Annotated in this window: 48 protein-coding genes (1 of these 48 only partly in view); 33 read left to right on the forward strand and 15 right to left on the reverse strand. The window is 74.7% G+C overall.

The genetic code is table 11. From position 1 onward, the window contains the following. Positions 1 to 123: 123 nt before the first annotated feature. From OO48_RS06230 to OO48_RS40945, 7 genes are all read left to right on the forward strand, one after another. Positions 124 to 1,230, forward strand: coding sequence for a protein kinase (locus OO48_RS06230; protein WP_106970262.1), 1,107 nt, complete (start codon positions 124 to 126; stop codon positions 1,228 to 1,230). Positions 1,231 to 1,386: 156 nt separating this feature from the next. Next, positions 1,387 to 3,057 (forward strand): serine/threonine-protein kinase, encoded by a 1,671-nt coding sequence (locus OO48_RS06235; RefSeq protein WP_033213356.1) that lies wholly within the window; start codon positions 1,387 to 1,389, stop codon positions 3,055 to 3,057. 74 nt (positions 3,058 to 3,131) lie between these two features. Next, positions 3,132 to 4,739 (forward strand): succinic semialdehyde dehydrogenase, encoded by a 1,608-nt coding sequence (locus tag OO48_RS06240; protein WP_033213357.1) that lies wholly within the window; start codon positions 3,132 to 3,134, stop codon positions 4,737 to 4,739. A 44-nt stretch (positions 4,740 to 4,783) separates the two neighbouring features. Further along, positions 4,784 to 6,544: a GMC oxidoreductase gene (locus OO48_RS06245; RefSeq protein WP_033213358.1), complete on the forward strand. Its 1,761-nt coding sequence runs from the start codon at positions 4,784 to 4,786 to the stop codon at positions 6,542 to 6,544. A 64-nt stretch (positions 6,545 to 6,608) separates the two neighbouring features. Next, the gene (locus OO48_RS06250) at positions 6,609 to 8,189 is read left to right on the forward strand and encodes a hypothetical protein (protein WP_033213359.1); all 1,581 of its coding nucleotides are present in this window, start codon (positions 6,609 to 6,611) and stop codon (positions 8,187 to 8,189) included. Positions 8,190 to 8,932: 743 nt separating this feature from the next. Continuing rightward, positions 8,933 to 10,519: a glutamine-hydrolyzing GMP synthase gene (gene guaA / locus OO48_RS06255; protein ID WP_033213360.1), complete on the forward strand. Its 1,587-nt coding sequence runs from the start codon at positions 8,933 to 8,935 to the stop codon at positions 10,517 to 10,519. 138 nt (positions 10,520 to 10,657) lie between these two features. Continuing rightward, complete coding sequence (locus OO48_RS40945; protein WP_063830625.1) at positions 10,658 to 11,680, forward strand: Rieske 2Fe-2S domain-containing protein; 1,023 nt, start codon at positions 10,658 to 10,660, stop codon at positions 11,678 to 11,680. 26 nt (positions 11,681 to 11,706) lie between these two features. Here the strand turns inward: OO48_RS40945 and OO48_RS06265 are convergent, their stop codons facing one another. Together OO48_RS06265 and OO48_RS34285 are read right to left on the reverse strand one after the other, a co-directional pair. Beyond that, a complete protein-coding gene (locus OO48_RS06265) occupies positions 11,707 to 11,934 on the reverse strand; it encodes a hypothetical protein (RefSeq protein ID WP_033213361.1) in 228 nt (75 codons plus the stop codon). After that, positions 11,934 to 13,472, reverse strand: coding sequence for a PspC domain-containing protein (locus OO48_RS34285; protein WP_035815965.1), 1,539 nt, complete (start codon positions 13,470 to 13,472; stop codon positions 11,934 to 11,936). Before OO48_RS34285 ends, OO48_RS06265 begins: the two co-directional genes overlap by 1 nt. A gap of 135 nt (positions 13,473 to 13,607) precedes the next feature. Between OO48_RS34285 and OO48_RS06275 the strand changes: the two genes are divergently transcribed. The 8 genes from OO48_RS06275 (at position 13,608) to icmB (ending at position 24,683) form a co-directional block, all read left to right on the forward strand. Continuing rightward, the gene (locus tag OO48_RS06275; protein ID WP_033213362.1) at positions 13,608 to 14,981 is read left to right on the forward strand and encodes an ATP-binding protein; all 1,374 of its coding nucleotides are present in this window, start codon (positions 13,608 to 13,610) and stop codon (positions 14,979 to 14,981) included. Continuing rightward, positions 14,974 to 15,654, forward strand: a complete 681-nt coding sequence (locus OO48_RS06280) for a LuxR C-terminal-related transcriptional regulator (protein WP_033213363.1) — start codon at positions 14,974 to 14,976, stop codon at positions 15,652 to 15,654. The genes OO48_RS06275 and OO48_RS06280 overlap by 8 nt, the downstream gene beginning before the upstream one ends. A 220-nt stretch (positions 15,655 to 15,874) precedes the next feature. Further along, positions 15,875 to 17,035 carry a glycosyltransferase family 87 protein gene (locus OO48_RS06285; protein ID WP_051731796.1) on the forward strand — a complete coding sequence of 387 codons (1,161 nt, stop codon included), beginning with the start codon at positions 15,875 to 15,877 and terminating at the stop codon, positions 17,033 to 17,035. Between the two features lie 166 nt (positions 17,036 to 17,201). Continuing rightward, complete coding sequence (locus OO48_RS34290; RefSeq protein WP_051731797.1) at positions 17,202 to 18,482, forward strand: acyltransferase family protein; 1,281 nt, start codon at positions 17,202 to 17,204, stop codon at positions 18,480 to 18,482. A gap of 194 nt (positions 18,483 to 18,676) precedes the next feature. After that, a complete protein-coding gene (locus OO48_RS06295; protein ID WP_051731798.1) occupies positions 18,677 to 20,113 on the forward strand; it encodes a glycosyltransferase family 39 protein in 1,437 nt (478 codons plus the stop codon). Between the two features lie 110 nt (positions 20,114 to 20,223). Continuing rightward, complete coding sequence (locus OO48_RS06300) at positions 20,224 to 21,423, forward strand: glycosyltransferase family 39 protein (protein ID WP_033213364.1); 1,200 nt, start codon at positions 20,224 to 20,226, stop codon at positions 21,421 to 21,423. Between the two features lie 64 nt (positions 21,424 to 21,487). After that, positions 21,488 to 24,112, forward strand: a complete 2,625-nt coding sequence (gene pcrA / locus OO48_RS06305; RefSeq protein WP_033213365.1) for a DNA helicase PcrA — start codon at positions 21,488 to 21,490, stop codon at positions 24,110 to 24,112. Between the two features lie 166 nt (positions 24,113 to 24,278). After that, positions 24,279 to 24,683, forward strand: coding sequence for a coenzyme B12-dependent isobutyryl CoA mutase small subunit (icmB, locus tag OO48_RS06310; protein WP_033213366.1), 405 nt, complete (start codon positions 24,279 to 24,281; stop codon positions 24,681 to 24,683). 64 nt (positions 24,684 to 24,747) lie between these two features. Here the strand turns inward: icmB and OO48_RS06315 are convergent, their stop codons facing one another. The 4 genes from OO48_RS06315 to OO48_RS06325 form a co-directional block, all read right to left on the reverse strand. Further along, on the reverse strand, positions 24,748 to 26,310 hold the full coding sequence (locus OO48_RS06315; RefSeq protein ID WP_033213425.1) for a DUF5691 domain-containing protein: 1,563 nt from the start codon (positions 26,308 to 26,310) through the stop codon (positions 24,748 to 24,750). Then, positions 26,307 to 26,450: a hypothetical protein gene (locus OO48_RS38080; protein WP_157845389.1), complete on the reverse strand. Its 144-nt coding sequence runs from the start codon at positions 26,448 to 26,450 to the stop codon at positions 26,307 to 26,309. The genes OO48_RS06315 and OO48_RS38080 overlap by 4 nt, the downstream gene beginning before the upstream one ends. A 156-nt stretch (positions 26,451 to 26,606) precedes the next feature. Beyond that, entirely contained in the window at positions 26,607 to 27,917 is a 1,311-nt protein-coding gene (locus OO48_RS06320; RefSeq protein WP_033213367.1) for an SWIM zinc finger family protein, read from the reverse strand. 41 nt (positions 27,918 to 27,958) lie between these two features. Beyond that, positions 27,959 to 28,312 (reverse strand): MerR family transcriptional regulator, encoded by a 354-nt coding sequence (locus OO48_RS06325; protein ID WP_033213368.1) that lies wholly within the window; start codon positions 28,310 to 28,312, stop codon positions 27,959 to 27,961. Between the two features lie 89 nt (positions 28,313 to 28,401). Between OO48_RS06325 and OO48_RS06330 the strand changes: the two genes are divergently transcribed. The 6 genes from OO48_RS06330 (at position 28,402) to sucD (ending at position 36,384) form a co-directional block, all read left to right on the forward strand. Further along, complete coding sequence (locus tag OO48_RS06330; protein ID WP_033213369.1) at positions 28,402 to 28,818, forward strand: hypothetical protein; 417 nt, start codon at positions 28,402 to 28,404, stop codon at positions 28,816 to 28,818. A gap of 332 nt (positions 28,819 to 29,150) precedes the next feature. Then, on the forward strand, positions 29,151 to 30,248 hold the full coding sequence (locus OO48_RS06335) for an ATP-binding protein (protein WP_033213370.1): 1,098 nt from the start codon (positions 29,151 to 29,153) through the stop codon (positions 30,246 to 30,248). Positions 30,249 to 30,274: 26 nt separating this feature from the next. Next, positions 30,275 to 32,656: a DUF5682 family protein gene (locus tag OO48_RS06340; RefSeq protein WP_106970264.1), complete on the forward strand. Its 2,382-nt coding sequence runs from the start codon at positions 30,275 to 30,277 to the stop codon at positions 32,654 to 32,656. A 167-nt stretch (positions 32,657 to 32,823) separates the two neighbouring features. Next, positions 32,824 to 33,957, forward strand: a complete 1,134-nt coding sequence (locus OO48_RS06345; RefSeq protein ID WP_033213371.1) for a VWA domain-containing protein — start codon at positions 32,824 to 32,826, stop codon at positions 33,955 to 33,957. A 345-nt stretch (positions 33,958 to 34,302) separates the two neighbouring features. Further along, positions 34,303 to 35,475 (forward strand): ADP-forming succinate--CoA ligase subunit beta, encoded by a 1,173-nt coding sequence (gene sucC / locus OO48_RS06350; RefSeq protein WP_033213372.1) that lies wholly within the window; start codon positions 34,303 to 34,305, stop codon positions 35,473 to 35,475. 18 nt (positions 35,476 to 35,493) lie between these two features. Then, complete coding sequence (sucD, locus tag OO48_RS06355; protein ID WP_033213373.1) at positions 35,494 to 36,384, forward strand: succinate--CoA ligase subunit alpha; 891 nt, start codon at positions 35,494 to 35,496, stop codon at positions 36,382 to 36,384. Between the two features lie 108 nt (positions 36,385 to 36,492). On the opposite strand, the gene OO48_RS34910 is transcribed toward sucD, so the two are convergent. Continuing rightward, the gene (locus OO48_RS34910; RefSeq protein WP_051731799.1) at positions 36,493 to 37,977 is read right to left on the reverse strand and encodes a LuxR C-terminal-related transcriptional regulator; all 1,485 of its coding nucleotides are present in this window, start codon (positions 37,975 to 37,977) and stop codon (positions 36,493 to 36,495) included. Between the two features lie 117 nt (positions 37,978 to 38,094). Between OO48_RS34910 and OO48_RS06365 the strand changes: the two genes are divergently transcribed. Next, positions 38,095 to 39,366 carry a cell division protein PerM gene (locus tag OO48_RS06365; protein WP_051731800.1) on the forward strand — a complete coding sequence of 424 codons (1,272 nt, stop codon included), beginning with the start codon at positions 38,095 to 38,097 and terminating at the stop codon, positions 39,364 to 39,366. Between the two features lie 71 nt (positions 39,367 to 39,437). Here the strand turns inward: OO48_RS06365 and OO48_RS06370 are convergent, their stop codons facing one another. After that, positions 39,438 to 40,190: an ABC transporter permease gene (locus OO48_RS06370; RefSeq protein ID WP_033213374.1), complete on the reverse strand. Its 753-nt coding sequence runs from the start codon at positions 40,188 to 40,190 to the stop codon at positions 39,438 to 39,440. Beyond that, the gene (locus OO48_RS06375) at positions 40,187 to 41,095 is read right to left on the reverse strand and encodes an ABC transporter ATP-binding protein (protein WP_033213375.1); all 909 of its coding nucleotides are present in this window, start codon (positions 41,093 to 41,095) and stop codon (positions 40,187 to 40,189) included. Before OO48_RS06375 ends, OO48_RS06370 begins: the two co-directional genes overlap by 4 nt. Positions 41,096 to 41,228: 133 nt before the next feature. On the opposite strand from OO48_RS06375, the gene OO48_RS06380 reads away from it, so the two are divergent. Together OO48_RS06380 and OO48_RS06385 are read left to right on the forward strand one after the other, a co-directional pair. Then, positions 41,229 to 42,350 (forward strand): sensor histidine kinase, encoded by a 1,122-nt coding sequence (locus OO48_RS06380; protein ID WP_033213376.1) that lies wholly within the window; start codon positions 41,229 to 41,231, stop codon positions 42,348 to 42,350. Then, positions 42,347 to 43,027 (forward strand): response regulator transcription factor, encoded by a 681-nt coding sequence (locus OO48_RS06385; protein WP_209439443.1) that lies wholly within the window; start codon positions 42,347 to 42,349, stop codon positions 43,025 to 43,027. The genes OO48_RS06380 and OO48_RS06385 overlap by 4 nt, the downstream gene beginning before the upstream one ends. Here OO48_RS06385 and OO48_RS06390 read toward each other — a convergent pair. Together OO48_RS06390 and OO48_RS06395 are read right to left on the reverse strand one after the other, a co-directional pair. Continuing rightward, the gene (locus tag OO48_RS06390) at positions 42,973 to 43,302 is read right to left on the reverse strand and encodes a hypothetical protein (RefSeq protein WP_033213378.1); all 330 of its coding nucleotides are present in this window, start codon (positions 43,300 to 43,302) and stop codon (positions 42,973 to 42,975) included. The genes OO48_RS06385 and OO48_RS06390 overlap by 55 nt on opposite strands. Next, entirely contained in the window at positions 43,299 to 43,532 is a 234-nt protein-coding gene (locus tag OO48_RS06395; RefSeq protein WP_033213379.1) for a hypothetical protein, read from the reverse strand. Before OO48_RS06395 ends, OO48_RS06390 begins: the two co-directional genes overlap by 4 nt. 492 nt (positions 43,533 to 44,024) lie before the next feature. Here OO48_RS06395 and OO48_RS06405 point away from each other — a divergent pair, with 492 nt between their 5' ends. Then, on the forward strand, positions 44,025 to 45,074 hold the full coding sequence (locus OO48_RS06405) for a Scr1 family TA system antitoxin-like transcriptional regulator (RefSeq protein ID WP_051731801.1): 1,050 nt from the start codon (positions 44,025 to 44,027) through the stop codon (positions 45,072 to 45,074). Between the two features lie 74 nt (positions 45,075 to 45,148). On the opposite strand, the gene OO48_RS40565 is transcribed toward OO48_RS06405, so the two are convergent. After that, positions 45,149 to 45,754 (reverse strand): hypothetical protein, encoded by a 606-nt coding sequence (locus OO48_RS40565; protein ID WP_051731802.1) that lies wholly within the window; start codon positions 45,752 to 45,754, stop codon positions 45,149 to 45,151. 365 nt (positions 45,755 to 46,119) lie between these two features. On the opposite strand from OO48_RS40565, the gene purN reads away from it, so the two are divergent. Then, positions 46,120 to 46,779 (forward strand): phosphoribosylglycinamide formyltransferase, encoded by a 660-nt coding sequence (gene purN, locus OO48_RS06415; RefSeq protein ID WP_245194532.1) that lies wholly within the window; start codon positions 46,120 to 46,122, stop codon positions 46,777 to 46,779. Then, on the forward strand, positions 46,776 to 48,383 hold the full coding sequence (gene purH / locus OO48_RS06420) for a bifunctional phosphoribosylaminoimidazolecarboxamide formyltransferase/IMP cyclohydrolase (protein ID WP_051731803.1): 1,608 nt from the start codon (positions 46,776 to 46,778) through the stop codon (positions 48,381 to 48,383). The genes purN and purH overlap by 4 nt, the downstream gene beginning before the upstream one ends. Positions 48,384 to 48,455: 72 nt before the next feature. Here the strand turns inward: purH and OO48_RS06425 are convergent, their stop codons facing one another. Together OO48_RS06425 and OO48_RS35975 are read right to left on the reverse strand one after the other, a co-directional pair. Continuing rightward, positions 48,456 to 49,199 (reverse strand): RDD family protein, encoded by a 744-nt coding sequence (locus OO48_RS06425; protein WP_033213382.1) that lies wholly within the window; start codon positions 49,197 to 49,199, stop codon positions 48,456 to 48,458. A 135-nt stretch (positions 49,200 to 49,334) separates the two neighbouring features. After that, on the reverse strand, positions 49,335 to 49,778 hold the full coding sequence (locus tag OO48_RS35975; protein ID WP_209439444.1) for a DUF2752 domain-containing protein: 444 nt from the start codon (positions 49,776 to 49,778) through the stop codon (positions 49,335 to 49,337). Between the two features lie 346 nt (positions 49,779 to 50,124). On the opposite strand from OO48_RS35975, the gene OO48_RS06435 reads away from it, so the two are divergent. The 6 genes from OO48_RS06435 to OO48_RS06460 all read left to right on the forward strand — a co-directional run bounded on the left by OO48_RS06435 (position 50,125) and on the right by OO48_RS06460 (position 55,562). Further along, positions 50,125 to 50,979 (forward strand): bifunctional methylenetetrahydrofolate dehydrogenase/methenyltetrahydrofolate cyclohydrolase, encoded by an 855-nt coding sequence (locus OO48_RS06435; protein WP_033213383.1) that lies wholly within the window; start codon positions 50,125 to 50,127, stop codon positions 50,977 to 50,979. 5 nt (positions 50,980 to 50,984) lie between these two features. After that, on the forward strand, positions 50,985 to 51,398 hold the full coding sequence (locus tag OO48_RS06440) for a DUF3017 domain-containing protein (protein WP_081951948.1): 414 nt from the start codon (positions 50,985 to 50,987) through the stop codon (positions 51,396 to 51,398). 152 nt (positions 51,399 to 51,550) lie between these two features. Then, entirely contained in the window at positions 51,551 to 52,543 is a 993-nt protein-coding gene (locus OO48_RS06445; RefSeq protein ID WP_033213384.1) for a malate dehydrogenase, read from the forward strand. An 80-nt stretch (positions 52,544 to 52,623) separates the two neighbouring features. Further along, on the forward strand, positions 52,624 to 53,937 hold the full coding sequence (locus OO48_RS06450) for a hemolysin family protein (protein ID WP_033213434.1): 1,314 nt from the start codon (positions 52,624 to 52,626) through the stop codon (positions 53,935 to 53,937). A 30-nt stretch (positions 53,938 to 53,967) separates the two neighbouring features. Next, entirely contained in the window at positions 53,968 to 55,005 is a 1,038-nt protein-coding gene (gene trpS / locus OO48_RS06455; protein ID WP_051731804.1) for a tryptophan--tRNA ligase, read from the forward strand. After that, entirely contained in the window at positions 55,005 to 55,562 is a 558-nt protein-coding gene (locus tag OO48_RS06460; protein WP_033213385.1) for a 2'-5' RNA ligase family protein, read from the forward strand. The genes trpS and OO48_RS06460 overlap by 1 nt, the downstream gene beginning before the upstream one ends. A 77-nt stretch (positions 55,563 to 55,639) precedes the next feature. Here OO48_RS06460 and OO48_RS06465 read toward each other — a convergent pair whose 3' ends face one another. After that, positions 55,640 to 57,420 carry the 3' portion of a CDP-glycerol glycerophosphotransferase family protein gene (locus OO48_RS06465; protein ID WP_051731805.1) on the reverse strand. It continues 571 nt past the right edge of the window, so the window shows 1,781 of its 2,352 coding nt (coding positions 572–2,352); the start codon falls outside the window, past its right edge — the gene reads right to left on this strand; the stop codon is at positions 55,640 to 55,642.

Here is a 57,420-nt window from a genome sequence, read left to right on the forward strand (position 1 = left end):
GGGCGGGCGGGGGTGCGGGCGGGGCGGGGCGGCTTCCGCCGGCGGGGTGGAAAGCGCGTACCGGACGGCGGCGGGGGCAGGCGGGGGCCGTACGCTGGCGGGACTACGGCGTGAGGAACAGGCATGCGAGCGGCCCCGGGTCAGGTGGTGGCCGGGCGGTACCGGGTGACGGACCGTTCGGAGGGTGAGGTCGGTGTTCCGGCGGTGGACCTCCACGGCGGGGCGCGGGTGCGGCTGTTCGGGCTGGAGCTGCCCGAGCTGCTGGTGCCGGGCCACCCGGTGGGGGAGCCCGCGCCGTCGTACGGGCCGCGGCTGACCGCGCGGGTCGCGCAGGTCGCGGCGGCGGCGGACAGGCACCCGAGGCTGCTGCGGGGGCTCGCGGCCGGGCCGGAGGGCGACGTGCTGTGGGTCGCCGAGGAGGCGGTGCCGGGGGTGCCGCTGGAGCGGCTGGCGGGCAACGGCCCGGTCTCGCCGTACCGGGTGGCGGAGATCGGGGCGGACCTGGCGGGCGCGCTGCGCTCGGTGCACGAGGCCGGTCTGACGCACGGGAACCTGACCCTGCGCACGGTGCTGGTCTGCGAGGACGGCGCGGCGATGCTCGGCGGGCTGCTGCTGGGCGCCGCCGAGGAGGAGCTGTGCGCGGCGCTGGGCGGCGAGGTGCCGCGCCGGGTGTACGAGACCCGGGCGCTGATGCTCGGTCCGCTCGCCGAGCGCTGGGCGATCGATCCGGGCGCCCCCGCGGACACCTGGGCGCTGGGGGTGCTGCTGTACCGGCTGCTGACCGGGCACGGCCCGTACCCGGAGAGCGACCTGCCGACGCTGCTGGCGGCCGTCCGGGACGGGCACCACCACCCCGCCGACGGGTGCGGCCCGCTGCGGCCGCTGGTCGAGCGGCTGCTGCGGCCGGACGCCGGGGCCCGGCCCGACGCGGCCGCCGTGCAGCGGGAGTTGCGCGAACTGCTGGCGTTCGCACCCGAACCGGGCCTGGACGGCCCGCCCGACCCGCTGCTGCCGGTGCTCCGCCCGGAGGCCGGGCCGCTGGTGCCGCACCAGGGCGGCCGGCGCCCGTCGCGGGCGGAGCGGGCGGAACGGGCGGAACGGGCGACGGACCGTCAGGCTCCGGCGCGCCCACCGCGGATACCGCCCGGGATGCTCGGACCGCTGGTGCTGGGGGGCGTGCTGGTGCTGCTGGCCGCGGCGCTCGGCACGATCGTGGCGGTCGCAGGCTGAGAACGTCCGGTCACGGTGAGGTCCGTAGGCCGGGTCGCGATTCCCGGGCGGCCCGGCGCGGCCTAGGCTTGCCTCCTGAACCGTCGGTGCGAGCAGGCACACGGTCTGCCAGGACCCCGTCCGACCGGCGGTGGGGGAGCGAAGGGGGGGACGGTCATGGGCGCACAGGACCAGTCGACCGGCCGTCTGCTGGCCGGGCGGTACGCGCTCGGCGAGCGCCTGGGGCGCGGCGGGATGGGGACCGTCTGGCGTGCCAGGGACGAGATGCTGGACCGGGAGGTCGCCGTCAAGGAACTGACGGTCAGCCACCTCTCGGAGGAGGACCTGGAGATGCTCCAGTCCCGGATGAAGCGCGAGGCCAGGGCCGCGGCCCGGATCAAGCACCCGGGCGTGATCACTATTCACGACGTGCTGGAGCAGGACGGCCGGCCGTGGATCGTGATGGAGCTGGTGGACGGCCGCGCGCTGTCCGACGTGATCACCCAGGACGGCACGCTGACGCCCCGGGAGGCCGCGGACGTCGGCCTCCAGGTGCTCGCCGCCCTGCACCGCGGCCACCAGCTGGGGGTGCTGCACCGGGACGTCAAGCCCGCCAACGTGCTGCTGGAGCACGGCACCGGACGGGTGGTGCTGCTCGACTTCGGCATCGCCAAGTTCGAGGGCGCGATGGACATCACCCGCCCGGGCGACCTGGTGGGCTCGCCCGACTACCTGGCCCCGGAGCGGGCCCAGGGCCAGCGGCCCGGCCCGGCGTCCGACCTGTGGGCGCTGGGCGCGACGCTGTACCACGCGGTCGAGGGCGAGTCGCCGTTCCGCCGGGACAACCCGCTCAGCACGCTCACCGCGGTCGTCGACGAGCCGCTGCCGACCCCGCGCCGGGCCGCCGGGCTCGGGCCGGTGCTGGCCGCGCTGATGGCCAAGGACCCGGCCGAGCGGCCGGGCGCCGACGAGGCCGGCCGGATGCTGCGCGAGGTCGCCGACGGACACACCGTCAGCATCCGGGTGCCCGAGCAGGCCGGCGCGTCCCGGCTGCCCACCCAGTTGGTCCCGGTCGTCGACCGGGTCGCGGAGGGCGTCCCCGCCGAGCCGGCCACCGAGACCGCAGCGAGCGCCGCGACCGCCGAGACCGCCGGGACCGCCACGGCGCAGCCCGCCGAGCCCTCGCCCGCGCCCGCTCCCGTACCCGCGCCGGCCGCGCCGCGGCGGCGGCGCCGGGCGGTGCTGTGGGCGGTGGTCGGCGTGCTGCTGCTGACCGGGGCGGGCGGCGGCGCGTACTACCTCCGGCAGCACCGCGAGAGCCCGGTGGTCCCGCCCGTCCCGGTCGCGTCCGGGACGGAGAACCCGCTGCCCTCGGAGAGCCCGCTGCCCAGCGGCGCGGCCGCGCCCCCCGGGTACGCCTGGCAGGACGACCCGGCCGGGTTCCGCTTCCTGCGGCCCACCGACGGCGACTGGGTGCGCACCGAGAAGAGCGGCGGGCAGGTCTACTACTCGCCGGACAACCTGGACCACTTCCTGCTGTTCGCGGTCACGGTCGGCCAGCCGCTCTCGCCGCAGGAGCACTTCCTGCAGATGGAGGCCTCGCTGAGCAAGAGCCTGAAGGACTACCAGCGCACCAGCCTCGCCATCGCCAAGATCAAGGGCGAGGAGGGCGCGGTGTGGGAGTTCAGCTTCGGCTCGAAGGACGCCCGCCGGCACGCCAAGGAGGTCGAGTTCCGGCGCGCCGACGGCACCGCCTACATGGTGTACGTGTCGGGGCCGGAGAAGGACTGGCTGGAGAGCCTGCGGCAGTTCACCACGGTGCTGAACAACTTCACCCCGACCTCCTAGCCGGAGCGCGAGGCTCCGCCTTTTGGTGTTACCGGCGGGTACACAAGTCGCGGCCGAGGGCCTAGGCTGCCCGCATGACGGAGAGCACGAGCCAGGTCCGGCGCAATCCGGCGGCGAAGGGTGCGGCGCGCGGCGTCGCTTCGGCGGTCCCGGCGGCGCTGGTCGCGCGGCTGGCCAAGGGCGTCACCGCGTCCGGCGAGCAGCGCGCCGAGACGATCGCGCCGCTGACCGGAGAGGTGCTGGCCACCCTGCCGGTGTCCTCGGAGCAGGACGTGCAGCTGGCCTTCGAGCGGGCCCGGCAGGCTCAGCCGGCCTGGTCCGCGCTGTCGGTGCGGCACCGGGCCGGCGTCCTGCTGCGCTTCCACGACCTGCTGCTCAGGCGGCAGGACGAGGTCCTCGACCTCATCCAGGCGGAGACCGGCAAGGCCAGGCTGCACGCCTTCGAGGAGGTGATGGCCGTCGCCTCGGCGGCCCGGCACTACGGCCGCACCGCGCACGCCTACCTGAAGGACCGCCGCCGCGGCGGCGCCGTGCCCGGCCTGACCAGCGCCGTGGAGGCCCGCCGCCCCAAGGGCGTGGTCGGGCAGATCTCGCCCTGGAACTATCCGCTGGAGCTGTCCGTCGGCGACGCGCTGCCCGCCCTGGTCGCGGGCAACGCGGTGGTCAACAAGCCGGACACCCAGACCGCGCTGACCGCGCTGTGGGCCCGCGAGCTGTTCGTCGAGGCCGGACTGCCCCCGCAGGCCTGGCAGATCGTGCTCGGCGACGGCCCGGTGATCGGCCCGCAGGTCGTCGAGCGCGCCGACTACGTGGCCTTCACCGGCTCCACCCGCACCGGGCGGGACGTCGCCCGGCGGGCCGCCGAGCGGCTGGTCGGCGCCTCGCTGGAACTCGGCGGCAAGAACGCCATGCTGGTGCTCGCCGACGCCGACCTGGACCGGGCCGCCGCGGGCGCCGTCCGGGCCTGCTTCTCCTCGGCCGGCCAGCTGTGCATCTCCATCGAACGGCTCTACGTGCACCGCTCGGTCGCCGACGCCTTCCTGGCGAAGTTCGCCGAGAAGACCTCGGCGCTGCGCCTGGGCGGCGGCCTCGCCTACGGCGCCGACATGGGCTCGCTGGTCTCCCACCGCCAGCTGGAGACCGTCACCCGGCACGTCGAGGAGGCCGTCAAGGCCGGCGCGAAGGTGCTGGCCGGCGGGCGGCCCCGCCCCGACCTGGGCCCGCTCTTCTACGAGCCGACCATCCTGGACGGCGTCACCCCCGACATGGCGGTCTGCGCCGAGGAGACCTTCGGCCCGGTCGTCTCGGTCTACCGCTTCGACAGCGAGGACGAGGCCGTCGCCGCCGCCAACGGCACCCCGTACGGCCTGAACTCCAGCGTCTGGACGAAGGACACCGCCCGCGGCCGCAGGGTCGCCGCCCGGCTGCGCACCGGCACCGTCAACGTCAACGAGGCGTACGCCGCCGCGTACGGCTCGGTGGCCTCGCCGATGGGCGGCATGGGCGACTCCGGGCTCGGCCGGCGGCACGGCGCCGAGGGCATCCTGCGCTACACCGAGGCGCAGACCATCGCCGTGCAGCGGCTGCTGCCGATCGGCCCGTCGATGGGCATGGACGACCGGAAGTTCGCCGAGCTGTTCACCACCGGCCTGAAGGCCATGAAGGCGTTCCGCCTGAAGTAGCCGGTCCGGGCCGACCCGAGTAGCCAATCCAGGAGGGGACAGCAGTGTCGTACGACTACGACGTCGTGGTGGTCGGTTCGGGCTTCGGCGGCTCGGTCGCGGCCCTGCGGCTCACCGAGAAGGGCTACCGGGTCGCCGTCCTGGAGGCCGGGCGCAGGTTCCGCCGCGAGGAACTGCCCACCACCTCCTGGAACCTGCGCGACTACCTGTGGGCACCCGCCCTCGGCCGCTACGGCATCCAGCGCATCCACCTGCTGCGCAACGTGCTGATCCTGGCCGGGGCGGGCGTCGGCGGCGGCTCGCTGAACTACGCCAACACCCTGTACGTCCCGCCGAAGGCGTTCTTCGAGGACCGGCAGTGGCGGCACATCACCGACTGGCAGGCCGAGCTCGCCCCGTTCTACGACCAGGCGCAGCGGATGCTCGGGGTGCGGCTCAACCCCACCATGACCCCCTCCGACGTGCACCTGAAGGCCGCCGCCGAGGCGATGGGCTGCGGCGACACCTTCCACCTGGCGCCCGTCGGGGTGTTCTTCGGCGACGGGCGGGACGGCACCGGCGAGGCCAAGGCCGCGCCCGGCGACGAGGTCGACGACCCGTACTTCGGCGGCGCCGGGCCCAGGCGCCGGGCGTGCACCGAGTGCGGGGAGTGCATGACCGGCTGCCGGCACGGCGCCAAGAACACCCTCACCGAGAACTACCTGTACCTGGCCGAGCGGGCCGGCGCCGAGATCCTGCCGATGACCACCGTCAGGCGGCTGCGCCCGCACGGCGGGGGCTACGCGGTCGACGTGCTGCCCACCGACGCCCGCACCCGGCGGGCGCGGAAGGCGGGGGCGCGCACGATCACTGCCGAGCGGGTCGTCGTCGCGGCGGGCACCTACGGCACCCAGACGCTGCTGCACCGGATGCGCGAGAGCGGGCTGCTGCCCCGGATCTCCGCCCGCCTCGGCCACCTCACCCGCACCAACTCCGAAGCCCTGGTGGGCGCGCAGACCTCCACCCGGCGCTACGGGGAGCGCCCCGACTTCACCCGCGGCGTGGCCATCACCTCCTCGGTGCACCCCGACGCCGACACCCACATCGAGCCGGTCCGCTACGGGCGGGGCTCCAACGCGATGGGCGCGCTCTCCATCCAGCAGGTCAGCGGCGCCGGGCGCGGGCCGCGCTGGCTGCGCTACCTGGGCACCGCCGCCCGGCACCCGTGGATCTTCGTCCAGTCGATGAACCAGCACCGCTGGTCGGAGAAGACCATCATCGGACTGGTCATGCAGTCCCTGGACAACTCGCTGACCGTCTCGCTGAAGAACGGGAAGCTCACCTCCCGGCAGGGCCACGGCGCGCCCAACCCCAGCTGGATCCCGGCCGCCGAGGAGGGCGCCCGGGCGCTCGCCGCGTCCATCAACGGCTTCCCCGGCTCCACCGCCGGCGAGATCTTCGACATCCCGCTGACCGCGCACTTCCTCGGCGGCTGCCCGATCGGCGACAGCGCCGACACCGGCGTCGTCGACCCCTACCACCGGCTGTACGGGCACCCCGGGATCAGCGTGGTCGACGGCTCGGCGGTCTCCGCCAACCTGGGCGTCAACCCCTCGCTCACCATCACCGCGCAGGCCGAGCGCGCCATGTCGATGTGGCCCAACCGCGGCGAGGCCGACCCGCGCCCCGAACCGGGGGCCGCCTACCGCCCGGTGCCGCCCGTCGTCCCGCGCCAACCCGCCGTCCCGGCAGGGGCGTTCGGCGCGCTCAGGCTCCCGCTGCTGGCCGTCCCCGAAGTGCCCCGCCGGGCCCCGGAAGGCGATTGACATTCCTTTGCCGGCGGTGGGATAAACGGGCCCTCGAAGCACGAACCACCCGGGGGGACGCACCATGCCCATCTGCCCGTCCTGCGGAGCGGCCTCGGCCGGCCCCGCGGCGACCTGCGCCAACTGCGGAAGACCGCTCGCCGCGCCCGCGATCGGCGACGTGGTCGAGGACACCGCCCCGGTCGGCGCCGGCTCCCCGTGGGGCACCGGCAAGGTGCACCACACCCGGGAGGCGCCGCTGCTCTCCCGCGGCTGGCTGACCGCCGGCCGGGTGCTGGTCGCGCCCACCGCGCTGCTGGTGCTGTCCGCCGTGATCGGCACCGCGAGCCAGGACGGCGCGTCGTCCCGGACGGCCATGCCGTTCGGGGCCGGCGACGGGTTCCAGAGCTGGCTGTCCCTCGTCCTCACCGCCTTCGGCGCGCCGCTGCGGATCGTCATGAGCGCCGTCAAGCGCAGGGGCGACGGCTCGGCGACCAGCCTGGAGACCAGCGTCCACCTGGTGCTGTACCTGGTCGCGCTGGGCTGGCTGCTGGCGCTCTGGTCCGGCCTGCACCTCGGCGTCCGGGCCCGCCGCAGGGCCGGGGCCGCCGAGCCGGCCGGTGCCGCGGTCGGGGTCCAGGCGCTGCGCACCGGCGCGGTGTCCGCGGTGGTCGCGCTGCTGCTGGGCTGGCTGGCGGGCCAGGACTCGGACGGCGGCGACGGCTACGCCGCGATGAGCACCGAGGTCGGCCCGAGCCTGCTGCCGCTGGCGCTGTCCGCCGGCCTGGCCGCGGTCGTCCTGGTGCTGGCCGTGGACGGCGCGGCCGCGCTGCGCGCCGAGGCCGCCCGGCGCGGCTGGCTGGGCAGCCTGCTGGTCGCCTGGCAGCACGCCTTCCGCGTGGTCCTCGCCCTGCTGGTGCTGCTGACCGCGGTCGGGCTGGTGATGCAGCTCTCCTACGGCGACTCGCTCTGGAACACCGGCACCCTGGCGATGGTCACCAACTACGGCGTGATGGTGCACGGCCTCGGCAGCGGCGCGACGCTGCTGGTCGGGGGTTTCGAGGACAGCCGCCTGTCGGTGTCGCTGTTCGACCTGGGCGACCACGGCGACGGCTGGTGGTTCGCCCTCCTCCCGGCGCTGGTCGCGGCGCTGGCGCTCGGCTGGTCCGCGCACCGGGGGCGGCTGGTCCAGCGCGACCGGGCGGTGCTGGCGGGCGTGTACGCGCTGCTCAACGCGCTGCTGCTGCTCGGCACCTCGGTGTGGTCCACGATCGGCGGCTCGAACAGCGGGAGCGGCGGGGTCGGCGGGGTCGGCGGTCTCACCTTCCGGACCGAGGACGTGCTCGGCTGGTCGGTGCTCTCGGTGCTGGTCTCCTCCGCGGTCTGGGGCGTGTTCGGCGCGCTCGCGGTGCCCGGCCTGCTCGACGGGCTGCGCGGCACCCCGGTGCCACTGGCCCCGCCGCGTCCGGTCGCCCCGCCGATGCCGGCCGTGCCGCCGGTGCCCGGGGCCCTGCCGTCCCTGCCCGGCCAGGCCGTCGGTGAGCGGCTGGACACGGTCGCGCACGGCTCGGTCGAGCTGGTGGTCGACGAGCCGGCGGCCCCCGCCGTCGCGCGCGACGGGGACGCGGACCCGCACGCCGCGTTCCGGCGCCCCGGCACCGACTGACCGGGCCCGGACAGGGCAAAGGGCCCCGCGGGGGAACGGGGCCCTTTGTCACAGCACCCGGCGTCAGGGCCGCGCCGGTGCTGGTTGACGGCGCCGGGGGAGGAGCGCCGTCGCGGAAAGATGGTCATGGGCACGCCAGGAAGCCGGATGGGCCTCACGGAGCGTGAAAGAGGAGCCGTCCGCGAGAACGGCTCTCCGGGGCGGGAGGTGCGCGGTGAGCCCCCGTCTTCCATGCATCGTCCTGGACGAGGGCCTTGCCGTGCAACCGATTCGGCGTAAATGAGGGGTGCGGCCGGAACCGGACACGGCGCGGGGCGGCACCGGCCGGGCCGCCGCGGGCGGTCACCGTCCGTGATAAGAGCTTGCTGGGCGTACCGGGGCGTACGCCGGGGCGGGCGGCTGACTGAGGTGTGGCGGTCGGCACCGGTACCGGCCGCCACACCCCGGGTCCGCCCGGTCGCGGGCGGGGTAGCTGTCCCCTGCTGACCCGACCGCGGCACCGGGGCGCGGTCCCACGGCGGGCCCGTGCCCGCCACGCGCACCCGGTGGACCGGAGATGATCCACGCGTGGTTCGCCGCGAGGTGCCGCCCGCACCTGGAGGGTGCCGGCGTTCCGCGCGGTCTCCCGGTGCAACGATTCGCCCGCCCGCCCGGTCACGGCCGGCGGCGCGGGCAGTCGGGTGAAAGCGTCCCGGTAGACTCGGGAGTGACACCCCCCTCGTACCGCCGCCGGAAGGCCGTCTGTGTCCGCTGACTCCCCCGTCCAGTCCGCACCCGAGAACGACACCGTCCTGGTCGTCGACTTCGGTGCCCAGTACGCCCAGCTCATCGCCCGTCGGGTGCGTGAGGCGCGGGTCTACAGCGAGATCGTGCCGAGCACCATGCCGGTCGCCGAGATGCTCGCCAAGAACCCGCGGGCGATCATCCTCTCCGGCGGTCCGTCGTCGGTGTACGAGGAGGGTGCCCCGCAGCTCGACCGCGCGATCTTCGAGGCCGGCGTCCCGGTCTTCGGCATGTGCTACGGCTTCCAGCTGATGGCCAAGACGCTCGGCGGCACCGTCGACAACAGCGGCGCCCGCGAGTACGGCCGCACCCCGCTGACCGTCTCCCGCTCCGGCTCCACGCTGTTCGAGGGCACCCCGGACAGGCAGTCGGTGTGGATGTCGCACGGCGACGCCTGTTCGGCCGCGCCCGAGGGCTTCACCGTCACCGCCTCCACCGACGTGGTGCCGGTCGCCGCCTTCGAGAACGACGACCTCAAGCTGTACGGCGTGCAGTACCACCCCGAGGTGATGCACTCCGAGCACGGCCAGCAGGTGCTGGAGCACTTCCTGTACCGCGGCGCGGGCATCGCCCCGAACTGGACCACCACCAACGTGGTCGAGGAGCAGGTCGCGCTGATCCGCGAGCAGGTCGGCGACAAGCGCGCCATCTGCGGCCTCTCCGGCGGCGTGGACTCCGCGGTCGCCGCCGCCCTGGTGCAGCGCGCCATCGGCGACCGGCTGACCTGCGTGTACGTCGACCACGGCCTGATGCGCAAGGGCGAGACCGAGCAGGTCGAGAAGGACTTCGTCGCGGCCACCGGCGTCAAGCTGGTCGTGGTCGACGCCGAGGAGCGCTTCCTGGCCGCGCTCAAGGGCGTCTCCGACCCCGAGCAGAAGCGCAAGATCATCGGCCGCGAGTTCATCCGGGTCTTCGAGCAGGCCCAGGCCGACATCGTCGCCGACGAGGGCCCGGCCGTGGAGTTCCTGGTCCAGGGCACCCTGTACCCGGACGTGGTGGAGTCCGGCGGCGGCACCGGCACCGCCAACATCAAGTCCCACCACAACGTCGGCGGCCTCCCCGAGGACCTGGAGTTCCAGCTCGTCGAGCCGCTGCGCAAGCTGTTCAAGGACGAGGTCCGGATGGTCGGCCAGGAGCTCGGCCTGCCCGCCGAGATCGTCCAGCGCCAGCCGTTCCCCGGCCCGGGCCTGGGCATCCGGATCGTCGGCGAGGTCACCAAGGAGCGCCTGGACCTGCTCCGCGAGGCCGACGCCATCGCCCGCGAGGAACTGACCCTGGCCGGCCTGGACGCCGAGATCTGGCAGTGCCCGGTGGTGCTGCTGGCCGACGTCCGCTCGGTCGGCGTGCAGGGCGACGGCCGCACCTACGGCCACCCGATCGTGCTGCGCCCGGTCTCCTCCGAGGACGCCATGACCGCGGACTGGTCGCGCCTGCCCTACGAGGTGCTGGCGAAGATCTCCACCCGGATCACCAACGAGGTCAAGGACGTGAACCGGGTCGTCCTGGACGTCACCTCCAAGCCGCCGGGCACCATCGAGTGGGAGTGATCCCACCGGCAACCGTGTGACCGCGCCGCCGCTCCCCGCGCCAGGGGAGTGGCGGCGCGGCCATGTGCGGGCGGCAGCGGGCACAATCGGACCCGACCCCGTCGGCGGACGGCGGGCGCGAGGGAGAGGGCGGCGAGGATGGCGACGGGGACGGGCAGCACGGCCGGCGGCACGGCGGACACCGGCACCACCGGCAGGATCACCGAGTGGAAGGCCCTGGGCTCGCGCTTCGCGCTGCTGCCGCTGCGGCTGTTCCTCGGCGTGACCTTCGTCTACGCCGCCTTCGACAAGCTCTCCGACGCCCACTACCTGGCCGGGGCGGGCGACCCCGCCTCCTTCTACGCCCAGACCAGGGCCGCCGAGGGCGGCAGCCCGATCGGCTGGGCGCTCGCCCCCGCGCTGCACGCGCCCACCTTCTTCGGGCTGCTGATCGCCTTCGGCGAGCTCGCCGTCGGCCTGGGCACCCTGTTCGGGCTGTGGGGCCGGGTCGCCGCGCTCGGCGGCGTGCTGCTCTCCGCCACCCTCTGGCTGACCGTCAGCTTCCACACCACCCCGTACTACCTCGGCAACGACCTGGCCTACCTGCTGGCCTGGACGCCGCTGCTGCTGGCCGGCACGCCGTACCTGTCGGTCGACGGCTACCTCACCGCCCGGGCCGCCCGCGACCGGGCCCGCGGCCTGGCCGAGGACGCGGTGCGCCGCCGCGCCCTGCTCGACGGCGGCATCGCGGCGGTCGCGCTCGGCGGCGCCGGGCTGCTCTCCGGTTCGCTCACCGCCGGCTTCGGCCGGGACGAGATCCCCGCCCCCACCGCCGCGTCCGGCACCGGCGCCACCAGCCCCGTCCCGCAGACCGGCCCCACGGTGCCGGCCGCGCAGGTCCCGGTCGGCGGCTCCGCCACCGTCAAGGACCCGGCCAGCGGCGACGCCGTCTACATCGTCCAGCCCGCCGCCGGGCAGTACGCCGGCCTGTCCTCGGTCTGCACCCACTCCGGCTGCGCGGTCAACCCGCCCAAGGACGGCCAGCTGTACTGCCCCTGCCACGGCTCCAAGTTCGACGCCGCCACCGGCGCGGTGATCACCGGCCCGGCCGTGAAGCCGCTGCCCAAGTACACCGTCACCAGGAACGGCGAGCAGCTGGAGCTGGGCCCGCAGCAGTCCTAGGCCCGGTTCCTAGTCCAGGCTGGTTCCTACTCCAGGCTGTGGTCGTCGTCGCGGGCCCCGCCCCGGCCGCGCCTGGACGCCGCCACCAGGGCGCCGGCCAGGCCGCCCGCGCCGAGCACGATGCACGCCAGCGGCAGCACGAAGCGGCTGTTCACCTCGCGGTCGTTCAGCGAGGCCACCAGGTACAGCACCGCCAGCGCGGTGAACAGCCCGCCCGCGACCAGCGCGTACAGGTCGAACCGATGCTTCCTCATCACCGCACCACCTTGATGTCGCCGGCGCCCACGGACACCGACAGTTCCAGTACGCCCTTGGACGGCTGTCCGTCCGGGACCTCGATCACCACGTCCTCGTCGGTGAACGGCCCCTCGAAGTGCTGGCCGTCCGGCAGCCGGACGGTGCCCGCGCCGTCGCGCAGCTTCAACCGCAGCTCCACCCCGGCCGGCACGGTCACCCGGGCGCTGCCCGCGCCGACCCACAGCTCGGTGGCGAGGGTCCCGCCCATCGGGTCCTGGGCCGACAGGTCGAGGTCCGCGTCGCCGAAGCCCAGCGTGTAGCGGGAGTCCAGCCCGCCCGCCGGGACGCTCCAGGTGCGGTCCCCGGTGGAGCCCGCGACCGTCGCCGAGGTGCCGGCCGTGACCACCAGGCCCGCCGTCACCAGCAGCGCCAGGAAGGTCAGCCCGCGGGTGCGCCCCCAGCGGGAGCCGATCAGCATGGCCAGGCCCAGCGGCAGCAGCGCCACCGCCAGCACCGTCGACCAGCGGTGCTGCCCGTGGTCGCTCGCCGCCACCGCCCAGGACGCGCCGAGCGAGACCAGCACCGCCGACGCCCCCAGCACCGAGTTGCCGCGCTCGGCCCTGCGCCGGGCCTTCCACTCGCGGTGGCGCTCCATGCTCGCTCGGTGCCGCTCCATCGCCTCCCGCTGCCGAACGCGGTGGTCCGCCATCCGGCGTTCCATCCGCTCCTGGTGCGTCTCCCGGCGCGGCTCCTTGCGCAGCGGGTCGCCCTCCGGCAGGTCGGCGCGCTGCCACCACGGCTGCGCGGGCGCCCCGGGCGGCGTCGCGCCGCCGTACGGGTTGCGCTCCGGGTGCCGCGGGTCCCACAGGTAGCCGGACGGGCCGACCGGCGGGGTGTCGGCGGGCCGCTCCTCGGCGCCGTCCTCGCCGCCCGCCGCCCGCTCCTGCTGCCAGGAGCGCATCCGGTCCTGGAACTCCGCGCCGCGGGCCTTCCACTCGACGCGCAGGTCCCGGCCGACCGCCTCGCTCCAGGTCTTCCAGTCGGCGAACGGGCCGGACTCCTCCAGCCGGTCCCGCGGGCCGGACGGCCCGGGGGGCGGCGCCTCGCCGCCGTCGAAGCGCCGCCGCCGCTCCGGGTCGTAGCGCAGCGCCAGGAACACCAGCGCGGCGAGCAGCAGCAGCGGGAACAGCTGGCCGCCGTCGCCCATCGAGGAGAAGAACACCCCGGTGCCGATCACCGTCACCAGCACCGCGCCCACCGACTGGCCGTCGACCCGGCCGGTCAGCACCCGCTGCAGCTCGGTGCGGCCGCCCTCGCCGTCCTCGGCCTCCCGCGGCACCACCAGCCAGGCCAGGCCGTACAGGAACAGGCCGAGCCCGCCGGTCAGGCCGAGCACCGCGATCACCACCCGGAACACCACCGGGTCGATGTCCAGGTAGCGGCCCAGGCCGCCGCACACGCCCGCCACCACCCGGTGCCGGGAGGAGCGGGTGAGCGCCGGGCGGCCCTCGGCGGGGGCGGCCGGCGGTTCCTCCGGGATCTGGTCGTCCGTCATGCCCCCCATCCTTCCGGGCGGCCGGGCCCCGCCCAACCGTCCGGGGCCCGGGGGCGACCCTGAACTGTCCCTGAGGACGGGTCAGGGGCCGGACCCTGATGCGCCGCCGCACCGGCACCTGCCACCATCGGTGCCGTGGCCGCACCCGAGACCAGAAGCACCGAACCCGCCCCGACCGAGGCGCCGGCCGGCGCGCCGCCCTACCGCCGGCTGTACCGCAGCCCGCACGGCCGGATCCTCGGCGGCGTCTGCCAGGGCCTGGCCACCCACCTCGGGGTGCCCGTCACCTGGGTGCGGCTGGCGTTCATCGTGCTGTTCTTCTCCGAGGGCATCGGCGCCCTGCTGTACGCCGCGTTCTGGGTCGTGGTGCCGCTGGGCATCAACCAGGCCGCCCCCGGCGCCGACCGCCCGGCCCGCCGCCCCGGCGGCGGCCGCTACGGGCGGCTGCGCGAACTGCTGGAGCGCACCTTCCACGGCGACGAGGGCGTCCCCGCCGCCGAGGGGGACGTCCCCGCCCCGGTCGAGGGCCGCGGCCGGGCCGGCAGCATGGGCCAGCTGTTCGCCCTGGTCGCGCTGGTGATCGGCGTGATGGCGCTGCTGTCCGCGCTGGGCGTGCAGACCGCCAAGCCGTACGTGTGGCCGCTGCTGGCGGTCGGCATCGGCGTCGCCCTGGTGTGGCGGCAGGCCGACGACTCGCGCTGGCAGAGCTGGTTCGGCCTGGAGCCGGGCAGCCGCAAGGGCGCCTACCTGCGGGTGCTGTCCGGGGTGCTGCTGGTGGTGGCCGGCATCATCGGCTACTTCGTCACCCAGGGCGTCGACTCGCCGGTCGCGCTGGTCGTGGAGTCCTCGCTGGCCGTGGTGGCGGGCGTGCTGGTGCTCGGCGGCCCGTCCATGCTGCGGATGTGGCAGGACCTCGGCGCCGAGCGCACCGCCCGCATCCGGGCCCAGGAGCGCGCCGAGATCGCCGCGCACGTCCACGACTCGGTGCTGCACACCCTCACCCTGATCCAGCGCCGGGCCGAGGACCCCAAGGAGGTGCTGCGCCTGGCCCGCGCCCAGGAGCGCGAGCTGCGGCTGTGGCTGTACCGCCCGGAGGCCGTCGCCGAGCAGGCCCCCGACACCCTGGCCGAGCACCTGCGGGAGATCGTCGCCGAGGTCGAGGACCGGCACGGCGTCCAGCTGGAGCTGGTCTGCGTCGGCGACTGCCCGATGGACGAGAAGATCGCCTCCCAGATGCGGGCGGCCAGGGAAGCCATGGTGAACGCCGCCAAGTACGGTGGCGGTGGACCGGTCCAGGTCTACGCGGAGGTGGAGGGGAGGACGGTGTCGGTGTTCGTCCGCGACCACGGCCCCGGCTTCGACCCCGACGACCTCCCCGAGGACCGCATGGGCGTACGCGAATCGATCATCGGCCGGATGCGGCGCAACGGGGGCACCGCGCGGGTGCGGCCCGCGCCGGACGGCGGGACCGAGGTCGAGTTGGAGATGGAGAGGGCGGCAGATGACTGACGCAGCGTCACAGGGGGCGGCGCCCGCGAGGCGGGCCCGGGTGGTCCTGGTCGACGACCACCGGATGTTCCGCACCGGCGTGCGGGCCGAGATCGGGCGCACCGACGAGACCGGCATCGACGTGGTCGGCGAGGCCGACGACGTGGAGTCCGCGGTCCGGGTGGTCGCCGAGACCCGGCCCGACGTGGTGCTGCTCGACGTCCACCTGCCCGGCGGCGGCGGCGTCGAGGTGCTGCGCCGCTCGGCCGGCGCGGAGGGCGTGCGCTTCCTGGCGCTGTCCGTCTCGGACGCCGCCGAGGACGTGATCGGCGTGATCCGCGGCGGTGCCCGCGGCTACGTCACCAAGACCATCACCGGCACCGACCTGGTCAACGCGGTCTTCCGGATCGCCGACGGCGACGCGGTGTTCTCGCCCCGGCTGGCCGGCTTCGTGCTCGACGCTTTCGCCGCCACCGACACCCCGCCGGTCGACGAGGACCTCGACCGGCTCACCCAGCGCGAGCGCGAGGTGCTGCGGCTGATCGCCCGCGGCTACGCGTACAAGGAGATCGCCAAGCAGCTGTTCATCTCGGTCAAGACGGTGGAGAGCCACGTCTCGGCGGTGCTGCGCAAGCTCCAGCTCTCCAACCGGCACGAACTGACCCGCTGGGCCACCGCCCGCCGCCTGGTCTGAACGGCCCCGGGCACGGGCCGCGGCAGGCCCGTGCCCCCCTGTGGCGGACGTCTCACGCGCTCACCTCCGTGTGATAGTTGTACGGATGCGTTCGACCGGCGCGTGAAGATCTTTCAAAACAGGGGAACCCAGGGTGGGCATCAAGAAGGCCTCCGCGCCGGACATCGGTCCTTGGTTGCGGGTGAGGGCATCGGCACCAGTCATCGCGGCCGCGGTCCTGATGTACTTCGTCACCGTCTACAACGCGCGTCACAGCGGCATCAACATGATGGACAACTCGTTCGTCGTGAAGGCCGCGCAGACCTTCGTCGACGGGGGCTCCCCGTACGCGGACAAGCGGTTCCTCTACTTCCCCAGCTCGGTCCTGGTCGCCGTCCCGATGACCGCCGTCCCGCCGTACTGGCTGGGCTGGCTGGTGCCGGCGCTGACCAGCGGCATGGCGGTGCTCGGCTGGTTCTGCGCGGTGCGGATCTTCCGGGTGTCGCTGCTCAGCCGGCTGTCCGTGTACGGCCTGCTGTTCCTCTGCTTCTTCGCCGCCTTCCGCAACCTCGCCCAGCTGGGCAACTGGACGGCCTACTCGGCGCTGGCGCTGCCGGCCGCCCTGCTGCTGGCGAGCCGGGGCCGCTGGGTGTGGGCGGGCGTGGTGGTCGGCCTGGCCGTCGCGACCAAGCCGATGCTGGTGCCGTTCGCGCTGATCTTCCTGATCGCCCGCCGCCCCAAGGCGTTCGCGGCGGCCGCCGCCGTCCCGCTGGCCCTCTGCGCCCTGGCCGCGGCGGTGATGCCGCAGCCCGGCCTGTTCTTCACCAAGACGCTGCCGTTCCTGCTGCACGGCCAGGACCGGTTCGCCCGCCCCTACGACGCCTCGATCGGCACCATGCTGGCCCGGCTGCACTTCCCCGGCGCGGTGGCCATGGGCGTCGCGGCGCTGCTGGCGCTGGCGCTGCTGGTCGGCGCCTGGCGGCGCTGGAACCGGGGCGGCGACGAGGCGCTGCGGCTGGTGGAGGTCGGCGCCATGCTGATGGTGGCGGCCAACATCGCCAGCAAGCCCGCCTTCGACCACTACCTGCTGGTGACGCTCCCGGTGCTGCTCGCCTCGGTGGTCCGCGTCGGCTCGGTGGCCCGCTCGCCCTGGCTGTGGTTCGCGATCGTCCCGCGGATGGCCGGCTTCACCCTCCCCTGGCTCGACGTGGTCGAGCACTGGGCGTACTCCGTGGCCCTGGTGAACGTCACGGTGGCCGCGCTGCTGCTCCAGCGGGCGTTCTGGCCCGGCACCGTGCCGGCGGACGAGGAGCCCGCCGAGCCGGCCGCCACCGCCGCGCCCGCGTCCGCGCCCGGGGCGGCCGCAGGGGAGCTGTCCTTCACGGAACGCCTCGGTCGGTGAGGGCGTTGTGACCGATATGTAGTTGGTATGAGAGCGTGCTGCTTCTTTGTCCGTTCTTGGTTGCTTCTGGGGTGTCAGGGGCGCGTAATGTCTCCCGGGGACGGTCGGCCCGCGACGACGCGGGCCGGTTCGCGTCCTTTCCGCGTCCCCGCGCCGAGAGACCTCCATGCCGACTCTTCCCCAGCCGTCCCCCGCGGCCGAAGCGGTAGCGCCGCCCAAGGCCCCCGGCACCGACACCGGTGCCGTCCCCGGTTTCGACGTCGACCCCGGCTCCGGCCCCGGCATCGACCTCGGTCCGGACTCCGGCGTCCGCCCCGCTCCCCGACCCCGGCTGTACGTCCTGGACGGACTGCGCCTGATCGCCTCGCTCGGCGTGGTGGCCTTCCACTGGACCGGTGTCGACATCCACCGGAACATCTGGGACGGGACACCGCGGGAGCTGATGCCGACCATCCACCGGTTCGGTGCCTACGGGTGGATGGGCGTCCAGCTGTTCTTCCTGATCAGCGGTTTCGTCATCTGCATGTCCGGCTGGGGCAAGTCCCCGCGGGCGTACTTCAACTCGCGCGTGGTGCGGCTGTTCCCGGCGTACTGGATAGGCATCCTGCTGACCACCGCGGTGGTCAACTACTGGCCGACCGCGCGGACCGACCGCAAGCCGATGAGCGTCAGCGAGGTGCTGACCAACTTCACCATGCTGGAGCGCCCGCTCGGCGCCACCGAGGCGGACGGCGTCTACTGGACGCTCTGGATCGAGCTGCGCTTCTACATCCTGTTCGCGATCATGGTTGCGATCGGCCTGACGTACCGCCGGGTGCTGGCGTTCTGCCTGGTCTGGAGCACCCTCTCGGTGATCGCCGCGAACGTCGACAACAAGCTGCTCGGCTACATGGTGCAGCCCGAGGACGCGCCCTACTTCATCGCCGGCATCGTGCTGTACCTGATCTACCGCTTCGGGGCGAACCCGATGCTGCTGGGCATCGTGGTGTTCGAGTGGCTGATCGCCCAGAACCGGCTGCACGTCACGGTGGGCGGCTACGAGTACGAGGTGCACCACTCGCTCTCCTGGCCGGTGATGGCCGTGCTGTCCGGCGCCGCCTTCCTGGTGATGCTCGCGGTGGCCATGGGCGCCTTCAACCGGGTGCAGTGGAAGTGGCTGACCGTGGCCGGCGCCCTGACCTACCCCGTGTACCTGCTGCACCAGGAGATCGGCTGGGCGATGATCCGGCTGGCCCGCCACCAGGGCATCGGCCACAAGACGAGCCTGGTGCTCTGCCTGCTGTTCATCCTCGCCCTGGCCTGGGTGGTGCACCGTTACGGGGAGCGGCCGCTGTCCCGGCTCCTCCAACGGCTGATGGACGCCAGGTCGCTGTCCATCCCCAAGGCTGATCCGCCGGTCAAGGCCCGGGTGCCCGCCGCCGGGATCGAGGGCGCCCCGGCCGACTGACCCGGGCGGGTCGGGCGGTTCGGAGGTCAACTAGGGTGTGTGGCTGGTAACGACCTTGTGCCGGAGGACGATCCGGCGGGACCGGAAGCCCGAGGACTCACATGGGTAGTAGCACGGTGACGCGTGGCGCGCAGGAGGCGCCCGGGGGGACGCGCCGCGGGCCGCTCCGGCAGCGGGGGGAGGGCGGGGCGGCCGTGCTCCGGCGGACCTTCTGGCTGTGGCCGGCGCTGCTGACCCTGGTGCTGGGCGTGCGCGGGAGCTGGCGGCCCGAGCTGTGGCGCGACGAGCTGGCGACCTGGAGCGCCGCCACCCGCAGCACCGGTGACCTGTTCGACCTGCTGCACCACGTGGACGCGGTCTCCGGCGTCTACTACCTGCTGATGCACTTCTGGGTGTCGGCGTTCGGCGACTCGCCCACGGTGTTCCGGCTGCCCTCCGCGCTGGCGATGTCCGGCGCGGCGGTCTTCGTCGCGCTGGCCGGCCGCAAGCAGTTCGGCGCCCGGGCCGGGCTGGTCGCCGGGCTGCTGTTCGCGGTCATGCCCAGCGTCTCCCGGTTCTCCCAGGAGGCCCGTTCCTACGCCTTCGCGGTGCTCGCCGTCGCCGCGGCCACCTGGCTGCTGCTGCGCGCGCTGGAGCGCCCGACCTGGCAGCGCTGGCTGCCGTACGCGGTGAGCGTCGCCGCCGCCGGCCTGTTCCACATGGTCGCGCTGTGCGTGCTCGCCCCGCACGCCGCCGTGGTGGCGCTGCGCTGGTGGCGCGAGCGCCGCCGCGCGCTGCTGATCGGCTTCCCGGCGGCCGTGCTGGTCGCGATGGTGCCGGTCGCGCCGCTGGTGCTGCTCGGCCGCCGCCAGGTCGGCCGGCAGATCTCCTGGCTGCAGGAGCCGAACCTGCAGGACTTCACCAACCTGTGGCACGGCCTGTTCCAGTCGCCGCTGGTCAGCGGCTGCGTGCTGGCGATGGCCGCGCTGCCCGCCGCCTGGCCGAAGGGCCGCCGCCCGGCGTTCGAGATCGGGCTGGTCGCGGCGCTGCCGATCGTGGCGATCTGGTTCGTCTCGCAGGGCCAGACCGCCTACTTCCTGGACCGCTACCTGCTGTTCACCGTCCCCGCCTGGGCGGTGCTGGCCGGCGCCGGCCTGAGCGCGCTGCGCCCGCGCGCGCTGGTCGCGGTCGGCCTGATCGGCACCGCGCTGCTCGGCCTGCAGGACCAGGAGAAGCTCCGCACCCGCACCTCGCACGAGTGGGCCGACGAGAGGGGCGCGGCGCGGATCATCGCGGCGGGCTACCAGCCGGGCGACGGCATCGCCACGGTGCGCGGCGACAACGCGTACATGATGCTCGACTTCGCGATCGGCTACTACCTCCCCGATCGGGTGCGGCCGAAGGACGTGTTCGCGGCGAAGACGCCGGTGCAGAACGACGACCTGTACGCCGTCGACTGCCCCCGGCCGGCCGAGTGCGCCGCGGGCCTCCAGCGGATCTGGGTGGCCACCTACAGCGAGGCCGACGACCCCTTCAAGGGCCTGTCCGCGGCGGAGGTCGAGGTGCTCGACAAGCAGTTCGCCAAGGAGCGGGTGCAGCACGTCCAGGGCATCACCGTGACCCTGATGGTGCGCACTCCGGCCGCGCACTGACGTCCCCCTGACGGCCCATCAGCCGGTTTGTGGGCCCGCCCGTGATCGGGGAGGATTCGGCGCAGTGACGGACAGCTGTCCCACTGCTACCGAATCTCGGGGGGCATCCGGTGAGCACAGACCTCTCCCGCACGGCCGACGGCCGGGCGGCCGACCCCGGCGGCCCGGCCCGGGCCGACCGGTGGTCCGGTCTGCGCCGGGCCGCCCCGGCGCTGCTCGGCTACGCCGCGGTGCGGGCCGTCGGCGTCCTGGTCCTGGTGTTCTGGCCCCGGCGCGAGGTCGGCGCGATGACCAGGCTGAGCCACTTGTGGGACGCGCCGTTCTACCAGCGGATCGCCGAGTCCTGGTACCGCGGGGTGCCCCCCGTGCCGGGGCCGCACGGCGCGTACGAGGCGTACGCGTTCTTCCCCGGCTACCCGGCGGCGATCCGGGCGGTCTCCTGGATCTCGCCGCTGTCGTACGCCCAGGCCGCCCTGCTGGTGGCCTGGGCGTGCTCGCTGGTCGCCGCGTGGGGGATCTTCGCGGTGGCCGACCGGCTCTACGGCCGCCGGGTCGGCGTGCTGGCGGCGGTGCTGTGGGGGGTGCTGCCGGTCGCGGTGGTCGAGAGCATGGCCTACTCGGAGCTGATGTTCACCGCGTTCGCGGTGTGGGCGGTGTACGCGGCGGTCACCCGGAACTGGATCCCCGCCGGGGCGCTGGCGCTGTGCGCGGGCCTGTGCCGCCCCACCGGCATCGCGGTCGCCGGGGCGGTCGGGGCCGCCGCCCTGTGGGACCTGCTGTCCCGCCGGGGGCCGGACGCCCCGGCCCGGTGGCGCCCGCTGCTCGGTGCGCTGCTGGCCCCGCTCGGCTTCGTCGGCTACGTGGGCTGGGTCGGCTACGAGAAGGGCAGCTGGGACGGCTACTTCAAGGTCCAGGAGGCCTGGCAGTCGACGTTCGACTTCGGCCGCAGCACCCTGAAGTCCTTCGCCGCCCTGCTCGGCCGCCCCGACACGGTGTGGCTGCCGCAGGTGGTGGTGGCGATGGTGCTGTGCTGCGCCGTGCTGCTGTTCGGCGTCTCGGTGCTCCAGCGCCAGCCGCTGGTGCTGCTGCTGTTCAGCGCCGGGATCCTGGTCCTGGCCCTGGGCGACGCCGCGTACTTCACCTCGCGGGCCCGCTTCCTGCTGCCCGCCGTCGGCCTGCTGCTGCCCGTCGCGGCCGGCCTGGCCCGGGTGCGCACCAGGGGGACGGTGGTGCTGCTGCTGTCCGGTGCGGCCCTCGCCTCGGCGGCGTACGGCGGGTTCCTGGTGTACGTCTACCCGGACGCCCCGTAGCGGCGGGGGCCGGGCGCCGGAACGGGCCGGGGATGTCGGCGGCGGGCCATAGACTCGAAGGGCCATGAGTAGCCTCTTCGATGACCTCCCGCTCCCCGGCTTCGAGCGTCCCGCCGTCGGGTCGAGCCCCCGCCCCGCAGCGCCGCAGGCGCCCCTGCCGCAGTGGTCGGAGGAGGAGCCGCCCCCCGTCGACGAGCCGTACGACGAGGCCCCGTACGACCCCGGGTACGAGACGGAGGACATCCCGGACGGGCTGTTCGCCACCGACCACGCCGCCGAGGCCGAGCGCGACGCCTGGCACCGCAACGGCGCCGCCCGCACCGTGGTCGACCCGGCGCAGCTGCTGGAGGGCATGAACGACCCGCAGCGCGAGGCCGTGCTGCACGCCGGCTCGCCGCTGCTGATCGTGGCCGGCGCCGGCTCCGGCAAGACCCGGGTGCTCACCCACCGGATCGCCCACCTGCTGGCCGCCCGCGGCGTGCAGCCCGGCGAGATCCTGGCGATCACCTTCACCAACAAGGCCGCCGGCGAGATGCGCGAACGCGTCGAGGCGCTGGTCGGCCCGCGCGCCAAGGCGATGTGGGTCTCCACCTTCCACAGCGCGTGCGTGCGCATCCTGCGCCGCGAGGCCAAGCAGCTGGGCATGAACTCCAGCTTCTCCATCTACGACTCGGCGGACTCCCAGCGCCTGATGGCCCTGGTCTGCCGGGACCTGGACCTCGACCCCAAGCAGTTCCCGCCGAAGTCCTTCACCGCCAAGGTCAGCAACCTCAAGAACGAGCTGATCGACGAGGAGACGTACGCCGACCAGGCCGCCAACCCGATGGAGAAGAAGCTCGCCGAGGCGTACTTCCTCTACCAGCGGCGGCTGCGCGAGGCCAACGCGCTCGACTTCGACGACATCATCATGACCACCGTCCACCTGCTGCAGGCGTTCCCCGACGTCGCCGAGCACTACCGGCGCCGGTTCCGGCACATCCTGGTCGACGAGTACCAGGACACCAACCACGCCCAGTACACGCTGGTGCGCGAGCTCTCCGGCGGCTCCGCCGGGCACGCCCCCCGGATGACGGTGGACGGCGAGTACGTGAACCCCGCCGAGGCGCACCTCGCGCAGGTCCCGCCCGCCGAGCTGTGCGTGGTCGGCGACGCCGACCAGTCGATCTACGCCTTCCGCGGCGCGACCATCCGCAACATCCTCCAGTTCGAGGAGGACTACCCGGACGCGACGACGATCCTGCTGGAGCAGAACTACCGCTCCACCCAGACCATCCTCACCGCCGCCAACTCGGTCATCGAGCGCAACACCAACCGCCGCAAGAAGAACCTGTGGACGGCCGGCGACCAGGGCGAGCAGGTCGTCGGGTACGTCGCCGACGACGAGCACGGCGAGGCCCAGTTCGTCGCCGAGGAGATCGACCGGCTCACCGACGCCGGCCACGCCCGCCCCGGCGACGTGGCGATCTTCTACCGCACCAACGCCCAGTCCCGGGTCTTCGAAGAGGTGTTCATCCGGGTCGGCCTGCCGTACAAGGTCGTCGGCGGCGTGCGCTTCTACGAGCGCAAGGAGGTCAAGGACGTCCTGGCCTACCTGCGGGTGCTCTCCAACCCCGAGGACACCGTCCCGCTGCGCCGCATCCTCAACGTCCCCAAGCGCGGCATCGGCGAGCGTGCCGAGGCGATGATCGACGCCCTCGCCTCCCGCGAGCGGATCTCCTTCGCCGCCGCGCTGCGCCGGGTCGACGAGGCGTACGGGATGGCCGCGCGCTCCGCCAACGCGGTGAAGAAGTTCAACGAGCTGCTGGCCGGGCTGCGCCAGGTCGTCGAGTCCGGCGCCGGGCCGGCCGCCGTGCTGGAGGCCGTCCTGGAGGAGACCGGGTACCTCGCCGAGCTCCAGTCCTCCACCGACCCGCAGGACGAGACCCGGGTGGAGAACCTCCAGGAGCTCGCCGCGGTCGCCCTCGAGTACGAGAAGGACCCGGGGGAGCGGCCCGAGGGCGACGAGGGCCCGCCGGTCGGCTCGCTCGCCGACTTCCTGGAGCGGGTCGCGCTGGTGGCGGACTCCGACCAGATCCCGGACGACGAGGACGGCGCCGGGGTGATCACGATGATGACCCTGCACACCGCCAAGGGCCTGGAGTTCCCCGTCGTCTTCCTCACCGGCATGGAGGACGGGATCTTCCCGCACATGCGGGCCCTCAACCAGGCCAAGGAGCTGGAGGAGGAGCGCCGCCTCGCCTACGTCGGCCTCACCCGGGCCAGGCAGCGGCTCTACCTGACCCGCTCGGTGCTGCGCAGCGCCTGGGGCCAGCCCTCCTACAACCCGGCCTCGCGCTTCCTGGAGGAGATCCCCGACAAGCTGGTCGAGTGGAAGCGCACCGGCGCGGCCGCGGTGCCGCCCTCGCGCGGCTACGCGTCCTCCGGTTCCGGCCCGTCCGGCTCCTCGCGGGGCTCCGGGTCCTCGGCCGCGGCCTCGCCGAAGGCCGGCTGGGGCAGGTCCGCGCGGACGGTCACCGACCGGGAGGTCGTCGCGCTCGCCGTCGGCGACCGGGTCAGCCACGACAGCTTCGGCCTCGGCACCGTCGTCGCCACCCAGGGCGTCGGCGACAAGGCCCGCGCGACGGTGGACTTCGGCTCCGCCGGGCGCAAGGAACTGCTGCTGCGGTACGCCCCGGTCGAGAAGCTCTGAGCGCCGGTCGGTCCCGCACGCTGTGACTTTGCCCTCCTCTCGGCAGAGGGGGAAGGACGGCGGCCCCACGGGCCGCTAACCTCTCCTCAGATCTGTTAGAAGTGGTTAACACCGAGCCCGCGGCCAGGTCGGCCGGGTGGTGGACAACGTGGTCCAGGAGGCAGTCATGGTGGTGTCGGGGCCGATCCGAGTCGTGGTCGCCAAGCCCGGGCTCGACGGGCACGACCGGGGAGCCAAGGTCATCGCGCGGGCGCTGCGCGACGCCGGCATGGAGGTCATCTACACCGGCCTCCACCAGACCCCCGAGCAGATCGTCGACACGGCGATCCAGGAGGACGCGGACGGCATCGGCCTGTCCATCCTCTCCGGCGCGCACATGACCCTCTGCGCGAAGGTGATCGAACTCCTCAAGGAGCGCGACGCCGCCGACATCAAGGTCTTCTGCGGCGGGATCATCCCCGACGCGGACATCACCGAGCTCAAGGCGCTCGGCGTCGCCGACATCTTCACCCCGGGCACCTCCACCCAGGACGTGGTCAGCTGGGTGGAGTCGAACCTGCGGGCCGGCTGAGGCCCCTCGGGCCCGGGGAGGGCGCGTCACCGGGGGCCGGCAGGCCCCTGTCGTGCTCGCCCCCTCACTCCAGCTCGGCGAGCATCGCCTGCCGGAAGCGCAGCGTCCCCGCGAGGCGGGTGAAGGTGTCGGACCAGGCGGTGTCCGGGGCGGTGTCGGCGGCCAGGGCCTCGACGGCGGGGGCGGTCTCGGGGGCCAGGGCGCGCTCGGTCATGCCGAGGACGCCGCTGTGGCTCCACGGGTAGGAGCCGAGTTCCGCGGCGCGCTTGAGCGCGGCGACGACGGCGGTGGAGAGCGGGGGCGTCCAGGGCGTGGCGCACGCGCCGAGGAGCTGGAAGGCGTCGCCGAGCCCGTGGGTCTGGACGAACGCGGCCGTCCAGGAGGCCCGTTCGGCGGGCGGCAGGACGGACAGCAGCTTGGCCGGCGCGCCCGGGGCGCGGGTGTCGCGGCCGGGGCGCGGCGGGGTGCCGAGCAGGGCGCGGGCCCAGACGGCGTCCTGCTGGCGGACGGCGGCGCGGGCCCAGGCCTCGCGGAGGTCCTCCGCCCACTCGGCGCCGCCGCCGTCCGGCGAGTCGACGGTCGGCAGGGCGAGCAGCTGCTCGGGGGTGAGACCGGTCTCGGCGGTCCACCGGTCGAGCGGGGCGCCCGCGACGACCTCGCCGAACCACCAGGCCCGTTCGCCGCGCCCGGTGGGGGACTTGACCGGTATGCCGTCGCGCTGCATCGCGGCGTCGCAGGCGGCGGGCGGCGTGACGTGCAGCCGGTCGCCGTCGAGCCGGACCGCCCGGCCGGCCCGCTCGGCCATCCGGGTGGCGAGCGCGGAGCCGGGGAGGGTGGAGAGCAGTTCCGCGGCGGTGGCCCGGACGTTCTTGGAGCGGTCGGAGAGCGCGGCCTCCAGGAACTCCTCGTCGGCGGCGGAGAGCCCGTCCTGCAGGGAGTCGAGGAACAGCACCCGGTCCTCGGCGCGCTCGGTGCTCCAGGTGGAGGCGAGCAGGGCCAGCCCGGCGGCCGGGTCGGTACGGCGCAGCCTGGTCAGGTGGGTCACGCGTTCGGCGAACAGCCCTTCCTGCCAGAGGAGTTCGCCGGGCTGGGCGAGGACGTCCTGCTCGCCGGCGGTGCGGCTGACGTACTTCCAGTCCGGGTTGTGCGGGGCCAGCCAGCGGCCGAGCGGGCCGGCCAGGGTGACGGCGTCGGAGCGCAGTTCGGAGCGGGCCCGGGCGGTGTCCAGCAGGGCCGGGACCACGGCGGGCGGCAGCCGGTAGCCGTGCGCGCGGGCGGCGGCCAGCCACTGCGGGAGCAGTTCGGCCAGGTTGGCGGTGGTGCCCTGGCCGCTGCGGGTGCCGAGCAGCACGGCCAGCCGGCGGGCGGCGGCCTCGGGCAGCGCGGGCCGCGGGTCGTCCGGGGCGGGCGCCGGGGGCTCCACGGCGGGCGCGGGCAGCGCGCCCGCCCGGCGGCGGACGGCGGCGACGGCGGCCAGGTCGAGCAGCGCGCCGGCCGGGTCGGCGCGGTCGACGGCGGCGGCCAGCGGGGTGCGGGCCTCCGGCAGCGGGCGGCGGTCGGTGCCGAGCAGGGCGGCGCCCTGCAGCTCGGCCCAGTCGTCGGCGGGGGCGAGCGTGGGCGCGGTCATGCCCGGACTCCGTTCGGCCGGTGGGTGGCGGTGCGGTGGCGGCGGCCCCAGCCGCTGGCGAGGGCGGCCCGGCGGGCGGCGTGGTGCAGGGTGATGCGCCGGACGGCGGCGCGCTGCCGGATGCTGCGGGTGCGGGTCATCGGGTTTCCTCCGGTCGACGGCGGGTCGGGGGGCGCCGGGGAGCGTCCCGTTCCGTCGGGTGGTGCGGACGGCGGGTGCGGGCGGTGCGACGGGTGTCAACGAGGGCGTCGCGGCGGACGGTACGGTGCCGGGGGCCGCACGGGGTTGACGGCCGGTCAGCCCAGCGGGACGGCCCGGTGCTCGGCGTCCCAGGCGGTGACGGGTGCGAAGCCGCGGTGGCCGCACTCGCCGAAGAGGGTGACGGGGTGCCCGGCGGAGACCGCGACGAGCCGCCACAGGGCCGGTTCGGGCAGGGCGCCGCGGCGCACCGGCAGGCTGTGCGTGCCGTCGGTGAGCTGCCAGCCGTCCGGGGTGCGGACCGGCACCACGTCGGCCAGGACGGTCGGCCAGCCGTCCAGCCACGGGTCCTCGGCGACGGCGGCGCCGTACTCGGCGAGCGCCCCGGCGGGCGTCAGGCCCGCGGGCGCGGCGGCCGGGGCCGGATCGGGGGAGCCGTAGCGGGCGCCGAGGACCGCCCGCAGCGGGCGCGCCCCCGGGTGGTAGGCCAGGTCGGCCTCCAGCAGGCGGCCGGTGGGCAGCGCCAGGTCCGGTGCCTGGCCGGGGCGGCCGAAGGCCAGCAGCAGGGCCTGCCGCCCGGTCTTCGCGCCGCGCAGCCACACCCGGCGGGTGGTCAGCCGGTCGTCGGCGGTGTCCCGGCTGCCCAGGACGTGCCAGCGGTCCCGGACGGTCGGGCCGGCGAGCAGCTCGGCGGTGTCGGTGGTGAAGCCCACCCGGGCCCGGACGGTCGCCGCGAGGGCCTCCGGCAGGGTGTCGACCCGGTCGTAGGCGCCGGCCAGCAGGTGCAGCATCGCGTACTCCTCCAGCAGTTCGTCCTGCGGCGCCTCGGCCAGCACCCGCACCCGGGACGCCAGACCGCCCGCCTGGGCGTCGACCATCCGCGCGGCCACCTCCTCCCACGCCCCGGCCGGCAGCGGGTCGGCCAGCCCGCGGCGGACCCCGTCGGCCAGCCGCAGCCGCAGCTCGCGGGCGCCGCCCGCGACCCGGGAGGCCCGCCGGGCGGCCCGCTTCCGGGCGCCCTCCGGGTCCGCGTCGGACTTCGCCCGCTGCTTGGCGGCCTTGTCGGCGGCGGCTCGGCCGCGGCCGTCCAGCCACTCCTCGACCCAGTCGGGCGGGGCGGCCCCGTCGGCGACGGCGGCCGGCCCGGCGGCCCACAGCAGCAGCAGCCCGAGGGCGTGCTTGCACGGGAACTTCCGGCTCGGACAGCTGCACTTGTACGCGGGCGTCCCCAGCTCGACCGCCGTCCGGTACGGCGTGCTGCCGCTGCCCTTGCACAGGCCCCACAGCGCACCCCGCCCGGTGCCGGTCCCCGACCAGGGAGCCGGGCCGGAGAGCTTGCCCGCGGCCTTCAGGGAAGCCGGATCGGGCGCCAGCGAAAGGACGTGTTCGGTGCTCCAGCGTTCCTCCATGCCGTTGACGCTAGGAGGGGGCACTGACAGTCGGCGGACCGTCAGGCCGGGGCCAGCGGACAGCCGGTGCCGACCCGCCCGGCGAGGTCGGCGCGCAGTGCGGCGAGCTCCGCCGTCCGGGCGTCGATCAGCGCGATCTTCTCCCGGAACAGCTCCGAGAGCCGCTCGGCGGCGTCCGGAGCGGCGCTCAACTCCGCGCCGGTGCGGGCGATCTCGGCGAGCGAGAAGCCCAGCGCCTGCGCGGTGCGGACGTACCGCAGCCAGGGCACCGCCTCGGGCGGGAAGTCGCGGTAGCCGTTGGGCAGGCGGCGGGAGACGAGCAGCCCGGTGCGCTCGTAGAAGCGCAGCGTGTCGCGGCTCAGCCCGGTCAGTCCGGCGAGTTCCCCGATGCGCACGTCCCTGCTCCCGTCGGCGGCTTGACCCTGGACAGTACTCCACCCTCCAGCATGGGCCCGTCCCCGTACGAGACGGCACAGGAGTCCGAATGACGCACCGCTACATCCGCCTGGTCCGCGCCAGCGCCTGGTACGACCTGCTGGTCACCGCCCCGTTCGCCACCCCCTGGACGTACGCCCTCGCGCACCGGGCGCTGTCCGCGGCGGGCGGCGCGCTGGGGGTGGGCGAACTGCCGCCGGTGGAGCCGGTGCAGACGCTGTTCGCCTGCCTGATGGGGTCGGTGGTGCTGGTCTGGGCGCTGCTGCGGCTGCTGCGCCCGCAGCCGGTGCACGGGCTGTTCGACGGGGTGGCCCGGGTGCTGTTCGCCTGCTGGCAGGGGTGGGCGCTGGGGCAGGGCGCGACCGGGCTGCTGTGGGGCTTCCTGGTGGTGGAGGCGGGGTTCGGCGCGGCCCAGCTGTGGCCCTGGCGGCGGGCGGCGGGCCGGGCCGTCCCGGCGGCGGGCTGACGCCGGGCCGGTCGTCGGGCAGGGAGCCGGCCGGCGGGAGGCCGGGGTTCTCCCGCCGGGCGCGGGCCGGCTCCGGGGCGGGCGGTCCCGCGGCCTCCCCGTGCGCCGCCGCCGGCACCGCTTCCGTCCGGCGCCCGGGTCCCCGTCCGCGCCGGAGATCCTCCCCTTCCGGGGGCGCCGGTTGTCAGTGGCGGGGGGCAGAGTGGAACTCGCACGGGGCGAACGGGAGTTCTTCCGCCCAGGTCGGCGCCCGTGCCTCCCGCCCTTCCCCGCGCCCTCCGCGCGCGGCGTCCTGACGATCCGTGAGATCCCCCGTGAGATCGGAGCAGTCGATGACCACCGAGACGACCAGCGAGGTCCTGCGGCAGCACGCCGAGGACGCGTTCGCCGAGGAGCTGGCCGCCCTCGCCCGGCACGACGACCGGGACAGGCCGGAGCGCTGGCGCCTGTCGCCGTGGGCGGTCGCCACCTACCTGCTGGGCGGCGAACTCGCCGACGGGACGGTGATCACCCCGAAGTACATCGGCCCGCGCCGGGTGATCGAGGTCGCCGTGACGACGCTGGCCACCGACCGGGCGCTGCTGCTGCTCGGCGTGCCGGGCACCGCCAAGACCTGGGTGTCGGAGCACCTGGCCGCGGCGATCTCCGGAGACTCCACGCTGCTGGTGCAGGGCACGGCCGGCACGCCGGAGGAGGCCGTCCGCTACGGCTGGAACTACGCCCAGCTGCTCGCCCACGGCCCGAGCGAGGACGCGCTGGTGCCGTCCCCGCTGATGCGGGCGATGCGCGACGGGCGGATCGCCCGGGTCGAGGAGCTGACCCGCATCCCGGCGGACGTGCAGGACAGCCTGATCACGATCCTGTCCGAGAAGACCCTCCCCGTACCGGAGTTGGGCTCCGAGGTGCAGGCGGTGCGCGGGTTCAACGTGATCGCCACCGCCAACGACCGCGACCGCGGCGTCAACGAGCTGTCCTCCGCGCTGCGCCGCCGCTTCAACACCGTGGTGCTGCCGCTGCCGGCCACGCTGGAGGAGGAGGTGGAGATCGTCACCCGCCGGGTCGGCCAGCTCGGCCGCTCGCTCGACCTGCCCGAACTGCCGGGCGGCGCCGAGGAGATCCGCCGGGTGGTGACGGTCTTCCGCGAGCTGCGGGCAGGCCTGACGGCCGACGGGCGGACGAAGGTGAAGTCCCCCAGCGGCACGCTCTCCACCGCCGAGGCGATCTCGGTGGTCACCAACGGGATCGCGCTGGCCGCGCACTTCGGCGACGGCGTGCTGCGCGCGGGCGACGTCGCGGACGGCATCGTCGGCGCGGTGGTCCGCGACCCGGTCGCCGACCGGCAGGTGTGGCGGGAGTACGTGGAGGGCGTGGTCCGTGACCGCGACGGCTGGAAGGACTTCTACCGGGCCGCCCGGGAGGTCTCCGCGTGAGTGCCGAGGCCGTGAGCGCCGGTGCCGTGAGCGTCGGTTCCGGGGGTGCCGGTGCCGTGAGTGCCGGGGTGACGCTGCTCGGGGTGCGCCACCACGGGCCCGGCTCGGCCCGCGCGGTGGCCGCCGCGCTGGCCGCCCTGCGGCCGGACGCGGTGCTGATCGAGGGCCCGCCGGAGGCCGACGAGCTGGTCGCGGCCGCCGCCGAGAAGGAGATGGTGCCGCCGGTCGCGCTGCTCGCGCACGTCGCCGACGACCCGGCGCGGGCCGCGTTCTGGCCGCTGGCCGAGTTCTCGCCCGAGTGGGTGGCGCTGCGGTACGGGCTGGACGCCCGGGTGCCCGTCCACTTCATCGACCTGCCCGCCGCGCAGAGCCTCGCGCTCGGCCCGCGCGGCGCCGACGGAACCGTTGCCGACGGGGGTGACGCGCCGGACGGTGACGGAGCGTCGGAGGAGGGGGAGGGGCCGGGAGTGCCGGGGGGCACTCCCGGGCCCGCGCCCGTCGACCCGATCGCCGAACTCGCCGCCGCGGCCGGCCACGCCGACCCGGAGGGCTGGTGGGAGGACGTGGTGGAGCACCGCGTCCCGGACGGCGATCCCCTCGCCCCGTTCGCGGCCCTCGCCGAGGCGATGGCGGCGCTGCGCGAGCACCACCCGGCCGAGCGCCGCGACCTGGTCCGCGAGGCCGCGATGCGCCAGCGGATCCGGGCCGCCCGCAAGGCCGGGCACCGGCGCGTCGCGGTGGTCTGCGGCGCCTGGCACGTCCCGGCGCTGGCCGTGATGCCGACCGTCGCGCACGACCGGGCGCTGCTCGCCGAACTGCCGAAGAAGCTGAAGACCGAACTGACCTGGGTGCCGTGGACGCACCGCCGGCTGTCCCAGCACACCGGCTACGGCGCGGGCATCGACTCGCCCGGCTGGTACCACCACCTGTTCACCGCCCCCGAGCAGCCGGTCGCCCGCTGGATGACCAGGGTCGCCGAACTGCTGCGGGCCGAGGACCACCCGGTCTCCTCCGCGCACGTCATCGAGGCGATCCGGCTCGCCGACACCCTCGCCGCGATGCGCGGCCGCCCGCTGCCCGGCCTCACCGAGACGCTGGACGCGGTGCGCGCCGTGATGTGCGACGGCTCGGACGTCGCGCTCGCCCTGGTCCGCGAGCGCCTGGTGGTCGGCGACGCGCTCGGCGAGGTGCCCGACTCGGTGCCCGCCGTGCCGCTGCAGCGCGACCTGACCCGCCTGCAGCGCACCCTGCGGCTCAAGCCGGAGGCCACCCCCCGGGACGTCGCCCTCGACCTGCGCGAGAGCCTCGGCGTGGAGCGCTCCCGGCTGCTGCACCGGCTGCGGCTGCTCGGCCTGCACTGGGGCCGCCCCGCCCGGGACGGCGTCAACTCCACCGGCACCTTCCGGGAGACCTGGCAGCTCGTCTGGGAGCCCGAGTTCTCCGTCCGCCTGGTCGAGGCCGGGCAGTGGGGCACCACCGTGTGCTCGGCCGCCACCAACAAGGCGGTCGCCGACGCGGAGGGCGCCGAGCTGACCGCCCTGACCGCGCTCGCCGAGCAGTGCCTGCTGGCCGACCTGTCCGACGCGCTGCCCGAGGTGATGCGGCTGCTCGCCGACCGCGCCGCGCTCGACACCGACGCCGGGCACCTGGCCGCCGCGCTCCCCGCGCTGGTGCGCACCCTGCGCTACGGCGACGTCCGCTCCACCGACACCGGCTCGCTCACCGCCGTCGCCCACGGCCTGGCCGAGCGCCTCGCGGTCGCGCTGCCCGCCGCCTGCACCGGCCTCGACGCGGACGGCGCGAACGCCCGCCGCGCCGAACTGGACGCCGTCCACCAGGCGATCGCCCTCCTCGGCGGCGACACCGCCGAGCGCTGGGTCGGCACGCTGGCCGCGCTGGCCGCCCGCGAACCGCACGGCGGCCCCGCGACGGGCGTCCCCGGCCTGTTGCGCGGCCGCGCGGTGCGGCTGCTGCTGGACGACGGGCGGCTGGACACCGAGGAGGCCGGGCGGCGGCTCGGGCTGGTGCTGTCCACCGCCTCCGACCCGGCCGACGCCGGCGGCTGGGTGGAGGGCTTCGTCTCCGGCGGCGGCGCGCTGCTGCTGCACGACCCGGCCCTGCTCGGCCTGCTCGACGACTGGCTGTGCGGGGTCTCCCCGGACGCCTTCACCGACCTGCTGCCGGTGCTGCGCCGCACCTTCTCCTCGCTGGAGACGGGCGTCCGGCACACCATCGGCTCCCGGGTCGCGGCCGGCCCGCTCACCGCTCCCGCGAGCGGCTCCGCCCCGGACGCCCCGCTGGACGAGGAGCGCGCCGACGCGACCACGCCGGTGCTGGCCCTGCTGCTGGGGCTGCCGGTCCCGAAGCCGCGGATCCCCCGTCAGGTGGACCGCCGCGCCCCGGCCTGAGACGCCACGGGGCGGGGCCGCCGGCAGGGTTCGCTGCCGCGCCGCGCCGCCCCGACCCTCCCCGTTCCCTTCCGCTCCGCGCAGTTCCCCGATCCCCCCGACGGGCACGGGAGTTGGGCGGGGCGGCCTTCGACCGGCCCGATGGGCAAGCCAAGGAGTGAGATCAGATGACGGTCCGTCAGGACGACGAGCGGATGCGGCGCTGGCGGCTGGTGCTGGGCGGCGACGCGGACGGCACCGGGATGCGGCTGTCGGGGCGGGACGCGGCGATGGACGGGGCGCTGGGGGCGCTGTACCGGGAGGACGGGAAGCGGTCGGCGGGGCTCGGGGGGTCGGCACCGAAGGTGGCGCGCTGGCTGGGGGACATCCGGGAGTACTTCCCGACCAGCGTGGTGCGGCTGATGCAGCAGGACGCGATCTCCCGCCTCGGCCTGGACCGGCTGCTGCTGGAGCCGGAGATGCTGGCCGCCGTCGAGCCGGACGTGCACCTGGTGGGGACGCTGCTGTCGCTCAAGCACGCGCTGCCGGAGACCACCCGGGAGACCGCCCGGGCGGTGGTCGGCAAGGTGGTGGCCGAGCTGGAGCGCCGGCTCGCCGACAGGACCCGTTCGACGGTCGGCGGCGCGCTGGACCGCAGCGCCCGGGTCAACCGCCCCCGGCACCGGGACATCGACTGGGACCGCACCATCCGGGCCAACCTGTCGAAGTACCTGCCGGAGTACCGCACGGTCGTCCCGGAGCGGCTGGTCGGGTACGCGCGGGCGCAGCGGGCGATGAAGAAGGACGTGATCCTGTGCATCGACCAGTCGGGCTCGATGGCGCCGTCGGTGGTGCACTCGGCGGTGTTCGGCGCGGTGCTGGCGTCGATGCCGAGCCTGGACACCCGGCTGGTGGTGTTCGACACCTCGGTGGTGGACCTGACCGAGCAGCTGAGCGACCCGGTGGACGTGCTGTTCGCGACGCAGTTGGGCGGCGGCACCGACATCAACCGGGCGCTGGCGTACTGCCAGTCGAAGATCAGCCGGCCGTCCGAGACGATCGTGGTGCTGATCAGCGACCTGTACGAGGGCGGGATCCGCGACGAGATGCTGAAGCGGGTGGCGGCGATGAAGGCCGCGGGGGTGCAGTTCATCGCGCTGCTGGCGCTGTCCGACGAGGGCGCCCCGGCGTACGACCACGCGCACGCCCAGGCGCTGGCGGCGCTGGGCGCCCCGGCGTTCGCCTGCACGCCGGACGCCTTCCCGGACATCATGGCGGCGGCGATCGAGAAGCGTCCGCTGCCGGTGCCGGACCGGGGGTGAGCGGCGGGGACCGGAGGCCGTCAAGGGGGCTGGCGGCCACCCGTCCGAGTGAAGCGGTGGTGGGCCTCACCGCCCCGCGCCCCCGCTGGTGAGGGGCCCGGACCGGGCCTGCTGTGACGGTTCTCACCAAGGCGGACCCGGCCCCGGGCGAAACAGGCCGGTCGTCCGGGGATAACCTGCCATGCGGACGTGACGCGCGTGTTGATTGACGATGCGCCCCGGCAACTGCGTGGGCCGCAAGGCCGTACATCTGCGTACCCGCTCAGTGTCGACGACCCGCAGCGAAGATCCTGCCGTGGCACGCTCGTAGAGACACATTCCGCGACCACGAACAAGGACAAACACGTGGACCTGTTCGAGTACCAGGCGAGGGACCTCTTCGCCAAGCACGGCGTACCCGTGCTTGACGGCGATGTCATCGAGACCGCCGCAGACGCTGCCGCCATCGCGGAGCGCTTCGGCGGCCGTGCCGTCGTCAAGGCTCAGGTGAAGGTGGGCGGCCGAGGCAAGGCCGGTGGCGTGAAGCTCGCGTCCGACCCGCAGGACGCCGTGGCCAAGGCCGAGGCCATCCTCGGCATGGACATCAAGGGCCACACCGTCCACAAGGTCATGCTGGCCCAGACCGCGGACATCAAGGAGGAGTACTACGTCTCCTTCCTGCTCGACCGCACCAACCGCACCTTCCTGGCGATGGCCAGCGTCGAGGGCGGTGTCGAGATCGAGGTCGTGGCCGAGGAGAACCCGGACGCGCTGGCCAAGATCCCGGTCGACGCGAACGAGGGCGTGACCGCGGAGAAGGCCGCCGAGATCGTCGCCGCCGCGAAGTTCCCGGCCGAGATCGCCGACCAGGTCGCCGACGTCCTGCAGAAGCTCTGGGTCGTCTTCGTCAAGGAGGACGCCCTCCTGGTCGAGGTCAACCCGCTGATCAAGTCCGGCGAGGGCAAGATCATCGCCCTGGACGGCAAGGTCTCCCTGGACGAGAACGCCGAGTTCCGCCAGCCCGAGCACGAGGCGCTCGAGGACAAGGCCGCCGCCAACCCGCTGGAGGCCGCGGCCAAGGCGAAGGGCCTGAACTACGTCAAGCTCGACGGCCAGGTCGGCATCATCGGCAACGGCGCGGGCCTCGTCATGAGCACCCTGGACGTCGTCGCGTACGCCGGTGAGAACCACGGCGGCGTGAAGCCGGCCAACTTCCTCGACATCGGCGGCGGCGCGTCCGCCGAGGTGATGGCGAACGGCCTGGAGATCATCCTGGGCGACGCCGACGTCAAGTCGGTCTTCGTCAACGTCTTCGGCGGCATCACCGCCTGTGACGCGGTCGCCAACGGCATCGTGCAGGCCCTCGCGCTCCTGGAGGGCAAGGGCGAGGCCGTCACCAAGCCGCTGGTCGTCCGCCTGGACGGCAACAACGCGGAGCTCGGCCGCCAGATCCTGACCGACGCCAACCACCCGCTGGTGCAGCAGGTGGACACCATGGACGGCGCCGCTGACCGCGCCGCCGAGCTGGCCAACAAGTAAGGAAGGGGACTTAACACCATGGCTATCTTCCTTACCAAGGACAGCAAGGTCATCGTCCAGGGCATGACCGGCTCCGAGGGCATGAAGCACACCCGCCGCATGCTCGCCTCCGGCACCCAGATCGTCGGCGGCGTGAACCCGCGCAAGGCCGGCACCACCGTGGACGTGGACGGCACCGAGGTGCCCGTGTTCGGCACCGTGGTCGAGGCGATCGAGAAGACCGGTGCCGACGTCACCGTCATCTTCGTCCCGCCGGCGTTCACCAAGTCCGCCGTGATCGAGGCGATCGACGCCGAGATCGGCCTGGCCGTGGTCATCACCGAGGGCGTGCCGGTGCACGACACCGCCTCGTTCTGGGCCCACGCCGGCGCCAAGGGCAACAAGACCCGCATCATCGGCCCGAACTGCCCCGGCCTGATCAGCCCCGGACAGTCCAACGCGGGCATCATCCCGGCCGACATCACCGGCCCGGGCAAGATCGGTCTGGTGTCGAAGTCCGGCACCCTGACCTACCAGCTGATGTACGAGCTCCGTGACATCGGCTTCTCCTCCGCGGTGGGCATCGGTGGCGACCCCGTCATCGGCACCACCCACATCGACGCCCTCAAGGCGTTCCAGGAGGACCCGGAGACCGAGCTCATCGTCATGATCGGCGAGATCGGCGGCGACGCCGAGGAGCGTGCCGCGGCCTACATCGCCGAGCACGTCACCAAGCCGGTCGTCGGCTACGTCGCGGGCTTCACCGCGCCCGAGGGCAAGACCATGGGCCACGCCGGCGCCATCGTCTCCGGCTCCTCCGGCACCGCCCAGGCGAAGAAGGAGGCCCTGGAGGCCGCCGGTGTCAAGGTCGGCAAGACGCCGTCCGAGACCGCCCGCCTGGCCCGCGAGCTGATCGCCGCCGCGAAGTAAGCAACCGTACGCCGAAGGCGCCGCGCCCCGTCCGCTCCGGACGGCGCGCGGCGCCTTCGGCGTTCTCCGGGACCGTTCCCCCGGGCCTTCCCCGGGCCGCGGCCGTCGTTACGGGGCGCAGACCGGGCCGCACGGGGCGGCCGGCGGCGGCAGCGGGTGGCGCTCCGGCGGCGGGGCGAGCGGGCCGGCGGACAGCGGGCCGGCGGACAGCGGGTCGGCGCCCGGCGCGTTCGGGGCGGGCCGCTCCAGCGGCGGCGGCAGCTGTCCGGGCGGGCCGACCAGCCGGGCCGGGACGCCGGGCGTCAGGCTGCACCACGGCGACCGCAGCCCCGGCGAGCGGTCCGGGGCGACCGGGCCCGCGCCGTCCGGACCGGCCGGACCGGACGGGACGCAGGCCGTCTCGCGGACCGGCTCCGGCGGCGCCGGCTCCGACGGGCCCACCCCCAGCAGGGCCGCCACGATCACCCCGCCCACCGCTACGGTCAGCGCCGCCGCCGCGCCCGTCACCAGCCCCGTGTGCAGCCGGCTGTCCGCGACCAGCCGCGCCGTGGACGGCAGCCGCGGGCCCGGGCAGCCGTGCACCGCCGCCCGGTGCAGCAGGGCCGACAGCCGCTCCGCGAACTCCGGGTCCTCCGGGTCCGCGCCGACCAGCGCCGGCACCTCCCGGGCCAGTTCGGCCCGCGCCGAACGCACCCGGCTCCCGGCCGCCGCCGTGCTCGACTCCACCTCCACCGCGACCCGCTCCGCCGACAGGCCCAGCGTGTCGTGCAGCACCAGCGCCCGCCGCCGCGGCCGCGACAGCCGCAGCAGCGCCTTCACCAGCGCCCGGTCCTGCCGGGTCAGCTTCTGCGGCGGCTCGGGCGGCTCCGGTGCGCCCGCCGGGTCGACCACGATCCGCCGCCGCGGCCACCGCAGCAGGTGCGCCCGCCGCGGGCCGCCCCGGTGCCACGGGGACAGCGCCAGGTCGAACGCCTCCCGGCGCACCCGTCCCTCCGGGTCCGGACCGGCCGCCACCTCCGCCCACCGCCGGGCCGCCGACCCCAGCGCCAGGTGCACGCAGTGCGCGGCGCGGTGGCGGTGGCCGGTCAGCAGGAAGGTCTGCTGCACCAGCCGGGCGTGCACCAGCGCGGCGAACTCCCCGAAGTCGGCCGGGGCAGGGGCGGGAGCGGCGAGGCCGGGCTCGCCGGGGCCGGGCTCGGCCGGGGGGAGCGGGGGGCCGACGAACTCGACGGGCGCGGTCGCGGGCTCGGCTTCGGGCTCAGGCGGAGCGGCGGGCGCCCCGGACGCCCCGGACGATTCGGGCGCCACGAGTGCTTCGAGCGCTCCGGGGGCGAGCGTGGCGAGCAGGGCCACGGCCTCCTCGCGGTTGCGGACGCCGAGCTTGCGGATCGCCCGGTTGAGGTGGGTGCGGGCGGTGCCCGGGGCCACGCCCAGGTGCCGGGCGGTGGCGCGCAGGTCGTCGCCGGCCGCCAGCCGGGCCAGCGCCCGGGCCTCGCGCGGGGCGAGGCGGCGCAGCAGGAGTTCGGCGTCCTCGCGGGCCCGGGGCGAGGTGCCGGCGGTGCGTTCCGGTTCGGCGGTCGAGGGCGAGGTCACCGATCTCCTCCGTGGCAGGTCCGTCCCGGAAAAAGGCACATGTACAGATAATCCGGGACACGGCGAAGGTTCGCCCGTTGACACCCCTCAACGGGTGGCCTTGGCAGCATGAGGGCCATGACGCAGTTGATGGGCCGTCCGATCCTGGGCCTGCCGAGCGACTTGGACAGCCGCTCCACCCTCTCCGACCTGCTCGCCGGCGTCCGCACCGCGCTGCTCACCCTGTCCGTGGTCGCCGTCCCGGTGTTCGGCCTGTGGGTGCTCGCCCCGTACGGTGACGACACGGCGCGGGACGCGGCCCGGGCCGCGTTCGGGCTCTGGCTGCTCGGCCACGGCGCCCCCCTGGTCCGGGGCCCCGGCGCCGCGCCGGTGACCGTGGCGCCGCTGCTGCTCACCGTCGTCACCGCCGTGCTGCTCTCGCGCGCCGGATGCCGCCAGGCCCGGCGCGCCCGGGGGCGCGGATGGGTGCGCTGGCGCTCCCCGCTCGCGGTGTACGCCGGGTACCTGCTGGTCGCGGCCGTCGCCGTCGCCCAGTGCGCCGACCCGCAGGCCCTGCTGCGCTCCCGGGCCGTCCCCGACCTCGTCGCCGTCGCCCTGCTCACCGCCGCCGCGCTCGGCCGCGGCCTGTGGACCGGACTCGGCCGGCCGGCCGTGCTGCCCCGGCTGCCGCTGCCGCCCGCGCTCTGGCCGGACGGCGCCCCGGCGGCCGTCGGGCGGGCACTGGCCGGCTGGCTGCTCGCGCTGACCGCCGGCGCCGGGGTGGTGCTCGCGGTCGCGGTGCTGCTCGGCTCCGCCGGACAGCACGCGCAACGGCTCGGCGACGGCGCGGCCGACTGGCTCGGCATGCTGCTGGCCTGCCTGGCGCTGGTGCCCAACGCGCTGGTCTGGTCCGCGAGCTACGCGCTCGGCGCGGGCTTCGAGGTCGGCGCCGGCAGCCACGCCGGACCGCTCGGCACCCGGCTCGGCCCGGCCCCGGACTTCCCGCTGCTCGCCCTGCTCCCCGCCGACCGCGGCCCCGACTGGCACCTGCTGGCCTGCGCGGCGAGCGCCGCCGCGACGGTCGCCGCCGCCCTGCTGATCGGCCGCGCGGCCGCCCGCTGGACCTCCGCCCAGACCGCGACGGTCGCCGCCGCGACCGCCCTCGCGGCCGCCCTGCCCGCCCTCCTCGCCGCCCACCTCGCCGGCGGCGCCCTCGCCCCCGGCAGGATGTCCGAACTCGGTCCGGTCCCCTGGCGGTTCGCCCTGGCCCAGGCCGCCTGGCTGCTCGCCCTCGCGCTGCCCGGCGCGCTGCTGTGGCGCTGGTGGCTCGGCCGCCGGGGCGACGGCGCGGGGCCGGTGGTCCGCGCCCGGATCGGGGCGTACCGGCTGGTGTGCCGCCTCGCCGCGTAGCGCTTCGCGGTGGGCGCCCGGTCGCTCGCGCGGTTCCCCTCGCCCCCGGCGTCGCCCGGTTCGGCGCGCGGCTACGCGTCCTCGCGCCGGAGGGTGCGCAGCCCCGCCCAGGCCGCCGCCAGGGTCCAGGCGGCCATCAGGAGGAGGCCGGTGGTGTGGCCGTAGGGGGTGCCGGGGGTGTCGGCGAGGCGGAGGGCGTACTGGCCGGCGCGGTCGGGGAGGAACCGGGCGGCCTCGCGGACGCCCGGGACGGCGGCCAGGGCGGTGGTGCCGAGGAAGACCGCGGGGGAGAGCAGCCCCAGGGCGGCCGTCTGGTTGCGCAGGACGGTGGTGAGCGCCAGGCACAGCACGAGCAGCAGCGGGTGGTAGAGCACCCCGGCGACGAGGGCCCGCGCGGTGCCGGGGTCGGACGGGTCCAGGCCCACCGTGGCGGCGGTCGCGGCGAGTTGGCAGCCGACGGTGACCAGGCCGACGGCCAGGCCGAGACCGGCGCCGAGCAGCAGCTTGGCCCGGTAGAAGCGCAGCCGGTCGGGGACGGCGGCGAGCGAGGTGGCGAGCGTCCCCGAGGCGTACTCCTGGCCGACCAGCAGGATGCCCAGGCAGGCGACCGCGACCTGGCCGAAGTTCAGCCCGTAGTACAGGCCCTCCATCGGGTCCTCGGTCAGCGAGGTGTCGCTGTTCCCGTACGCGGCCTGGACCGCCGCCGTGATGCCGGCGCTGAGCGCCACCGCGAGGAACGGGACCGTCCACAGCGGGCGCAGCGTGGTGAACTTCGCCCACTCGGCGCGCAGCGGGTGCGTCCGGGTGTCCGCGCGGGCGTTCATGCCGTCACCGCCCGGTACTCGACGGCGTCCGAGGTCATCCGCATGAAGGCCTCCTCCAGGGAGTCGTGGGCGACGGACAGTTCGATCAGCACCACCCGGTGCTCGGCGGCCAGCGCGCCCAGCCGGCCGGGGTCGGCGTCCGGGACGTCGAACGCGCCGTCGCCGCAGGGCACCGCGTCCGGGTGGGCGGTGGCGAGCAGGGCGGCCAGCGCGGCCGGGTCGACGGCGCGGACCCGGACCCGGCGGCGGCCGTGCCGGGCCAGGAAGTCGGCGGTGGAGGCGTCGGCGAGCAGCCGGCCCCGGCCGATCACCACCAGGTGGTCGGCGGTCACCGCCATCTCCGCCATCAGGTGCGAGGACACCAGCACCGCCCGGCCCTCGCCCGCGAGCCGGCGCAGCAGCTCCCGGATCCACCGGATGCCCTCCGCGTCCAGGCCGTTCACCGGCTCGTCCAGCAGCAGCGCGGCCGGGTCGCCGAGCAGGGCCGCCGCGACGCCCAGGCGCTGGCGCATGCCCAGCGAGAACGTCCGGATCCGGTGGCCGGCGACCTCGGCGAGGCCGACCAGGGTCAGCACCTCCCCGACCCGGCGGGCGGGCAGGCCGTGCGAGGCGGCGATCCACCGCAGGTGCCCGGCGGCGGTCCGGCCCGGGTGCAGCGCCTGCGCGTCCAGCAGCGCGCCGACCCGGCACAGCGGACGGTCGAGCGCGGCGTACGGCCGCCCGTCCACCAGCGCCGTGCCGGACGTCGGCCGGTCCAGCCCCAGCACCATCCGCAGCGTCGTCGACTTGCCCGCCCCGTTCGGCCCCAGGAACCCGGTCACCCGCCCCGGCTCGACCCGGAACGTCAGGCCGTCCACGGCCCTCCGCCCGCCGTACGCCTTGGTCAGGTCGCGGATCTCGATCACGGGAACTCCCCTCTGCCGGTTGCCGGTTCCGAGTCAACCGCCCGGGCCGGGGCGACCGGATCCCGCCCGCGAGGGGTCCGCCTCCCTCCCGGGAGGGAGGAGGCGGACGGGCGGGGTGGGGGAGGATGGGTGGATGTTCACCCCGCTGCTGCGCCCCGTCACGTACACCCGCTGGGTGCACCTGACGATCGGGCTGGTGTTCGCCGGAGTGGTGCTGCTGGTGTACCCGGGGACGGAGGGGGTGTCGACCGGGCGGGCGGTGGCGTGGTCGGTGGCGTTGGACGTGCCGCTGCTGTGCCTGGCGGCGCTGGTGCCCGGGGTGCGGCGCGGGGAGGGGGTGCAGGCGCGGCTGCTGCTGGGGCCCGCGCGCGAGGAGGAGATCGGGGTCGCGCCGTCGGCGGGCTGGGCGGACCGGGGGCGGACGGCGTGCTGGCTGGTGGCCCGGGTCGGGCTGGGGGTGCTGCTCGGGACGGCGGCGGTGGCGGCCGTCCGGACGGCGGTGGGCGTGCCGCTGCTCGCGCCACCGGTGGCTTTCGCCCTGCTGTGGCTGGTGGTGTACGCCGGACGCCTGCAACTCGCGCTCGCCGTACGGCTGTTGGGCCCGTCCGGGGCCGAGCGGCTGGCCGCCGCCGAGGCCCGCGCGGAGCGCCTGCTCGCACGCAACCGGCTGGCCCGGGAGCTGCACGACTCGATCGGGCACGCGCTGACGGTCACGGTCGTGCAGGCGGGCGCGGCCCGCGAGGTGGCCGACCCGGCATTCCGGGAGCGGGCGTTGGAGGCGATCGAGACCACCGGCCGCCGGGCGCTGGACGACCTGGAACGGATGCTGGTGCTGCTGCGGGAGACCCCGGAGACCGTCGTCACCGAGCAGCCGGGGCTGGACCGGGCCGCCGAGCTGTTCGCCGCCGCGACGGCCGCCGGCAGCGAAGTCGACGCCCGACTCGACGTCGAGGCACGGGAGTTGCCCGGAGTGCTGTCCCGAGAGGCGTACCGGATCCTCCAGGAGGGCGTCACCAACGCGCTGCGGCACGCGCCCGGCACGCCGATCCGGGTCCGGGCGGCTTCGAGGGACGGCGCGTTGGAACTGTCCTGCCGCAACGCGCTCGCCGGCGGCGGGAGTTCGCGCAAGGGCGGCGGAAAGGGCCTGCGCGGGGTGCGGGAGCGCGCGGTGCTGCTCGGCGGCGAGTGCGAGACCGGCCCGGACGGCGCGGACTGGCTGCTGCGGGTGCGGCTGCCGCTACGGTTGGAGCGGTGAGCGTGATCAAGGTGCTGCTGGTGGACGACGAGGAACTGATCCGCTTCGGCCTGCGCGCCGTCCTGGACGCCCAGCCCGACCTGGAGGTGGTCGGCGAGGCCGCCGACGGCGCCGAGGCGCTCGGGCTGGTCCGCTCGCTGCGCCCCGACGTGGTGCTGATGGACGTGCGGATGCCCGGCCTGGACGGGCTGGCCGCGACCCGGGCGATCCTGCGCGGCACCGACCGGCCGCCGAAGATCCTGGTGGTGACCACCTTCGAGGCCGACGACTACGTGTACGAGGCGCTGCGCGCGGGCGCCGACGGCTTCCTGCTCAAGCGCTCCCGCCCCGCCGAGGTCGTCCAGGCGGTGCGGCTGGCCGCGGCGGGGGAGACCCTGCTGTTCCCGGCCGCGATCCGCCGGCTCGCCGCCGCCCGGGCCGACCGCGCCGACGGCGGCGGCGCGGTGGCCCGGGCGGGGCTGACCGGGCGGGAGGGCGAGGTGCTGCGCCTGATGGCCCGGGGCCTGTCCAACGCGGAGATCGGCGAACAGCTGCACCTGGGCGTGCAGACCGTGAAGACGCACGTCAGCGCGGTGCTCGGCAAGCTCGGCGCCCGGGACCGCACCCAGGCGGTGATCGCCGCCTACGAGTCCGGCTTCGTCACCCCAGCCCCCGAGGAGCCGGCCGCCCGGGGCTGAGCGCGCCGGGCGCCCGGGGGCATCGGATTCCGGGGGTCGGGATCGGCGCACAGCGTGCGGTCGCCCAGCAGGTGGTCGCAGTGCCCCTGCTTGACGGCGTCCCGCAGGTCGGCCCACTCGTCCGGGTTGAGGAACAGCACGGTGTTCCGGTCGGTGGCCCGCGCGAGGGCCACCCCCCGGTACGAAGTCGCCACCACCACGCCGTCCTCGTCGTCACCGACCGCGTGCCAGTCCAGCCCCGGGAGCCCCTCCGGGTAGTACTCCACCGGGATCATCCGCCCACCGCCGTCGGGAACCTGGGCTCCACCTCGGGCCCGTCGACCTCGGCCCACAGGCTCTCCCAGCGGTCCCCCCTGGTGTGCCCGAACCGGTCGGCTCCCCGGAGCGCCCGGAACACCGCCTCCGCGACCTCCGCGTCCGGCTGCTCCACCACCCGGGTGGTGATCCGGAACCCGCCGCCCCTGAGCTCCTCGACCAACGGCTGCCGCCCCAGCAACTCCCGCAACGCGGACTCGATCCGCCGGGCCCGCGCGGCGGCGTCCTCGGCCCCCAGCGCCTGTTGTGCCTGTTGTGCCTGTTGTGCCTGTTGTGCCGACGCGTTTCCACTCCCTCCGCGACCGGGCTCGACCGCCGGGCCGCGCAATTGATTCCAACGCTCGTTAAATCGAATTGGACCGACCGCTGTCCGGCGCAGGTGCCAACCCGCCCGGGTGCACGGGTACTTCCGTCCCGCCCCCGACCGGTCGGACCCACATCAGCCCGCACCACTCGCCCATGTACCGGACGAGCCCGCCGGACTTCAGGTCGATCACCAACTGCCCGATCACCGCAGGTCGGTAGGGGGCGCGCGACGGCACGCCGGGGTCCACGGGTACGTCCTGCGCGCTCACTCTGTGCTCCGATCCTTCGGCAATGTGTCACCAGGATCGGCAAGGGTGGCTACGATCGGAAGGACTTCTGGTCAACACTTGGCTGTTTTCACTGGGGTGGAACACGCGTGCGCATCAACAAACTTGATCCCTCGTCATCCCCGCTCGCCGCGCTCGGATGGCAGTTGCGCGAACGCCGCCGCCACCAGGGGCTCACCCAGGGCGAGTTGGGGAAGCTGGTCAACTACACGGGTGCGTACGTCTCGATCATCGAGAACGGGGGCCGCCGCCCGCCGCTCGAGTTCATCCGAGGAGCGGACCGGGTGCTGGGCGCGGCGGGGGCGCTGGAGGGCATGTGGTGGATGATCGACCACACCTCTTTCCGGGGCGGATTCCCGGAGTACGTGGGGCTTGAGGCCACGGCCCGTCGCATTCGGGCCTGGGATATCGGACTTCCGCCCGGAATCGCCCAGACCGAGGAGTACGCAAGGGCGTTGCAGAGCGGCTACGTGGAACGGGGCGCGGTGACGCCCGAACAGGCTGAGGAGCAAATCGGCGTGCTGCTCGGCAGGCATGCGGTACTGCGGTCGCCGAACCCGCCGGAACTGCACCTGGTGCTTGACGAGAGCTGTATTCGTACCGTGGTCGGGTCTCCCGAGGTGACCGCGCGTCAACTGTCATGGCTGGCAGAGCTGGCCGCGCGCCCCAATGTCGCACTTCAGGTCATGCCGTTCGACCGTGGGGCGAAGCGTCCGCTTTCGCATCCGATCAAGTTCCTGACGATGGTCGACGGGTCGGTGGTGGGCTATACGGAGACGCACGAAAGGGGCTACGTCGAGTACGAGAGCGAAACCGTGGAGGGTTGGTTGGATGACTATCATCGACTGCAGGTCGAAGCACTCCCCCCGGCTGACTCCCTCGCGCTGCTCAGCAAGGCCCGGAAGGATCTATGCAACATGCTCCCCGTTGATAAGCAGGCCAAGTCCAGCTGGTACAAGTCCAGTTACTCGGACGGTGCAGGCGAGTGCGTGGAGATCAGCACCTCCTACGCGGAGTCCCACGACGTGGTGCTGGTCCGTGACAGCAAGGACCCCGAGGGCTCGTACCTCACCCTCCCCGCCTCCTCCTGGCGCGCCTTCGCGGACGCCGCCGGCAGCGGGCTCTTCCCCGGTGCCTGACCCCCGCCGCCCCTGAAGAAGCGTCGAGCCCCCGGCATCCCGCCGGGGGCTCTGCTGTCGGGGGGTCGGGACGGCTACTCGTCCGCGACCTCGTACAGGTTGCTCAGCCAGGCCGGGACGTCGTACTCCTGGGCGCAGCTGCGCGCGGCCTCCTGGGTGACCGAGTTCTCCCGGCAGCCCAGGTAGTCGCGGTAGGTGAACTGCATGCCGAAGACGCCCAGCGAGACCACCAGGGCGAGGCCGCCGGTCAGCAGGGCGCTGAGTGCGGCGGGGACCTGGGGGCGGACCGGACGGGGGGAGAACGGGTCGGCGGTGGGTTCGGCGGGGATGCGCAGCACGGCGACGGCGTACCAGACGGCGAGCAGGGAGAGCGGGAAGGCCAGCCAGTACAGGCCGAACAGCACCGCGAGCAGGGCGGCGAAGCCGGAGAGCAGGGCGTTGCGGGCGGTGCGGTGGGCGGGGTCGGCCGGATCCAGCTTGGGCGGCGAGGGCTGCTGCGGACCGGGCTCGGGGCGCCGGCCCCACGGCGGGGGCTGGGTGTGGTCCTCCTCCGGCTGTCCGTCCGGCTGCTGCCCGGTCGCGGGCGGTCGCGGGGTGCGGGGACGCCAGGGCTGGTCGGGCGCGCCGGGCGGAGGGGGCGCGAAGGGGTTGCGCTCGCCGCTGTCCTCGCCGCTGCTCATGGTCTCGGCCGTTTCTGCTCGTCGGATGGCCCGCCCCGTCGGTGGGGGAGTGGGCGGCCCGGGTCAATGATCCCCCAGCCGGTTCCCGGCCGTACGGCACCCTGTCGGATCGGTGCCCGGCGGCGGGGTCCGGCCGGGAGATCCCCGTCTCAACTACGCGCGTAGCGTGGACTGCTGGTTACGGGTGGCCTCCCACCAGCCGTTATCGTGGTGACGGTCGGCAGCCCCCAACGGTTCCTCGGGCCCCCGCAGCGCCGCGGCCCCCGGCGGATCCGCCGCCGGCTCCCGACCTGCCGCCGCCCGTAGTGGCCCCACCGACGGTGGACGTACCAGCGGGCGACACCCGACGTACGGAGAATCGCGCCGTGGCTGCCGCTGACGCCCAAGTGTTCCCGCCCCGTACCCCCGGACCGGCCCGGCTGGTGGTGCTGGTCTCCGGCTCCGGCACCAACCTGCAGGCGCTGATCGACGCCGCCGCCGACCCCGCCTGGGGCGCCGAGATCGTCGCGGTGGGCGCCGACCGCGACGGCATCGCCGGCATCGAGCGGGCCGAGAAGGCCGGCATCCCGGTCTTCGTCGAGCGGATCAAGGACCACGCCGACCGGGCCGCCTGGGACGCCGCGCTGACCGCCGCCGTCGCCGCGCACGAGCCCGACCTGGTGGTCACCGCCGGGTTCATGAAGATCCTCGGCCCCGCCTTCGTCGGTGCCTTCGCCGGGCGCACCGTCAACACCCACCCCGCGCTGCTGCCCGCCTTCCCGGGGGCGCACGGCGTCCCCGACGCGCTGGCGTACGGGGTGAAGGTCACCGGCTGCACCGTGCACCTGGTGGACGGCGGGGTCGACACCGGGCCGATCATCGCCCAGGGCGTGGTGGAGGTCGAGGACGCCGACCACGCCGACGGCGGCGAGGCGCTGCACGAGCGCATCAAGACTGTCGAGCGCAAGCTGCTCGTCGAGGTCGTGGGCCGGCTGGCCCGCGAAGGACACCGCATCGAAGACCGAAAGGTATGGATCCCGGCATGAGCGCCGCCTCCTCCGCCAACAAGCCCGTCTCCGAGAACGTGCGCCCGATCCGGCGCGCGCTGATCAGCGTCTACGACAAGACCGGGCTGGAGGAGCTGGCCCAGGGGCTGCACGCCGCCGGGGTCTCCATCGTCTCCACCGGCTCCACCGCCGGGAAGATCGCCGCGGCGGGCGTCCCGGTCACCGAGGTCTCCGAGCTGACCGGCTTCCCCGAGTGCCTGGACGGCCGGGTCAAGACCCTGCACCCGCGCGTGCACGCCGGCGTGCTGGCCGACCTGCGCCTGGAGTCGCACCGCGCGCAGCTCGCCGAGCTGGGCGTCGAGCCGTTCGACCTGGTCGTGGTGAACCTGTACCCGTTCACCGCCACCGTCGCCTCCGGCGCCACCCCGGACGAGTGCGTCGAGCAGATCGACATCGGCGGCCCGTCCATGGTCCGCGCCGCCGCGAAGAACCACCCCTCGGTGGCCGTCGTGGTCGACCCGGCCCGCTACGCGGACGTGCTGACCGCCGTCCGGGGCGGCGGCTTCGACCTGCTGACCCGCAAGCGCCTGGCCGCCGCCGCGTTCGCGCACACCGCCGCGTACGACGTCGCCGTGGCGGGCTGGTTCGAGGAGTCGGGCTACACCGAGTCCGAGGCCGCGTTCCCGACCTTCCTGGGCTCCACCTGGGAGCTGGGCAACGTCCTGCGCTACGGCGAGAACCCGCACCAGCAGGCCGCCCTCTACATCGACACGGCGTCCATCAGCGGCTCCGCCGCGGGCGGCGGCCTGGCGGGCGCCGAGCAGCTGCAGGGCAAGGAGATGTCCTACAACAACTACGTGGACACCGACGCGGCCCGCCGCGCCGCGTACGACCACGAGGGCCCCGCCGTCGCCATCATCAAGCACGCCAACCCGTGCGGCATCGGCACCGGCGCGGACGTCGCCGAGGCGCACCGCAAGGCCCACGCCTGCGACCCGGTCTCCGCGTACGGCGGCGTGATCGCCGTCAACCGCCCGGTCACCGTCGAGCTGGCCGAGCAGATCGCCCCGATCTTCACCGAGGTCGTCGTCGCCCCCGGCTACGAGGACGGCGCCCTGGAGGTGCTGGCCAAGAAGAAGAACCTCCGGGTGCTGCGCGCCCCCGGGGCCCCCGCCGACGCGCTGGAGTCCCGCCGGATCTCCGGCGGCCTGCTGCTCCAGCAGGTCGACCGGGTCGACGCGGCCGGCGACGACCCGTCCACCTGGGCGCTGGCCACCGGCGAGGCGCTGTCCGCCGACGAGCTGGCCGAGCTGTCCTTCGCCTGGCGGGCCTGCCGGGCCGTCAAGTCCAACGCGATCCTGCTCGCCAAGGACGGCGCCTCGGTCGGCGTCGGCATGGGCCAGGTCAACCGGGTCGACTCCTGCAAGCTCGCCGTCGAGCGGGCCGGCGAGCGCGCCCGGGGCGCCTACGCCGCCTCCGACGCGTTCTTCCCGTTCGCCGACGGCCTGGAGATCCTGCTCGCCGCGGGCGTCAAGGCCGTGGTGCAGCCCGGCGGTTCGATCCGCGACGAAGAGGTGATCGCCGCCGCCGAGAAGGCCGGCGTGACCATGTACCTCACCGGCACCCGGCACTTCTTCCACTGACCCCCGGGGTCGGTGACGCCGAGGGCCCCGCACTCCGGACTTCCGGAGTGCGGGGCCCTCGGGCGTCCGCCGCTACTTCTTGATCACGACGGTGCCGGCCGCACGGTCGTGCCAGCCCTGCAGCTTGCCGGAGTTGTCGAAGAACGGCGACAGGTAGACCAGCAGGGTGCCGATGTAGCAGAGGAACGCGCCCACCACCGGCAGGATGTAGCGGATGAAGCCCGCGCCCAGGCCGGGGTGCTGGCCGTCGTTCTCGCGCACCACGCGCAGGCCCAGGGCCATCTTGCCGATGGTGGCACCGGCCAGGCCGACCAGCAGCCATTCGTAGATCAGCAGGAACACCGCGATCACCGCGAGCATGGTGAACGCCGTGGCGATGACGCTGGTGCCCGCGTCGTTGACGCACGACTGGTAGTCCGAGCTGTACGGGTCGCACTTGTCGGCCTTGTTGGCCAGGCCCACCATGCCGGCCATGCCCGCCGCCATGGCGATGCCGAGGACCACCGACATGACCACGCCGTCCAGCAGTCGGGCCAGGAAGCGCTGGCCCATGGTGGCGATCCGCACCGTGCCGACGTTCGCGATGTTGATGTAGCCGTTGTTGGCCTGGATCGTGCCCGGCATCTGCGGGTAGCCGTAGCCGGCCTGCGGCGGCACCTGCTGCTGCTGCGGGTAGCCGTAGCCCGCCTGCGGCGGCGGGGCCTGCTGCGGGTAGCCGTAACCGGCCTGCGGCGGCGGGGCCTGCTGCGGGTAGCCGTAGCCGGCCGGCGGGGGCTGCTGGCCGTACGGGTTGTTCGGGTCGGGCGGGTAACTCATCGGTGCCTCCGGGCAGGAAGGGACGGGGACTGGACGGAAAAACCTAGGGGCGGGCGGGTGGGGACACCGACCGCGGGGCAGAGTAGCGGGTCACTGTGACGGGGCGCCGGGTGACGGTCATCGGGCGGCCGCCGCTCAGAACCGGAGCGGGCCGAGCCGGACCAACTCCCAGGCCCAGGCCGCCACCAGGGCCGAACCCACCAGCAGGTTGCGGCCCGCGTACGACAGCGGCCGGCGGCGGCCCGGGCCGAACGGCCGACCCACCAGCGCCAGCGCGGCCAGCGCGGTCACCGGGTTCGCCAGCAGCGCCGCCCCGGGGCGGCCGTGGCCCGCCTCGACGAACACCGTCGTGCTGCCGCACACCGGGCACGGCACACCCGTCAGCAGGCGCAGCGGGCACAGCACCCCCGGATCGTGCGCGTCGTGCGCCGCCGCCAGCGCGAGCGCCGCCCCGGCGACCAGCGCGGCCCGCAGCACCACCCGCAGCACCGACCCCGGCAGCGTCCCGGCCGACCGCCGCCAACGGGCCGGCAGCGTCGTCGGGCGGGCCGTCCCGGCCGGCGGCGCGGGGGCGCTCACGGCCGTACGGGGGCGCGCGAGGGAGCGGCGGCACCCGTGCCGCGCACGCCGCGCGGCCCCGGTCGGTGCGGTTCGCCCACTGTCCCTCTTCCCCCCGGCTGTCGTGCCCCGCCGACGACAGCCCGTCACCAGGACCCGGTACGGCGGGGATTGCCCGGACATCGTCGTCCGTACCACACCGCGCTGTCCAGCGGCTTCCGCAACCCGTGCCGGACCGTGGCACAACCGCGACCTGACCGGTACGCTCCGTGACCCCGCGGCCGCCGACGGCGGTCCGCGCGGCGCACCGGTCCGGCAGGCGGTCCGGCGGCGCGGCCCGGGCACCCGATCCGGGAGAATGGGGGGCATGACTGCCCAGATTCTCGATGGCAAGGCCACCGCGGCCGCGATCAAGTCCGAACTCGCCGTCCGCGTGGCGGCCCTCAAGGAGCGGGGCATCGTCCCCGGCCTCGGCACCGTCCTGGTCGGCGACGACCCGGGCAGCCGGTGGTACGTCAACGGCAAGCACCGGGACTGCGCGGAGATCGGCATCGCCTCCATCCAGCGCGAACTGCCCGCCACCGCCACCCAGGAGGACGTCGAGAACGTCGTCCGCGAGCTCAACGCCGACCCGACCTGCACCGGCTACATCGTCCAACTCCCGCTCCCCAAGGGCCTGGACGCCAACCGCGTGCTCGAACTCATGGACCCGGACAAGGACGCCGACGGCCTGCACCCGACCTCGCTCGGCCGTCTCGTCCTCGGCATCGACGGCCCGCTGCCCTGCACCCCGCTCGGCATCGTCGAACTGCTCCGCCGCCACGACGTCGCCATCGACGGCGCCGAGGTCGTCGTGGTCGGCCGCGGCATCACCGTCGGCCGCTCCATCGGCCTGCTGCTCACCCGCCGCAGCGAGAACGCCACCGTGACGCTCTGCCACACCGGCACCCGCGACCTCGCCGCGCACCTGCGCAACGCCGACGTCGTCGTCGCCGCGGCCGGCGTCCCGCACCTGGTCAAGCCCGAGGACGTCAAGCCCGGCGCGGCCGTCCTCGACGTCGGCGTCTCCCGCAGCGAGGGCAAGATCGTCGGGGACGTGCACCCCGGCGTCGCCGAGGTGGCCGGCTGGATCTCCCCCAACCCCGGCGGCGTCGGCCCGATGACCCGCGCGATGCTCCTCAACAACATCGTCGAGGCGGCCGAGCGCCGCGCCGGCGCCTGACACCGGTGCCCGGCGTCAAGCGGCGCGGCCGCCGCCGTCCCCCCGTCACCACCCGGGGCACCCTGCCGCCCGAGGGCGCCGGGGCCGCGCTCGGCCGCGGCCACGTCCTCCCGCTGCGGCAGTGGCCGATAACGCTGGTCCTCGCCGTCGCCCTGGCGGGCCTGCTCGCCACCTGGCAGGGCCACTTCCGGCTCGGCCTGCTCGTCCTCGGCGCGGCGCCGCTGCTCGGCGCGCTGCTCCGGCTCGGCCTGCCCGACGTCGGCATGCTCGCCGTCCGCAGCCGGTTCACCGACGTCACCCTGATGTTCGTGCTCGGCGGCGCGATCGTCCTGCTCACGCTGGTCGCCCAGCCCGACCCGTGGCTGCGGGTGCCGGTGCTGGAGAACATCGGCCGGCTGATCGGGCACCCGATGCGGTGAGCGGCACCAGGGGCGCGGTTCCCCGCGCCCCTGGCTTCGCCGTCTCCGGCCTTGCGATAGCCTTGCCCAGGTCTCTCGATATCGAGAGATCATCCTCGGCCCCAGCGCGCCGGTGTGCCTGGGGCACCTGGCCACCGCAGGAGAAGGCTGAAATGACTCGCACCCCCGTCAACGTCACCGTCACCGGAGCCGCCGGCCAGATCGGCTACGCGCTGCTGTTCCGCATCGCCTCGGGCCACCTGCTGGGCGCCGACGTTCCGGTGAACCTGCGCCTGCTGGAGATCCCGCAGGGCGTGAAGGCGGCCGAGGGCGTCGCCATGGAGCTGGACGACTGCGCGTTCCCGCTGCTGCGCGACATCACCATCACCGACCAGGCGAACGTCGCCTTCGACGGCGCCAACGTCGCGCTGCTGGTCGGCGCCCGCCCGCGCACCGCGGGCATGGAGCGCGGCGACCTGCTGTCCGCCAACGGCGGCATCTTCGGCCCGCAGGGCAAGGCCATCAACGACAACGCCGCGGACGACATCAAGGTCCTGGTGGTCGGCAACCCGGCCAACACCAACGCCCTGATCGCCCAGCGCAACGCCCCGGACGTGCCGGCCGAGCGCTTCACCGCGATGACCCGCCTGGACCACAACCGGGCCGTCGCCCAGCTGGCCAAGAAGGCCGGCGTGACGGTCGAGGACGTCAAGAAGGTCACCATCTGGGGCAACCACTCGGCCACCCAGTACCCGGACCTGTTCCACGCGGAGATCTCCGGCAAGTCCGCGTTCGACGCCGTGGGCGCCGACCAGGAGTGGGTCGAGAACTTCTTCATCCCGAAGGTCGCCAAGCGCGGCGCCGAGATCATCGAGGTCCGCGGCGCCTCCTCGGCCGCCTCGGCCGCGAACGCCGCCATCGACCACGTCCACACCTGGGTCAACGGCACCCCGGCGGGCGACTGGACCTCGATGGGCATCGTCTCCGACGGCTCGTACGGCGTGCCCGAGGGCCTGATCTCCTCGTTCCCGGTCACCACCAAGGACGGCAAGTTCGAGATCGTCCAGGGCCTGGACCTCTCGGAGTTCGACCGCAAGCGGATCGACGCCTCGGTCGGCGAGCTCGCCGAGGAGCGCGACGCGGTCAAGGAGCTCGGCCTCATCTGAGTGCCGCTCCGCAGCGGGTGAACGGCCGGGTGCCCTCGGGGCGCCCGGCCGTTCCGTTGCGGGCGCCCTACACTCGGGCCGTGAGCGAAACCCTGCAGGACGCCGCGCTCGTCCTGGTGTTCATCATGTTGGGCGGTCTGTTCAACGTCGCGGAGATCGCGCTGATCTCGCTGCGGGAGGGGCAGATCCGCACCCTGGAGTCGGCGGGTTCGCGGCGGGCCGCGCGGGCCGCGCACCTGGCGGCGGACCCGAACCGGTTCCTGGCGGCGGTGCAGGTCGGGGTGACCTGCATGGGCTTCCTGTCGGCGGCGTTCGGCGCCGACACCCTGGCGGGCAAGCTGGCCCCGGTCTTCGTCCGGGCGGGCCTGTCCGAGGGCGTCGCGGACGCGGTGGCGCTGGTCGGCCTGACCCTGGTGATCTCCTACGCCTCGCTGGTGCTGGGCGAGTTGACGCCCAAGCGGATCGGCCTGCAGCGGGCCGAGTCGATCGCGGTGCTGGCCGCGCCGGTGGTGGACGTGATGTCGGTGGTGCTGCGGCCGGCGATCTGGCTGCTGGGCCACTCCACCAACCTGATGGTGCGGCTGCTGGGCGGCGACCCGAGCGCCGGACGCGGCGTGATGAGCTCGGAGGAGCTGCGCGGCCTGGTCGCCGCCAACACCGAACTCGGCTCGGACGAACGCGAGTTGATCAACGACGTGTTCGCGGCGGGGGAGCGCCAGCTGCGCGAGGTGATGGTGCCGCGCACCGAGGTGACCTTCCTGGACGGCGACCGGCCGGTCGCCGAGGTCCGGCACGAGACCGACTCCGCGCCGCACTCCCGCTACCCGGTGGTGGAGGGCTCCTACGACGCGGTGACCGGCTTCGTGCACGTCCGCGACCTGTACGGGGCGCGCGGCGAACAGGCCGCCCGGGTGCGGGAGCTGGCCCGCCCGGTGAAGCTGCTGCCGGCCACCAAGCGGGTGCTGGAGGCGATGAGCGAGATGCGCCGGGAGGGCCACCACCTGGCGATCGTGGTCGACGAGTACGGCGGCACCGCGGGCATCGTCACCCTGGAGGACCTGGTCGAGGAGGTGATCGGCGAGATCCGCGACGAGTACGACGCCCAGGACACCACCGCGACCCGGCGGCTGGCCGGCGGCGGCGTCGAACTGGACGGCCTGCTCAACCTCGCCGACTTCACCGAGGAGACCGGCCTGACCCTGCCCGAGGGCCCGTACGAGACGGTCGCCGGGTTCGTGGTGCGCGAACTGGGCCGACTGCCCCGCAAGGGCGACCAGGTGGTCACCGACACCGGGGCGCGGCTGACCGTGGCCCGCCTCGACGGGCGGCGGATCGAGCGGCTGCGGGTGAGCACCGTCACACCGGCGGACCCGCCCGCTCCGGAGGTTTCCTGACCGGCCGGGGAAGCTGGAACAATGGGCCCCATGGTCAACGCAGCGGTCACCGGTCCCGTGAAGGACCGTCCCCGGGTGCTCTCCGGCATCCAGCCCACCTCGGGCTCCTTCCACCTGGGCAACTACCTCGGCGCGGTGCGCCAGTGGGTCGACCTGCAGGAGGCCAACGACGCCTTCTACATGGTCGTCGACCTGCACGCGATCACCGTCGAGCAGGACCCGGCGGTGCTGCGGCAGAACACCCGGGTCTCCGCCGCCCAGTTGCTCGGCGCCGGCCTGGACCCGGAGCGCTGCACCCTGTTCGTGCAGTCGCAGGTGCCCGAGCACGCGCAGCTGGCCTGGGTGATGAACTGCCTCACCGGCTTCGGCGAGGCCGCCCGGATGACCCAGTTCAAGGACAAGTCGGCCAAGCAGGGCAGCGACCGCACCACGGTCGGCCTGTTCACCTACCCGGTGCTGATGGTCGCCGACGTGCTGCTCTACCAGGCCGACGCGGTCCCGGTCGGCGAGGACCAGCGCCAGCACCTGGAGCTCACCCGCGACCTCGCGGACCGCTTCAACACCCGCTACGGCAAGACCTTCACGGTGCCCGAGCCGTACATCCTCAAGGCCACCGCCAAGATCCAGGACCTGCAGGACCCGACCGCGAAGATGAGCAAGTCCGCGGCCACCGACAAGGGCCTGGTCAACCTGCTCGACCCGGCCAAGACCAGCGCCAAGAAGTTCAAGAGCGCGGTCACCGACACCGACACCGTCGTGACGTACGACGAGGCGGCCAAGCCCGGCGTCTCCAACCTGCTGCGGATCCACTCCGCGCTCAGCGGGCTGTCGACCGACGAACTGGTCGCGCACTTCGAGGGCAAGATGTACGGCGCCCTGAAGACCGAGCTGGCCGACCTGTTCACCGAGTGGGTCACCCCGTTCCAGGCCCGCACCCAGCAGTACCTGGACGACCCGGCCGAGCTGGACCGCGTCCTCGCGCTGGGCGCCGAGAAGGCCCGCGCGGTGGCCTCCGAGACGCTCGCCGAGGTGTACGACCGGGTCGGCTTCCTGGCGCCCAAGCGCTGATGCCGACGGCTGCCGCCCCCGGTGGTGACGGCCTCGGCGAGGCCGTCACCATCGGCGTGTCCATACACGTCCCGGAGCCGTACGGCAGCCGGGTGCAGGACGCCCGGGCCGGGTACGGCGACCCGCTGGCCAGGTCGATACCGACCCACGTCACCCTGCTGCCGCCGACCGAGACGCACACCGGGGCGCTGCCCGCGATGGAGCGCCACCTGCGGGCGGTGGCCGCCGCCCAGCGGCCGTTCCGGATGCTGCTGCGGGGCAGCGGCACCTTCCGGCCGGTCTCCCCGGTGGTGTTCATCCGGGTCGAGGAGGGCGCCCAGGAGTGCCGGGTGCTGGAGGCGGAGGTCCGCTCCGGCCCGCTGGCCCGCGAGCTGGCCTTCCCCTACCACCCGCACGTCACCGTCGCCCACGGCCTGTCCGAGGCCGCCCTGGACAACGCGTACGAGCGCACCAAGGGCTTCACGGCGTCCTTCGAGGTCGCCGAGTTCGTGCTGTCGACCTTCGGCGCGGACGGCGTGTGGCGCCCGTGGCGCGGCTACGCCTTCGGCCGGCCCTAGGGAACGCCCGCGCCCCGGCCGGCCGGGGGCGGTTGCTGGGCGCCGCCGGGGCGTCGCTGGGCGTCCGCTGGAAGCCGTCAGCCCGCCCGGCCGGCCAGCTCCAGCATCCGGTCGACCACCCGGGCCGAGGCCCGGCCGTCCTCCAGCGGGCAGAACCGCTCCCGGAACGCCCGGTAGCGCTCCCGGTACGGCTCCGGGTCCAGCTCGCGCAGGGCCGCCACCACGGACGCCGAGTCGGCCAGCAGCGGCCCCGGGGCGTGCGCCTCGAAGTCGAAGGTGAAGCCGCGCAGCCGCCTGCGGTAGTGCTCCAGGTCGTAGGTGAAGAACAGCATCGGGCGGCCGGTCACCGCGAAGTCGAACATCAGCGAGGAGTAGTCGGTGACCAGCACGTCGGCGGCCAGCATCAGGTCGGCGACGTCCGGGTGGTCCGAGACGTCCCGGACGAAGTCGTCGTCCGGCACCCGCCCGCCGACGTGCACGTGCGGGCGCAGCAGCAGCACGTGGTCCCCGCCCAGGGCGGCCCGGGCCGCCTCGACGTCCAGCCGCAGGTCGAGCCGGTAGCGGTCGCCCTCGCGCTGATCGTCGCGCCAGGTCGGCGCGTACAGCACGGCGGTGCGCCCCTCCGGGACGCCGAGCCGGGCCCGGACGGCGGCCCGCTCGACCGGGTCGGCCCGCACCAGCCGGTCGTTGCGCGGGTAGCCGGCCTCCAGCGGCGCGCCGCGGTAGTCGAAGGAGTCCGCCAGGATCGGGGTGGCGAACGGGCTGGGCGACAGCAGCAGGTTCCACTGCCTCACCTCGTGCTCCAGCCGCCGCAGGTAGCCGTCCTCGGCCATCCACTCGGTGCGCACCTGGCGCGCTATCCGCTTGAGCGGGGTGCCGTGCCACAGCTGGGCGACCACCTGGCCCTCGCGGCGCTCCAGGAACTCCGGGAAGTGCGTGTTGCCGACCAGGTAGCGGCTGGTGGCCAGCGCCTCGTACCACTCGGGGCTCCACATCCGCAGCGCGGTGGTGCCCGGCGGGGGCTGCTCCTGGCCGTCCTCGACCACCCACAGGTGCTCCAGCGGCAGGCCGCGGGCGACCAGCTCCTCGTGCACGGCGCGCGGGTTGCAGGAGTAGCTGCGGCCGCCGAAGACGTCGTACAGCACGGCGTCGCGCAGCGGGCGGCGGCGGGCCGCCGGGTAGTCCGCGGTGCGCAGCCGCCGCTGGCGGCGGGCGCTGCGCTCGGCGGCGGACAGCACCGGGGTGCTGTCCAGGATCGGGGTGTCGTGCCAGCGGCGCTCCAGCAGGAAGGACTTGGGCCCGCGCGGGGTGCGCAGCGGCAGCCCGTCCAGCACGGCGGGGTGCAGGCGCAGCGACCGGTCCTCGTGCTCGGGGGCGCCCGTCCGGCGCAGCGACAGCTCCCAGACGCCCTTGGCCAGCGGCCGCGGCCGGCCGTCGGAGGCCGGCGGCTCCAGGGCCAGCACGGTGCGGAACCGGCCGTCCGCGGTCAGCTCGACGGGGCGGCGGCGCTCCCGGCCGTCGCCGCCGTGGCGCAGCACCAGCTCGGTGCCGGCGCCGGCGTGGTGCGGCAGCTCGCCGGCCAGCTCCCAGCCCTCGGGGACGGCGGTGAGCGCGTCGACCAGCGGTTCCGGGTCCTGGACGCAGAACTGCAGGCGCAGGTCGGACAGCTGCTTGGCGTACAGCACCTGCCGGTCGGCCAGCGGGAGCTGGCGGCGGCCGGCCGGCGGGCAGTCGGTGCGCAGGTCGACCGTCCGGCCGTCGGGGAGCAGCAGGCTGGGCTCCCAGTGCCCGGAGAGGTCGCACTGCGCGGCGCCGACGCGGGCGGTGAACGCGCTGCCGTCCCAGTCGGTGTCGCAGG

The sequence above is a fragment of the Kitasatospora phosalacinea genome, from assembly GCF_000716545.1.
GTDB classification, from domain to species: Bacteria; Actinomycetota; Actinomycetes; order Streptomycetales; family Streptomycetaceae; genus Kitasatospora; species Kitasatospora phosalacinea.

Bases quoted from the DNA above. Each gene is read 5' to 3' on its own strand.
- OO48_RS06230 (WP_106970262.1), top strand. From the start codon at position 124: ATGCGAGCGGCCCCGGGTCAGGTGGTGGCCGGGCGGTACCGGGTGACG.
- OO48_RS06235 (WP_033213356.1), top strand. From the start codon at position 1,387: ATGGGCGCACAGGACCAGTCGACCGGCCGTCTGCTGGCCGGGCGGTAC.
- OO48_RS06240 (WP_033213357.1), top strand. From the start codon at position 3,132: ATGACGGAGAGCACGAGCCAGGTCCGGCGCAATCCGGCGGCGAAGGGT.
- OO48_RS06250 (WP_033213359.1), top strand. From the start codon at position 6,609: ATGCCCATCTGCCCGTCCTGCGGAGCGGCCTCGGCCGGCCCCGCGGCG.
- OO48_RS40945 (WP_063830625.1), top strand. From the start codon at position 10,658: ATGGCGACGGGGACGGGCAGCACGGCCGGCGGCACGGCGGACACCGGC.
- OO48_RS06265 (WP_033213361.1), bottom strand. From the start codon at position 11,934: ATGAGGAAGCATCGGTTCGACCTGTACGCGCTGGTCGCGGGCGGGCTG.
- OO48_RS34285 (WP_035815965.1), bottom strand. From the start codon at position 13,472: ATGACGGACGACCAGATCCCGGAGGAACCGCCGGCCGCCCCCGCCGAG.
- OO48_RS06280 (WP_033213363.1), top strand. From the start codon at position 14,974: ATGACTGACGCAGCGTCACAGGGGGCGGCGCCCGCGAGGCGGGCCCGG.
- OO48_RS06285 (WP_051731796.1), top strand. From the start codon at position 15,875: ATGTACTTCGTCACCGTCTACAACGCGCGTCACAGCGGCATCAACATG.
- OO48_RS34290 (WP_051731797.1), top strand. From the start codon at position 17,202: ATGCCGACTCTTCCCCAGCCGTCCCCCGCGGCCGAAGCGGTAGCGCCG.
- pcrA (WP_033213365.1), top strand. From the start codon at position 21,488: ATGAGTAGCCTCTTCGATGACCTCCCGCTCCCCGGCTTCGAGCGTCCC.
- icmB (WP_033213366.1), top strand. From the start codon at position 24,279: ATGGTGGTGTCGGGGCCGATCCGAGTCGTGGTCGCCAAGCCCGGGCTC.
- OO48_RS06315 (WP_033213425.1), bottom strand. From the start codon at position 26,310: ATGACCGCGCCCACGCTCGCCCCCGCCGACGACTGGGCCGAGCTGCAG.
- OO48_RS38080 (WP_157845389.1), bottom strand. From the start codon at position 26,450: ATGACCCGCACCCGCAGCATCCGGCAGCGCGCCGCCGTCCGGCGCATC.
- OO48_RS06320 (WP_033213367.1), bottom strand. From the start codon at position 27,917: ATGGAGGAACGCTGGAGCACCGAACACGTCCTTTCGCTGGCGCCCGAT.
- OO48_RS06330 (WP_033213369.1), top strand. From the start codon at position 28,402: ATGACGCACCGCTACATCCGCCTGGTCCGCGCCAGCGCCTGGTACGAC.
- OO48_RS06335 (WP_033213370.1), top strand. From the start codon at position 29,151: ATGACCACCGAGACGACCAGCGAGGTCCTGCGGCAGCACGCCGAGGAC.
- OO48_RS06345 (WP_033213371.1), top strand. From the start codon at position 32,824: ATGACGGTCCGTCAGGACGACGAGCGGATGCGGCGCTGGCGGCTGGTG.
- sucD (WP_033213373.1), top strand. From the start codon at position 35,494: ATGGCTATCTTCCTTACCAAGGACAGCAAGGTCATCGTCCAGGGCATG.
- OO48_RS06365 (WP_051731800.1), top strand. From the start codon at position 38,095: ATGACGCAGTTGATGGGCCGTCCGATCCTGGGCCTGCCGAGCGACTTG.
- OO48_RS06370 (WP_033213374.1), bottom strand. From the start codon at position 40,190: ATGAACGCCCGCGCGGACACCCGGACGCACCCGCTGCGCGCCGAGTGG.
- OO48_RS06380 (WP_033213376.1), top strand. From the start codon at position 41,229: ATGTTCACCCCGCTGCTGCGCCCCGTCACGTACACCCGCTGGGTGCAC.
- OO48_RS06390 (WP_033213378.1), bottom strand. From the start codon at position 43,302: ATGATCCCGGTGGAGTACTACCCGGAGGGGCTCCCGGGGCTGGACTGG.
- OO48_RS40565 (WP_051731802.1), bottom strand. From the start codon at position 45,754: ATGAGCAGCGGCGAGGACAGCGGCGAGCGCAACCCCTTCGCGCCCCCT.
- purH (WP_051731803.1), top strand. From the start codon at position 46,776: ATGAGCGCCGCCTCCTCCGCCAACAAGCCCGTCTCCGAGAACGTGCGC.
- OO48_RS06425 (WP_033213382.1), bottom strand. From the start codon at position 49,199: ATGAGTTACCCGCCCGACCCGAACAACCCGTACGGCCAGCAGCCCCCG.
- OO48_RS06435 (WP_033213383.1), top strand. From the start codon at position 50,125: ATGACTGCCCAGATTCTCGATGGCAAGGCCACCGCGGCCGCGATCAAG.
- OO48_RS06445 (WP_033213384.1), top strand. From the start codon at position 51,551: ATGACTCGCACCCCCGTCAACGTCACCGTCACCGGAGCCGCCGGCCAG.
- trpS (WP_051731804.1), top strand. From the start codon at position 53,968: ATGGTCAACGCAGCGGTCACCGGTCCCGTGAAGGACCGTCCCCGGGTG.
- OO48_RS06460 (WP_033213385.1), top strand. From the start codon at position 55,005: ATGCCGACGGCTGCCGCCCCCGGTGGTGACGGCCTCGGCGAGGCCGTC.